This is a genomic window from Serratia sp. BFP-2025 (genome assembly GCF_050880365.1).
In the GTDB taxonomy this organism is placed as follows: domain Bacteria; phylum Pseudomonadota; class Gammaproteobacteria; order Enterobacterales; family Enterobacteriaceae; genus Serratia; species Serratia surfactantfaciens.
In genome coordinates this window covers 1671413-1726326 of record NZ_JBPAFV010000001.1, presented here as the reverse complement: position 1 = coordinate 1726326, position 54914 = coordinate 1671413, and the positions used below count along the sequence as shown (strand labels likewise).

Annotated in this window: 57 protein-coding genes and 2 pseudogenes (1 of these 59 cut by a window edge); 34 read left to right on the top strand and 25 right to left on the bottom strand. The window is 60.0% G+C overall.

Translation table 11 applies throughout. The annotated features are described in order from the left end of the window. The first annotated feature begins 91 nt into the window (after positions 1–91). Positions 92–1147, top strand: coding sequence for an adenosine deaminase (gene add / locus ACRAWE_RS08020; RefSeq protein ID WP_063919419.1), 1056 nt, complete (start codon positions 92–94; stop codon positions 1145–1147). Next, positions 1144–2127 carry a nucleoside hydrolase gene (locus ACRAWE_RS08015; protein ID WP_432525218.1) on the top strand — a complete coding sequence of 328 codons (984 nt, stop codon included), beginning with the start codon at positions 1144–1146 and terminating at the stop codon, positions 2125–2127. The genes add and ACRAWE_RS08015 overlap by 4 nt, the downstream gene beginning before the upstream one ends. Positions 2128–2150: 23 nt before the next feature. Here the strand turns inward: ACRAWE_RS08015 and ACRAWE_RS08010 are convergent, their stop codons facing one another. Next, positions 2151–3062 (bottom strand): LysR family transcriptional regulator, encoded by a 912-nt coding sequence (locus ACRAWE_RS08010; RefSeq protein WP_211129403.1) that lies wholly within the window; start codon positions 3060–3062, stop codon positions 2151–2153. Positions 3063–3212: 150 nt separating this feature from the next. Between ACRAWE_RS08010 and ACRAWE_RS08005 the strand changes: the two genes are divergently transcribed. Beyond that, entirely contained in the window at positions 3213–4133 is a 921-nt protein-coding gene (locus tag ACRAWE_RS08005) for an alpha/beta hydrolase (RefSeq protein ID WP_432525217.1), read from the top strand. Positions 4134–4176: 43 nt separating this feature from the next. Here ACRAWE_RS08005 and ACRAWE_RS08000 read toward each other — a convergent pair whose 3' ends face one another. Both ACRAWE_RS08000 and ACRAWE_RS07995 read right to left on the bottom strand, forming a co-directional pair. Next, positions 4177–5346: a cupin domain-containing protein gene (locus ACRAWE_RS08000; RefSeq protein WP_211129401.1), complete on the bottom strand. Its 1170-nt coding sequence runs from the start codon at positions 5344–5346 to the stop codon at positions 4177–4179. A gap of 292 nt (positions 5347–5638) precedes the next feature. After that, positions 5639–6550 carry a LysR family transcriptional regulator gene (locus ACRAWE_RS07995; protein WP_063919421.1) on the bottom strand — a complete coding sequence of 304 codons (912 nt, stop codon included), beginning with the start codon at positions 6548–6550 and terminating at the stop codon, positions 5639–5641. Positions 6551–6653: 103 nt separating this feature from the next. Here ACRAWE_RS07995 and ACRAWE_RS07990 point away from each other — a divergent pair, with 103 nt between their 5' ends. Both ACRAWE_RS07990 and ACRAWE_RS07985 read left to right on the top strand, forming a co-directional pair. Beyond that, entirely contained in the window at positions 6654–7220 is a 567-nt protein-coding gene (locus tag ACRAWE_RS07990) for a chromate transporter (RefSeq protein WP_025159734.1), read from the top strand. Continuing rightward, the gene (locus tag ACRAWE_RS07985; protein WP_019456334.1) at positions 7217–7738 is read left to right on the top strand and encodes a chromate transporter; all 522 of its coding nucleotides are present in this window, start codon (positions 7217–7219) and stop codon (positions 7736–7738) included. The genes ACRAWE_RS07990 and ACRAWE_RS07985 overlap by 4 nt, the downstream gene beginning before the upstream one ends. Positions 7739–7742: 4 nt before the next feature. Here the strand turns inward: ACRAWE_RS07985 and ACRAWE_RS07980 are convergent, their stop codons facing one another. Beyond that, a complete protein-coding gene (locus tag ACRAWE_RS07980) occupies positions 7743–8096 on the bottom strand; it encodes a protease inhibitor Inh/omp19 family protein (RefSeq protein WP_063919422.1) in 354 nt (117 codons plus the stop codon). Positions 8097–8507: 411 nt separating this feature from the next. Between ACRAWE_RS07980 and ACRAWE_RS07975 the strand changes: the two genes are divergently transcribed. Then, on the top strand, positions 8508–10124 hold the full coding sequence (locus ACRAWE_RS07975) for a serralysin family metalloprotease (protein ID WP_432525216.1): 1617 nt from the start codon (positions 8508–8510) through the stop codon (positions 10122–10124). A gap of 43 nt (positions 10125–10167) precedes the next feature. Here ACRAWE_RS07975 and ACRAWE_RS07970 read toward each other — a convergent pair whose 3' ends face one another. Together ACRAWE_RS07970 and ACRAWE_RS07965 are read right to left on the bottom strand one after the other, a co-directional pair. After that, positions 10168–10815: a dihydrofolate reductase family protein gene (locus ACRAWE_RS07970; RefSeq protein WP_432525215.1), complete on the bottom strand. Its 648-nt coding sequence runs from the start codon at positions 10813–10815 to the stop codon at positions 10168–10170. 69 nt (positions 10816–10884) lie between these two features. Next, positions 10885–11886, bottom strand: coding sequence for an alpha/beta fold hydrolase (locus ACRAWE_RS07965; RefSeq protein WP_432525214.1), 1002 nt, complete (start codon positions 11884–11886; stop codon positions 10885–10887). 232 nt (positions 11887–12118) lie between these two features. Here ACRAWE_RS07965 and ACRAWE_RS07960 point away from each other — a divergent pair, with 232 nt between their 5' ends. The 8 genes and pseudogenes from ACRAWE_RS07960 to ACRAWE_RS07925 all read left to right on the top strand — a co-directional run bounded on the left by ACRAWE_RS07960 (position 12119) and on the right by ACRAWE_RS07925 (position 20062). Beyond that, positions 12119–12550 (top strand): DcrB-related protein, encoded by a 432-nt coding sequence (locus tag ACRAWE_RS07960; RefSeq protein ID WP_063919426.1) that lies wholly within the window; start codon positions 12119–12121, stop codon positions 12548–12550. 31 nt (positions 12551–12581) lie between these two features. Beyond that, positions 12582–16844, top strand: coding sequence for an RHS repeat-associated core domain-containing protein (locus ACRAWE_RS07955; protein WP_432525213.1), 4263 nt, complete (start codon positions 12582–12584; stop codon positions 16842–16844). Continuing rightward, on the top strand, positions 16838–17383 hold the full coding sequence (locus ACRAWE_RS07950; protein ID WP_082997665.1) for an SMI1/KNR4 family protein: 546 nt from the start codon (positions 16838–16840) through the stop codon (positions 17381–17383). The genes ACRAWE_RS07955 and ACRAWE_RS07950 overlap by 7 nt, the downstream gene beginning before the upstream one ends. 116 nt (positions 17384–17499) lie before the next feature. Then, positions 17500–18113, top strand: a pseudogene (locus ACRAWE_RS07945) (RHS repeat-associated core domain-containing protein); the annotation flags it as partial. Next, positions 18096–18500 carry an EndoU domain-containing protein gene (locus ACRAWE_RS07940; RefSeq protein WP_432525573.1) on the top strand — a complete coding sequence of 135 codons (405 nt, stop codon included), beginning with the start codon at positions 18096–18098 and terminating at the stop codon, positions 18498–18500. The pseudogene ACRAWE_RS07945 and the gene ACRAWE_RS07940, both read left to right, overlap by 18 nt. An 11-nt stretch (positions 18501–18511) precedes the next feature. Next, a complete protein-coding gene (locus ACRAWE_RS07935) occupies positions 18512–18835 on the top strand; it encodes a hypothetical protein (protein WP_197668418.1) in 324 nt (107 codons plus the stop codon). A gap of 133 nt (positions 18836–18968) precedes the next feature. Next, positions 18969–19570 (top strand): annotated as a pseudogene (locus ACRAWE_RS07930) (RHS repeat-associated core domain-containing protein); the annotation flags it as partial. A gap of 138 nt (positions 19571–19708) precedes the next feature. Further along, positions 19709–20062: a hypothetical protein gene (locus ACRAWE_RS07925; RefSeq protein WP_432525212.1), complete on the top strand. Its 354-nt coding sequence runs from the start codon at positions 19709–19711 to the stop codon at positions 20060–20062. A 48-nt stretch (positions 20063–20110) separates the two neighbouring features. On the opposite strand, the gene ACRAWE_RS07920 is transcribed toward ACRAWE_RS07925, so the two are convergent. Next, the gene (locus ACRAWE_RS07920; RefSeq protein ID WP_432525211.1) at positions 20111–21007 is read right to left on the bottom strand and encodes a PhzF family phenazine biosynthesis protein; all 897 of its coding nucleotides are present in this window, start codon (positions 21005–21007) and stop codon (positions 20111–20113) included. 53 nt (positions 21008–21060) lie between these two features. Next, the gene (locus tag ACRAWE_RS07915; protein ID WP_432525210.1) at positions 21061–21978 is read right to left on the bottom strand and encodes a DMT family transporter; all 918 of its coding nucleotides are present in this window, start codon (positions 21976–21978) and stop codon (positions 21061–21063) included. 179 nt (positions 21979–22157) lie between these two features. On the opposite strand from ACRAWE_RS07915, the gene ACRAWE_RS07910 reads away from it, so the two are divergent. The 4 genes from ACRAWE_RS07910 (at position 22158) to ACRAWE_RS07895 (ending at position 24743) form a co-directional block, all read left to right on the top strand. Continuing rightward, complete coding sequence (locus tag ACRAWE_RS07910) at positions 22158–23027, top strand: helix-turn-helix domain-containing protein (protein WP_019456321.1); 870 nt, start codon at positions 22158–22160, stop codon at positions 23025–23027. Positions 23028–23044: 17 nt separating this feature from the next. Continuing rightward, on the top strand, positions 23045–23479 hold the full coding sequence (locus tag ACRAWE_RS07905; protein WP_198635882.1) for a VOC family protein: 435 nt from the start codon (positions 23045–23047) through the stop codon (positions 23477–23479). A gap of 310 nt (positions 23480–23789) precedes the next feature. Next, on the top strand, positions 23790–24242 hold the full coding sequence (locus ACRAWE_RS07900; RefSeq protein ID WP_432525209.1) for a MoaF-related domain-containing protein: 453 nt from the start codon (positions 23790–23792) through the stop codon (positions 24240–24242). Between the two features lie 9 nt (positions 24243–24251). Continuing rightward, positions 24252–24743, top strand: a complete 492-nt coding sequence (locus tag ACRAWE_RS07895; RefSeq protein ID WP_019456318.1) for a nuclear transport factor 2 family protein — start codon at positions 24252–24254, stop codon at positions 24741–24743. A gap of 171 nt (positions 24744–24914) precedes the next feature. On the opposite strand, the gene ACRAWE_RS07890 is transcribed toward ACRAWE_RS07895, so the two are convergent. Continuing rightward, the gene (locus ACRAWE_RS07890; protein ID WP_004940721.1) at positions 24915–26114 is read right to left on the bottom strand and encodes a multidrug efflux MFS transporter; all 1200 of its coding nucleotides are present in this window, start codon (positions 26112–26114) and stop codon (positions 24915–24917) included. Positions 26115–26369: 255 nt separating this feature from the next. Between ACRAWE_RS07890 and ACRAWE_RS07885 the strand changes: the two genes are divergently transcribed. From ACRAWE_RS07885 to ACRAWE_RS07875, 3 genes are all read left to right on the top strand, one after another. Beyond that, positions 26370–26942 carry an isochorismatase family cysteine hydrolase gene (locus tag ACRAWE_RS07885; RefSeq protein WP_033633093.1) on the top strand — a complete coding sequence of 191 codons (573 nt, stop codon included), beginning with the start codon at positions 26370–26372 and terminating at the stop codon, positions 26940–26942. Next, positions 26939–27955 carry an FUSC family protein gene (locus ACRAWE_RS07880; protein WP_432525208.1) on the top strand — a complete coding sequence of 339 codons (1017 nt, stop codon included), beginning with the start codon at positions 26939–26941 and terminating at the stop codon, positions 27953–27955. The genes ACRAWE_RS07885 and ACRAWE_RS07880 overlap by 4 nt, the downstream gene beginning before the upstream one ends. Before the next feature lie 92 nt (positions 27956–28047). Then, complete coding sequence (locus ACRAWE_RS07875; RefSeq protein ID WP_019456317.1) at positions 28048–28497, top strand: MarR family winged helix-turn-helix transcriptional regulator; 450 nt, start codon at positions 28048–28050, stop codon at positions 28495–28497. Positions 28498–28522: 25 nt separating this feature from the next. Here ACRAWE_RS07875 and ACRAWE_RS07870 read toward each other — a convergent pair whose 3' ends face one another. Further along, complete coding sequence (locus ACRAWE_RS07870; protein ID WP_063919438.1) at positions 28523–28804, bottom strand: YjcB family protein; 282 nt, start codon at positions 28802–28804, stop codon at positions 28523–28525. Between the two features lie 295 nt (positions 28805–29099). On the opposite strand from ACRAWE_RS07870, the gene mrdA reads away from it, so the two are divergent. Next, positions 29100–31025, top strand: coding sequence for a penicillin-binding protein 2 (gene mrdA, locus ACRAWE_RS07865; protein ID WP_211129396.1), 1926 nt, complete (start codon positions 29100–29102; stop codon positions 31023–31025). A 107-nt stretch (positions 31026–31132) separates the two neighbouring features. Further along, positions 31133–32851, top strand: coding sequence for a penicillin-binding transpeptidase domain-containing protein (locus ACRAWE_RS07860; RefSeq protein ID WP_025159737.1), 1719 nt, complete (start codon positions 31133–31135; stop codon positions 32849–32851). Positions 32852–32859: 8 nt separating this feature from the next. On the opposite strand, the gene ACRAWE_RS07855 is transcribed toward ACRAWE_RS07860, so the two are convergent. Together ACRAWE_RS07855 and ACRAWE_RS07850 are read right to left on the bottom strand one after the other, a co-directional pair. After that, complete coding sequence (locus tag ACRAWE_RS07855) at positions 32860–33255, bottom strand: hypothetical protein (protein ID WP_019456313.1); 396 nt, start codon at positions 33253–33255, stop codon at positions 32860–32862. Positions 33256–33304: 49 nt separating this feature from the next. Then, a complete protein-coding gene (locus tag ACRAWE_RS07850) occupies positions 33305–34543 on the bottom strand; it encodes a hypothetical protein (RefSeq protein ID WP_432525207.1) in 1239 nt (412 codons plus the stop codon). A gap of 337 nt (positions 34544–34880) precedes the next feature. Between ACRAWE_RS07850 and ACRAWE_RS07845 the strand changes: the two genes are divergently transcribed. Further along, positions 34881–36503: a methyl-accepting chemotaxis protein gene (locus ACRAWE_RS07845; RefSeq protein ID WP_432525206.1), complete on the top strand. Its 1623-nt coding sequence runs from the start codon at positions 34881–34883 to the stop codon at positions 36501–36503. A 152-nt stretch (positions 36504–36655) separates the two neighbouring features. Here ACRAWE_RS07845 and osmB read toward each other — a convergent pair whose 3' ends face one another. Further along, positions 36656–36868 carry an osmotically-inducible lipoprotein OsmB gene (gene osmB / locus ACRAWE_RS07840; protein ID WP_004940700.1) on the bottom strand — a complete coding sequence of 71 codons (213 nt, stop codon included), beginning with the start codon at positions 36866–36868 and terminating at the stop codon, positions 36656–36658. Positions 36869–37099: 231 nt separating this feature from the next. Between osmB and ACRAWE_RS07835 the strand changes: the two genes are divergently transcribed. The 3 genes from ACRAWE_RS07835 to ACRAWE_RS07825 all read left to right on the top strand — a co-directional run bounded on the left by ACRAWE_RS07835 (position 37100) and on the right by ACRAWE_RS07825 (position 38426). After that, positions 37100–37495 (top strand): DUF427 domain-containing protein, encoded by a 396-nt coding sequence (locus ACRAWE_RS07835; RefSeq protein WP_432525205.1) that lies wholly within the window; start codon positions 37100–37102, stop codon positions 37493–37495. Between the two features lie 131 nt (positions 37496–37626). Continuing rightward, a complete protein-coding gene (locus ACRAWE_RS07830; RefSeq protein WP_019456309.1) occupies positions 37627–38097 on the top strand; it encodes an Rrf2 family transcriptional regulator in 471 nt (156 codons plus the stop codon). A 194-nt stretch (positions 38098–38291) separates the two neighbouring features. Beyond that, on the top strand, positions 38292–38426 hold the full coding sequence (locus ACRAWE_RS07825) for an AcrZ family multidrug efflux pump-associated protein (RefSeq protein ID WP_019456308.1): 135 nt from the start codon (positions 38292–38294) through the stop codon (positions 38424–38426). 85 nt (positions 38427–38511) lie between these two features. Here ACRAWE_RS07825 and ACRAWE_RS07820 read toward each other — a convergent pair whose 3' ends face one another. Further along, on the bottom strand, positions 38512–39399 hold the full coding sequence (locus ACRAWE_RS07820) for a LysR family transcriptional regulator (protein WP_019456307.1): 888 nt from the start codon (positions 39397–39399) through the stop codon (positions 38512–38514). 121 nt (positions 39400–39520) lie between these two features. On the opposite strand from ACRAWE_RS07820, the gene ACRAWE_RS07815 reads away from it, so the two are divergent. Both ACRAWE_RS07815 and ACRAWE_RS07810 read left to right on the top strand, forming a co-directional pair. After that, entirely contained in the window at positions 39521–40678 is a 1158-nt protein-coding gene (locus ACRAWE_RS07815; RefSeq protein ID WP_019456306.1) for a serine hydrolase domain-containing protein, read from the top strand. Further along, entirely contained in the window at positions 40678–41895 is a 1218-nt protein-coding gene (locus tag ACRAWE_RS07810) for an MFS transporter (protein ID WP_432525572.1), read from the top strand. Before ACRAWE_RS07815 ends, ACRAWE_RS07810 begins: the two co-directional genes overlap by 1 nt. Here the strand turns inward: ACRAWE_RS07810 and ACRAWE_RS07805 are convergent. Further along, a complete protein-coding gene (locus ACRAWE_RS07805; RefSeq protein WP_019456304.1) occupies positions 41822–42697 on the bottom strand; it encodes an alpha/beta hydrolase in 876 nt (291 codons plus the stop codon). The genes ACRAWE_RS07810 and ACRAWE_RS07805 overlap by 74 nt on opposite strands. Before the next feature lie 147 nt (positions 42698–42844). On the opposite strand from ACRAWE_RS07805, the gene ACRAWE_RS07800 reads away from it, so the two are divergent. From ACRAWE_RS07800 to ACRAWE_RS07790, 3 genes are all read left to right on the top strand, one after another. Next, positions 42845–43594 carry a DeoR/GlpR family DNA-binding transcription regulator gene (locus ACRAWE_RS07800; RefSeq protein ID WP_432525204.1) on the top strand — a complete coding sequence of 250 codons (750 nt, stop codon included), beginning with the start codon at positions 42845–42847 and terminating at the stop codon, positions 43592–43594. A 12-nt stretch (positions 43595–43606) separates the two neighbouring features. Then, positions 43607–44674 (top strand): oxidoreductase, encoded by a 1068-nt coding sequence (locus ACRAWE_RS07795; RefSeq protein ID WP_432525203.1) that lies wholly within the window; start codon positions 43607–43609, stop codon positions 44672–44674. Positions 44675–44788: 114 nt separating this feature from the next. Continuing rightward, positions 44789–46183 (top strand): MFS transporter, encoded by a 1395-nt coding sequence (locus ACRAWE_RS07790; protein WP_063919445.1) that lies wholly within the window; start codon positions 44789–44791, stop codon positions 46181–46183. Here ACRAWE_RS07790 and ACRAWE_RS07785 read toward each other — a convergent pair. The 10 genes from ACRAWE_RS07785 to ACRAWE_RS07740 all read right to left on the bottom strand — a co-directional run bounded on the left by ACRAWE_RS07785 (position 46168) and on the right by ACRAWE_RS07740 (position 53098). Continuing rightward, positions 46168–46707 (bottom strand): dihydrofolate reductase family protein, encoded by a 540-nt coding sequence (locus ACRAWE_RS07785; RefSeq protein WP_019456300.1) that lies wholly within the window; start codon positions 46705–46707, stop codon positions 46168–46170. The two genes, ACRAWE_RS07790 and ACRAWE_RS07785, sit on opposite strands and share 16 nt — an antisense overlap. Beyond that, the gene (locus ACRAWE_RS07780; RefSeq protein ID WP_025159742.1) at positions 46707–47108 is read right to left on the bottom strand and encodes a VOC family protein; all 402 of its coding nucleotides are present in this window, start codon (positions 47106–47108) and stop codon (positions 46707–46709) included. The genes ACRAWE_RS07785 and ACRAWE_RS07780 overlap by 1 nt, the downstream gene beginning before the upstream one ends. A gap of 142 nt (positions 47109–47250) precedes the next feature. Next, positions 47251–47445: a ribbon-helix-helix protein, CopG family gene (locus ACRAWE_RS07775; protein WP_019455315.1), complete on the bottom strand. Its 195-nt coding sequence runs from the start codon at positions 47443–47445 to the stop codon at positions 47251–47253. Between the two features lie 80 nt (positions 47446–47525). Continuing rightward, positions 47526–48314: a spermidine synthase gene (locus ACRAWE_RS07770; protein WP_019455316.1), complete on the bottom strand. Its 789-nt coding sequence runs from the start codon at positions 48312–48314 to the stop codon at positions 47526–47528. A 30-nt stretch (positions 48315–48344) separates the two neighbouring features. After that, positions 48345–48800 carry a 3-hydroxyacyl-ACP dehydratase FabZ gene (gene fabZ / locus ACRAWE_RS07765; RefSeq protein WP_019455317.1) on the bottom strand — a complete coding sequence of 152 codons (456 nt, stop codon included), beginning with the start codon at positions 48798–48800 and terminating at the stop codon, positions 48345–48347. A gap of 184 nt (positions 48801–48984) precedes the next feature. After that, positions 48985–49479, bottom strand: coding sequence for a TIGR00645 family protein (locus ACRAWE_RS07760; RefSeq protein ID WP_019455318.1), 495 nt, complete (start codon positions 49477–49479; stop codon positions 48985–48987). A gap of 67 nt (positions 49480–49546) precedes the next feature. Next, on the bottom strand, positions 49547–50503 hold the full coding sequence (locus ACRAWE_RS07755; protein ID WP_432525202.1) for a GlxA family transcriptional regulator: 957 nt from the start codon (positions 50501–50503) through the stop codon (positions 49547–49549). 13 nt (positions 50504–50516) lie between these two features. Continuing rightward, entirely contained in the window at positions 50517–51293 is a 777-nt protein-coding gene (locus ACRAWE_RS07750) for an MBL fold metallo-hydrolase (protein WP_432525201.1), read from the bottom strand. A gap of 128 nt (positions 51294–51421) precedes the next feature. Next, positions 51422–51715 (bottom strand): SelT/SelW/SelH family protein, encoded by a 294-nt coding sequence (locus ACRAWE_RS07745; protein ID WP_025159743.1) that lies wholly within the window; start codon positions 51713–51715, stop codon positions 51422–51424. A gap of 141 nt (positions 51716–51856) precedes the next feature. After that, positions 51857–53098, bottom strand: coding sequence for an NAD(P)/FAD-dependent oxidoreductase (locus ACRAWE_RS07740; RefSeq protein WP_432525200.1), 1242 nt, complete (start codon positions 53096–53098; stop codon positions 51857–51859). A 191-nt stretch (positions 53099–53289) separates the two neighbouring features. On the opposite strand from ACRAWE_RS07740, the gene ACRAWE_RS07735 reads away from it, so the two are divergent. Next, positions 53290–54075: a sulfite exporter TauE/SafE family protein gene (locus tag ACRAWE_RS07735; RefSeq protein ID WP_025159744.1), complete on the top strand. Its 786-nt coding sequence runs from the start codon at positions 53290–53292 to the stop codon at positions 54073–54075. A gap of 16 nt (positions 54076–54091) precedes the next feature. Continuing rightward, positions 54092–54914 carry the 5' portion of a bifunctional sulfur transferase/dioxygenase Blh gene (blh, locus tag ACRAWE_RS07730; protein WP_432525199.1) on the top strand. The gene runs 467 nt beyond the window's last position, so the window shows 823 of its 1290 coding nt (coding positions 1–823); it begins with the start codon at positions 54092–54094; its stop codon lies off the right edge, out of view.

The window sequence follows — 54914 nt, the reverse complement described above, 5'->3', positions numbered from 1 at the left end:
CTTCAACGGAGCCTTGGCACCGATTTCGCCACTCAGGGTTCGCGAAAGCTTGGCTCGTTGGCCCGCATAAATAACCATTGAGAATCATTTTATGGAATGGAATGTAAACCAAACCAGGCTCTGCCGAGCGCAGATGGTTTCTCTGCCGAAGGCGGAAGTGCATGTGCATCTGGAGGGCTGTTTTGATCCGGAACAGCTCGCGGTCTGGGCGTTATCCTCAGGGATACCGATGCCCAGAAAGCAGGACGAACTACTGAATTTTAACGGGCTTGCCGATTTTCTCGCGTTCCTCGACTGGTCCTGTGGCCTGGTGAGCAGCCGCGAACGCCTGGCGCAGTTAAGCTACTCCTATGCGCAACGGCTGTCGCAGAATGGCGGACTGTACGCCGATCTTATTTTCAACCCGACCCATTGGAAAACGTGGCGCGGCAGGCTCGGTGAGATGATCGACGCGATTGACGCCGGTTTGCGCGCGGCCGAAGAAGATGGATTGGCGTCCGTTGGGCTGTGCGTCAGTTTGCTACGCCAGCAAACGGCTGCCGAGGCCAGTGAGCTGGTGGATTTTTTAACCGCACTGCGGCACCCCAGAGTGGTCGCGCTGTCCATCGATGGCAATGAGGCCGCCACCAAAGGCAGCGGTACGCGTTTCGCGCAGGCTTTCGCCCGGGCGGGCAGGGCCGGGTTGAAGCGAACCGTGCATGCCGGAGAGTCGAGCGGTGCAGAGGGCGTGCGCGATGCCATCCTGCTGTTGGGGGCCGATCGCATCGATCACGGCGTGCGGGCGATAGATGACCCGGCTGTCGTGGCGCTGTTGGCTGAACGACGGATCCCTATCGGCGTATGCCTGACCTCGAATATCAAACTTGGCGTCTATCCCCGCTACGCAGAACATCCGCTGCGCTGGCTGCGTGACGCCGGGGTCATCACGACCATCAATACCGACGACCCGGTACTATTACAAACCACGCTGGTGGATGAATACCTCATCTGTCAGGACGAATTTGAATTTTCCCCCCATGACATCGTCGATGTGGCCCTCAATTCTTTGGCTGCCAGTTTCGCCAGTGACGAGGCAAAAATGACGTATCGGAAGAAAATGGATTCTTGGGTTGCTTCTCTTAATACAGAAAATGGAGACAAGCGGTGAACGAGAAGAAAATAAAATTATATTTTGATTGCGATACCGGCATTGATGATGCGATGGCTCTGGGCTATTTGCTCGCAGAAAGTGACAAAGTGGATATTCTGGCGATCGGCACGGTTTGCGGCAACGTCGCCGCCGATGCCGGGGCCAGAAATACGCTGGAGCTCGCCCGCCTGGCCGGTTTTCCCGCGATCCCCGTCGCCGTGGGGGAACGAGATTACCTGCGCCATGCATATCTTTGCGATGTGCAGCATATACACGGTGACAACGGCATTGGCGATATCGCGCTGGAAGCTTCAGACGCCAAACTGGCGTCGCTGTCGGCCCCCGAACTGCTGGTTGAGCTGGCCAGAGCGCACCCAGGGGAGCTGGATATCTTGGCGACCGGCCCGTTGACCAACATCGCCAAAGCCTTGCAGCTTGAGCCCGCGTTAGGGGAACTTATCGGCACGCTGACAATTATGGGCGGCGCGGCGCTGGCGCCCGGCAACAGAACGCCCGTTGCGGAGGCGAATATTGCCTGCGATCCGGATGCGGCGGCCATGGTCTTTAAAGCGATGAAGAATATCGTCATGGTGCCGCTTGATGTCACCATGTCGCATACCTTTGAAGAGGCGGATCGGCTCAAACTGCTGTCGGCCGAGAGCCGATTTGCGCAGGCGATAGGGCGAATGCTTGAGCGGTATATCCAGTTCTATATCAATACCTACGGCCGCAAAGCCTGTGCGCTGCACGATCCGGTGGCGGCGGTGTTGGCGGTACAGGGTATCAGCGCCTGCCTTGCGCCTAACGTGAAGGTGACGATCGATGATTCTGACGGGCCAGGCCGCGGGCAAACCCTGTGTGACATGCGGGGGCGATATATGAACTATCCGCCGCAGCGCGATGCCAACTGCCATGTGGTGTTAAGCACCGAGCTTAATATGTCGGAATTGCTGCTCGCGAAGCTGTTATCGCTGCCAGCGGAGCCGCATAAACAGTAAAGCGAAAAGGCGCGCGGGCCGGATTAGCCTGCGCGCTTCTCGACCAGAAAGTCCAGCAGCGCCCTGACCTTGGAAGACATGTGCTCACGGGAGGGAATGTACAGATAGAAGCCGGGGAAGGGCTGCGACCAGGCCTGCAGTATCCGCACTAACTCACCGCGTTCCACCATCGCTTTCACGGCGAAATCAAAGTGCTGAATAATGCCGACGTGCTGTAATGCGGTGCGGATCATGCCGTCGTCGTCGTTGGTGATCACGCTGCCTTTCGGTTCGACGGAAAAGGTATGGCGCGCGTGCCGCTCGACGGTGGAGAACTCCCATTGATAAATGGCGCCGCTGGTTGCGTGGCGAAAAGCGATACAGTTGTGGTTGACCAGATCCGCCGGCGTGGCGGGCGTGCCGTAACGGCTGAGGTACTGCGGCGTGGCCACCGCCGCCAGCGCGACCTGTGGCGTGATGGGGATCGCCACCATATGCTCGGCGAGGCTTTCACCCAGCCGAATGCCGGCGTCGTAACCTTCGGAAATGATGCTGGCCATGCCGTCGTCCATCACCAGTTCAAGCTTCAGCCTGGGGTAGCGCATCAGGAATTCGCCGATATGCGGTTCGATAAAGTGCTTGGCGGCCGTGCGCGAAGTGTTTATCCGCAGCAGCCCCGCCGGTTCATGGCGGCTCTCTTCCAACGTGCCGACGGCGTGCTCGATCGTGCTGAGGGCGGGCGTCAGGGCTTCCAGCAGGCGTTGCCCTTCCTCGGTGAGCGACATATCGCGGGTGGTGCGGTAGAGCAGCTTGACGTTCAGCTGTTTTTCCAACGCCTTCAGGTTTTGCGACAGCGCGGCGCGGGAAACGCCCATTTGGGCCGCCGCTTTGGTAAAGCTGCGGTGCTGCGCGATATGCGCGAACCACGCCAGTGAAGGAAGCAGGGAAGGATCCATCGAGATGCCCGCATTGTAAATTACAGCTTAACACTGTAGTCCATTCTCTGGGCTTATCAAAGAACAATACGGCGTATAAAGTGAGCGTTATCCCAGCGGAAGCGATGCCGAGCGCGTTTCCCGAGCCAGCAACCCTGTGAGGAACTCATGATGAAAACGGTCAAAATCAAACGTCAGTATTGGGACATCGCGGCGGATATCCACTTCCCGCCGGATTTCGACGAGCGGAAAAAGTACCCGGCGATCATCAGCGCCCATCCAATTGGCAGCTGTAAAGAGCAGACCTCGGGCACTGTCTATGGGGCGGCGCTGGCGAAAGCCGGCTTTGTGGTCATCGCGTTTGACGCCAGCTTCCAGGGCGAGAGCGGCGGCGAACCGCGCTTTATCGAAGATCCCCCCCAGCGCGTGGAAGATTTTCGCGTCGTGACCGATTATCTGGTGACGCTGGACTACGTTGACGACCAGCGTATCGGCGTGCTCGGCATCTGCGGCGGCGGCGGTTACGCCATCAATGCTTCGATGACCGAGCGGCGCATCAAAGCGGTGGCGACCATTACCGGTGCCAACTATGGCCGGGTGATGCGCGAGGGCGTGTTGGCCAACGGCGATCCTGTGGCTTTCCTGGAGGATATTGCCCGGCAGCGTACCGCAGAAGCGCGCGGCGCGGCGTTGCGTGTGGATGTGGGCCTGTACCCGAGCGTTGAGGCGGCGCAACAAGACGGTGCCGATATCGATCTGCGCGAGGCGACGGAATACTACCGTACGGCGCGCGGCGAGAAGCCGAACGGCGTAAACAAAACGCTGTATTCCCGTAACGCGGTAGCCGTGGGCTGGGACGCGTTCCACCTGGCGGAAGTGCTGCTGACCCAGCCGCTGTTGGTGATTGTCGGCAGCAAACCCGGCCTGTTCGGCGCGCTGCGTGACGGCTATGAGATTGTGCGCCGCGCCAAGTCGCAGCACAAAGAGCTGGTGGTGGTAGAAGGATGGTCACATTACGATCTCTACGACAAACCGGAGCCGGTAGCTCAGGCGCTGGAGAAGCTGGTGCCGTTCTTTAAAGCGACGCTATAAGCGTCGGGCCGGAGGCGAGGGAGGTTTCTCCCTCGCCGTGGCGTCAGCGGCTGCGCCGCGACATCACCCGTTTGTCTTTCGGCCGATCCTGCCAGTCTTCAACCTGGTTATTGAAGTTGTCCGCCAGCAGGTAGGCCGGGGTTTTCGCCAGCCAGTCGGACAACGAAATGTCCTGATAGATACCGTTGTCCATCACGATCAATACCTTCAAATCCTCATCGCCGATGTTCTCGATGTAATGGCCGAAGCCCTGCGGCACGTAGCCGACGTCTGAAGGCGCGTACTCTTCCGTCTGCGCGTGGCCGTGCGAGCTGAACACCGTCATGCGGCCCTTACCGGAAATATAGTATTGCCATTCGTTGGCATTGGGGTGCCAGTGCAATTCCCGGATCGCGCCGGGTTTCACGATCTCGATGATGCCGGTCATGGTGGTGGAGATGGGGAATTCTTTCGACGACACCAAATGCACGCTGCCGGCGTCATTTTCAAAGAACGGTTTTTGCTTCATTAATTCATAGCGGTGTGCCAGCGGGGCGTTATTTAATCCGCCGTCGTTTTTCGGTAATGGCAAGGCGGGCGGAACGGCGCCACCGACAATATAAGCCTCGCCCTGTTTGGCCTTGGAAAATACCGCCGCCGGCATGTCGACGCTTTTTTCCAATACCTCTTTCGGCATATGCGCCACCCAATCGGTGATGCTGAAGGTGCCGAATTCGGAGAAGTGCCCGTTATCGAACGCCAGAATAAAATGCGCGCCGTCCGCCAACGCCTGAATGGAATGGCCGTAACCTTTCGGGAAATACCAGACGTCGCCGGGGCCGAAATCTGCCACCTCACATTTTCCTTCAGGATCGAGGATGGTGATGCGCGCATGGCCTTCCAGCATGAACGCCCATTCGGCGGCGATGGCATGCCAGTGCAGTTCGCGCACGCCGCCCGGCTCCAGCGTCATGTCGACGCCGGCTACGCCCTCGGAGATCGGAAACTGCTCGACGGTGGCTTCGCGCGCCCAGCCGCTGGGCAGGCTGCGTTTTTTGCTGTCGGTGAATTTGTATTTATAGAGATGCTGGGCATCGGCAGGTGGCTGGTAGCTGCTGGGGGGCACGATATTGCGATGGTCGTCGGCAGCGGCATTTTTGGCGATGCCGCCGATCATGCCGGCGGCGGCCGCACTGACGGCGGAGACTTTCAATATATCACGACGCGATAGCATAGCTTTTTCTCCAATATAAAACCGTGCGCCTGCAGAGGCAGGCGACAGGGAAGGCGCGATCGCCATTGAAATGGTTTTTGTCATCGGCGGGATTTTGCTGTGACCCTTAAATCCTAGCGGCTGGCGTTTATTAGGTAGGCGCTTATTTGTTTGCGTTTGTTACTAAGTGAGTGCGGGTTTAATTAATTCATCGGAAGTTGAATAGTCATTAATAGGAATTAAATTTAATCGCCGATAGGTTTAAATAGATAATAAACGAACGTCATTTTTTATTGGCCGTTCGGGCTATTTGTTATGACTGCCCCACGGTCTCCAGCACCAGCTGACGAAAGCGCTCGACGATCGGCGAAGCCGGGCTGCGGCGCAGCGCCAGGTAAAGCGGGGCGCTGAGCTGCGCTTCTTCGGCGAGGGGGCGGTAGACGATGCCGTCGCCGCCCAGCCGCCGCATCGAGCCGGGCACGATTGACAGCCCCAGCCCGGCGCCGACCAGGCTGAGGGTTGCCGGCAGGCGCGGCGCTTCCTGCACGATGCGCGGGCTGAAGCCGGCGCGGTGGCAGGCGGCCAGGATGGCGTCGTACAGCCCCTGGCCGGCCGGGCGGCGATAGAGAATAAAGGCCTCGTGGGCCAGTTCGGCCAGCGGCAGCGGCTGCTGCGTCTCTTGCGCTAGCCGGTGGCCCAGCGGCAGGGCGACGATCATCGGCTCACTGAGCACCGGTTCCACGCTCAGGCCGGGAATGCCGCTGGCCGGCGAGCGCACGAAGGCAGCGTCGAGGCGTTGTTCCAGCAACGCCTCCATCAGCTCGCCGCTGCCGGCCTCTTCCAGTTGGGTGGTGATGCCCGGCAGAATGTCGCGATAGCGGCGCAGCAGGTTGGGCACGAACGGGTGCAGCGCGGCGGAGCTGGTGAAACCGATGGCGATGTGGCCCTGTTCGCCACGGGCGGCGCGCTGGACCGCTTCGCGCAGGCGTTCGGCGCGCGCCAGCAGGGCGCGGGCTTCCTCGAACAACACGCCGCCCGCTTCGGTGACGCGCACGCCGCGCGGCAGGCGCTGCAACAATTTCACGCCCAGTTCGTCTTCCAGCCCCTGCAACAGGCGGGTGAGCGGCGGTTGCTGGATAAACAGCCGCTCGGCGGCGCGAGTGATGTTGCCTTCTTCCACCACGGTGACGAACGCCCGCAGGCGACGCAGTTCGATCATAGCCATACCTCAAAGGTATCTTTAGTTGTTCTGGAATGCATTAGACATCATGGCACGGCGGCGCGCATGATACCAGACATCAAAACAAGCGATGTGGAACGGCAATGTCATGTCAGATATCAATACGTTAAAACCGCACCCGGCGGCAGCGCCGGGCAACGCGGAGCTGTTTTTAGGCTTTCTGTGGCTGGGGCTGATTGGCTTTGGCGGCGTGTTGCCGCTGGCACGCAGCATGTTGGTGGAGCGCCGGCGCTGGCTGAGCGGCGAACAGTTCACCGAGCTGCTCGGGCTGTGCCAGTTTCTGCCCGGCGGCAATGTGATCAACCTGTCGGTGGCGGTGGGGATGGAGTTTCGCGGGCTGCGCGGCGCGCTGTGCGCTTTGCTGGGCCTGATCAGCGCGCCGACGGCGATCGTGGTGGGACTGGGCGTGGTCTATGCCCGTTTCCAAAACGATCCCCACGTTCAACATGTGTTCGCCGGTCTGGCCGCCGCCGCCGCCGGGTTACTGCTCTCGACCGGGATTAAGATGCTGCTGCCGCTGCGCGGCAAGTGGGCGGCGCTGGCGATTGTGGCGCTGGCCTTGATCGCCATCGCCTGGCTGCGGCTGCCGCTGCTGCCGACCATGCTGGTGCTGGCGCCGCTGAGCATTCTGCTGATGTGGCGGTGGCCGTCATGAGCGGGGTGTTGATTGCGCTGGCGCTGATCTTCACCGAGCTCTCTCTGCTGGCGTTCGGCGGTGGCATGACCATTCTGCCGGAGATGCAGCGGCAGGTGGTGGAGGTGCATCAGTGGATGAGCGCCCAGGAGTTCAGCGCGCTGTTCGCCATGGCGCAGGCCGCGCCGGGGCCGAACATGATGATCGTGCCGCTGGTTGGCTGGCATGTGGCGGGTTGGGCGGGGCTGCTGGTATCTTCGGTCGCCAAGTTTGGGCCGTCTTCCATCGTCACGCTGCTGGTGATGGGCGCCTGGCGGCGCTTTAAGGATCGCCCGTGGCGCCGCATCGTGCAGGCCGGGCTGGTGCCGCTCACCGTGGGGTTGGTGGCGGCCAGCGGCCTTTTGATCGCCGAGGCTTCCGCGCCCAATTGGCGGTTGGCGGCGATCGTGGCGCTGGCGACGGGATTGAGCATGAGCAAGCGCCTCCATCCGCTGTGGGTGCTGGCGGGCGGCGCGCTGCTCGGCTTGCTGTTCGCCTAAGGGATTAGCGCGGGATCAGCACAAAGCGCGAAGGGCCGTTGCGGTCGATCAGCTCATAGCGCTTCGGCGCGGTCAGGGCCAGAAACGCCACCATGCTCCCTTCGGCGTCGGTCAGCGTCATGCCGTCCGGCGTCGGCCGCCAGGCGACCGGCAGCGCGTGCAGTGCTAACGGCTGCAGGCACTGGGCGGAGGCGGTGAAGCGGAAAGCGTTGGTGTTGGCTACCGCTTCGTCGCTCAGCTGCACCTCGCAGACGGTTTTACCGTCGCCGATGGCGGCGAGCTGCCAGTCGCCCTTCAGCGCGGCGGGTTCCAACAACGGCAGTGAACTGCCCAGGGCACTGCTGCACAATACGCTCATAACGACTCCTGTCAGGCTGGCGCGGCGCAAGGCGCGCATAAGGAAATGGGTTGGCATCGGGTCACTCCTTTCGGCTGTCCGTTCACACCTTAGCACGTTCCCAGCGGGATGATGAGGCAAGGATTAGGTTTTTTAATCCTCGATAATTCTGATCTAACCGGCGATACCATGCCTATAAAGACGAGTCATTAGCCCACCGATACGCTTATCTTTCTCATTAATACTGCGCTAATACAAATCGTTATGATTATTTCCGCCTTAACGCCCGGCGCGATGATGCGCGCCGGCGTGGGCTCGCGCCGTCGGGGGTAATGACTATACTGGTCAATCCTAAGTCATGTCTTAGATTAGAACGACTGATGAATAGTCTTACAAAGCGAGTGGATTCCTACTGTGTAAAAGGAGAATGCAATGAGCAGTCGCCACAACGACATTTTGCAAGATGACGATGAGTTCACCAGCCTGTCCGCCACATCCCCCAACGATCATAACTATCAGTTTTACTATCACCGACCCGGCAGCATCTATGATGGGTTAGGGTACGGCGCGCTGTTTACGCTGGATAACGCCAACCTGTACAGTAACCAGCGCGGCGGAGCAGCCATCAACAACCTGGGCAAAATCCGCGATAACTTCAGCTTCGATCGCGCCGCCGATCAGCTGACGCGACCGGGCCTGACGCACAACGGCGATCAGGTGTATCACCAGCCGGTGGCGCTGACCTATTCCTTTCTGACGCAGAGCGCGCTGAACCGCATCGGCCAGACCGGCGACGGTGACAAGGGGCTGCAGCCGCTGACCCTGGCGGCGCAGGCTCAGGCGCTGAAATCGATGCAGGCCTGGGCCGATGTGGCGAACGTAACCTTTACTGCGGCGGCGTCCACCGACATCAACCACCGCGCGGATATTACCTTCGCTTACTTCACCCAGCGCGCCGACGGCAGCACCGCCGCCGGCAGCGGCCCCAATGCCATCAACGCTTACGCCTATTACCCACCGAGCTCCAAAGCGGGCAGCGATAACGCCTTCGCCGGCACGGTATGGTTTAACAAAAACTTCGCCACCCATAAGGCGCCGGTTAGCGGCGACTTCAGCAGCCAGACCTTCACCCACGAGCTGGGCCATGCCCTGGGGCTGGCGCATCCGGGCTCTTATGACGCGTCGTTGGGCAACCCGAGTTACCAGAACGATGCGGCTTATTATCAGGATTCGCTGCAATACTCGATCATGAGCTATTTCAACGCCGGTTATACCGGCGCCGACACCAAAGGGGTATACGGCTATGGCCCGATGGTGGATGACATCGCCGCGATCCAGAAGCTGTACGGCGCCAACATGAACACTCGCACCGGCGACACGGTGTATGGCTTCAACTCCAACACTGGCCGTGATTTCCTGACCGCCACGGCGGACAACGGCAAACCGGTCAACTTCGCGGTGTGGGACGCCGGCGGCAACGACACGCTGGACTTCTCCGGCTACAGCCAGCAGCAGATGATCAACCTGAACGACGGCGCGTTTTCCAGCGTCGGCGGCGGCACGCAGAACGTCGCCATCGCGCGCGGGGCGATCATCGAGAACGCCATCGGCGGCAGCGGGCGCGATGTGATCATCGGCAACGATCAAGACAACCTGCTGGCGGGCAACGCCGGTTCCGATATCCTGTACGGCGGGCTGGGGGCGGATCATCTGTGGGGCGGCAAAGACGCCAATAATTTCACCGACTATTTCGTCTATCTCAGCGCCAAAGAGTCCACGGTGGCGGCGTTCGACGTGATTGAAGACTTCGAGCACGGCATCGACAAGATCGACCTCTCCGGCCTGCGTTTCAACAATAGCCTGAGCGAGCTGCGCTTTATCGACAGCGGCAGCGCCTTCAGCGGCCAGAAAGGCGAAATCCAACTCAACTTCGACGCCCTTAACGGCACCACCGATCTGTTGATGAACACCCACAGCAACAGCTACGCCGCCGACTTCAAGATCCACGTGGTCGGGCAGGTGGAGCAGAGCGATATTCTGTTTGCCTGAGGGTGATGAAGGGGAAAGAGAAAAGGGCCGAACGGCCCTTTTTTTACGACTGGGCCACTGCGCTTTCCACCGTGAAGTCGCCGGTGGTCACCTCGCCGGCGCGGTGGTAGTGGGCCACGATCACGCCGCCGGGTGAGACCACCGATTGGGCCAGCGTAAAGGCCGTCGGCGCAGCGTTTTCATCGAACAGCCGCTTGCCTGCGCCGAGCAGCACCGGGTAGGTGAGCAGGCGCAGTTCGTCCACCAGGTCGTTGGCCAGCAGCTGTTGCATCAGGGTGCTGCTGCCCTGCACCAGCAGCACCGGCCCCTGACCGCGTTTCAGCTCGCGCAGCCGGGCGATGATGTCCCGCCCCAGCCATTGGCTGTTCTGCCAAGCCAGCGTCTCGCCGTGATGAGTGGCGACGTACTTGGTGGCCTGATTGAACGTGCGGGCGATATCGGCCGAAAACGGGTCGGCCTCGTGGGTGATCTGCGGCCAGTAGCCGGCGAAAATATCGTAGGTGCGCCGCCCGAGCAGCAAGTCAAAAGGCGCCGAGAAAAGATCGCCCATCGTTTCCGCGACGGCGTCATCCCAGTAGGGGGCGGTCCAGCCGCCGAAGCGAAAGCCGCCGCTGCGGTCTTCCTCCTGCCCGCCCGGCGCCTGCATCACGCCGTCGAGGCTGACGAAGGCGCTGGCAATAATCTGTCGCATGGCTGTCTCCTGCCGTTGAGTGCCAGCTGAAAGTTTAGCCGCCGCGCGGCGGCTGCGCCAACCGGGCGCTCAGGGTTGCAGCGCCTTGAGCAGCGCCTGATGGAAACGCTCCGGCTCCTCCATCTGCGGCGCATGGCCGAGCCCGGCGAACTCGATCAGCGTGGCGTGCGGGATCAGTTTCGCCGCCTGTTTGCCTAACACGTCATAATGCCCGATCGCGGCCTTGATCGCCGGCGGGGCGATATCGCTGCCGATGGCGGTGGTGTCGGCGGTGCCGATCATCAAGGTGGTGGGCGTTTGCAGATCCTTGAACTCGTAATACACCGGCTGGGTGAAGATCATGTCGTAGATCAGCGCCGAGTTCCACGCCACCAGGCGGTGGCCCGGCCCGTTGTTCAGCCCGGCCAGCATATCCACCCAGCGATCGTACTCCGGCTTCCAGCGGCCGCCGTAATAGGTACGTTGCTCATAGTTGCGGATGCCCTCGGCGGTGGTGTTCAGCTCGCGCTCGAACCATTGATCGACGCTGCGCCACGGTACGCCTTTCGCCTTCCAGTCCTCCAGCCCGATCGGGTTGACCATCACCAGCCGTTCCACCGCCTGCGGGTACATCAGGCTGTAACGCGTGGCCAGCATGCCGCCGGTAGAGTGGCCGATGACGATGGCCTTGCTGATTTTAAGATTCTGCAGCAGCCCGTGGGTATTTTGCGCCAGCTGCTGAAAGCTGTACTGGTAATGCGCCGGTTTGGTGGAGGAACAAAAGCCGATCTGATCCGGCGCGATCACGCGGTAGCCGGCCTTGCTCAGCGCCTTGATGGTGTCCTGCCAGGTAGCGGCGCAGAAGTTTTTACCGTGCAGCAGCAGCGCGGTGCGGCCGTTGGCGGCGCCTTCCGGCGGCACGTCCATATAGCCCATCTTTAATGTCTGCCCCTGCGAGGCGAAGCTGAATTGCTGCAACGGATAGGGGTAGTGGAAGCCCTGCAGTTCCGGGCCGAACTTCGGCGTTTCGGCGGCGGCGGTAAACGCGGCCAGCGCGGCGCACAGCAGCGCGCTGCGGGTTAATCTCAACATCCTGATCTCCTGAAAAGGGCGATAGCCGAGTATAGCCACAATCAGGGCGTCGGCGCGCCGGTGGATTCAGATAATTCTGTAATGTGACGACTTGATTCCAGGCAAGGTTCCGGCCAGGGCCTTTTTCACAGTGAACGCGGTCACGCCGCGCAACATTGATGGCCTCTGATGGTTTTATTTCAAGGCTAAGTTATGCGATGCTTAAGCATTATTTATGCAAAAGGATCCTCGCATGTCCGCTTTATCCCGCTGCGCTTTCAGCGAAGGCAGCGTCGCTTTGCCGGAAGGTTATGCCGATCGCACCGTCAACGTACTGCTGGCCGGCGATGACGTTTCCCCCTCAATCAATATTTCCCGCGATGCGCTGCAGCCGGCGGAGAACCTGGAAAGCTACGTCACCCGCCAGCTCGATGCGCTGGCTCAGGGGCTGAAAGGCTGGGCGTTCAAAAGCCGCGAACCGGCGACGCTGGGCGATGGGCTGGCCGCCGGTGAATGGGTGCGCGCCAGCTACCTGCGCGACGGCAAACGCATCTGGCAAAACCAGGCGGTGTTCGCGCTGGCGGAGGGCCGGGTGCTGGTGTTCACCCTGGCGATGGCGCGCAAGCTGACGCCGCAAGACGACGCGCTGCTGCTGCAAGTGTTGAGCAGCTACCGGGCGGCATAACGATGAACTCTTCACGTAAAAGGACCTTACGATGACCGAAGCGGCTCGCGTCGGCGATATTATCGGGCATTCCCATGCCCTGGCCGGCATGATTGCCGGCACGATTGTCGGCGGCCTGATCGCCGCCGCAGGCGCGGTGGCAGCGGGGGCGCTGTTCGTCGCCGGCCTGGCGGCTTCCTGTATCGGCGTCGGCGTGCTGCTCATCGGCGCCAGCCTGGCGGTGGGGTATCTCACCGGGGAGGCGGCCACCGCGGCGCGCGACGGCATTGCCGATGCCGGTGCCGGTAGCCTGACCCCCAAAGGCAATATTGTCACCGGCTCCCCCAACGTTTTCATCAACGGCAAACCCGCCGCGCTCGCCACCAACAGCCAGGTAGCCTGCAGCGACGACGGCCCGAGCATGCAAATGGCGCAGGGCTCCGATAAGGTCAGCATCAACGGCCAGCCCGCCTCGCGCGTGGGGGACAAAACCAACTGCGACGCGCAGGTGATGGAAGGCTCGCCCAACGTGTTTATTGGCGGCGGCACCGTCACCACCTTGCCGATCAAGCCCGAAGTGCCGGATTGGCTGTATAAGGTTTCCGATCTGACGCTGCTGTTCGCCGGCCTGGTGGGCGGTGTGGGCGGCGCTGCCGGTAAGCTGGGGGCATTGGGCAAACTGCTGGGCAAGCTGCCCGGCATCAACAAACTGGCGCGCATCGCCTGCCGCGCCGGCACGCTGATGACCGCCACCGCTGCCGTGGGCATTATCGCCCGGCCGGTGGATATCGTTAGCGGCCAAAAATTCCTCGACGGCGAAGACGATCTCGATTTCGTGCTGCCTTCGCGGCTGCCGGTTGCCTGGCAGCGCTATTGGCGCAGCGGCAACCCCGGCGACGGCGTACTGGGCCGCGGCTGGAACCTGTTCTGGGAGAGCAGCCTGCAGCCTTATCAGGACGGCCTGGTGTGGCGTGCGCCTTCCGGCGACTTCGTCGCTTTCCCGCAGGTGCCGCGCGGCCATAAAACCTACTGCGAAGCCGAAAAATGCTGGCTGATGCACAACGACGACGGCAGCTGGCAGCTGTTTGACGTCGGCGAACAGATTTTCCACTATCCGCCGCTGGCGGGCGACCAGCCGAGCCGGCTCAGTATGATCACCGACGCCATCGGCAACGCCACCTCGCTGTTCTACGACGACGAGGGGCTGCTGAGCGAACTGGTGGACAGCGCCGGGCAGCGCCTGATGTGCCGCTATACACAGGGCCGCCTGCGCGAAGTGGCGCTGCAAACCGCCGACGGTGAACGAACGCTGGCGCGCTACGGTTACGATGAGCAGGGCCAGTTGACGACGGTGAGCAACCGCGCCGGTGAGGTGACGCGGCGCTTTGGCTGGCGCGACGGCCTGATGATCAGCCACCAGGACGCCGCCGGGCTGCTGAACGAATACCAATGGCAAGAGATCGACGGCGTGCCGCGCGTGACGGCCTACCGCAACAGCGCCGGGGAATCCCTTGAGTTCGGTTACGACTTCGCCGGCGGGCGCCGCAGCGCAGTGCGCGGCGACGGCAAACGGGCGGAGTGGCGGCTGGATGACGACGACAACGTGGCGCAGTACACCGATTTCGACCAGCGCCGCTACGGTTTTATCTACCAACGCGGCGAGCTGTGCAGCGTGCTGCTGCCCGGCGGCGCGCAGCGCCAGAGCGAATGGGATCCTTACGGCCGCCTGCTGTCGGAGACCGATCCGCTTGGCCGCGTGACGCGCTATCAATATTCGCGCAACAGCGGCCGGCTGTTCGCCGTCGCGTACCCGGACGGCAGCAGCGAAGCGCAGCACTGGGACACGCTGGGGCGCCCGACGCGCTATGTCGATGCGCTGGGCAACGCCACGCTGTACCGATATCCGGATGACGAAGAGAGCCTGCCCGCTAGTGTGATCGACGCGCTGGGCGGGGAAGTGAAGCTGGAGTGGGATGCCCGCGGCCAGCTGACGCGCTACACCGACTGTTCCGGCAGCGTCACGGCTTATACCTACGATGCGCTGGGGCAACTGACGACGCAGACCGATGCCGAAGGCCATCAGACCCATTACCGATGGGATAACGGCGGGCGCCTGCACACCCTGATCCACCCGGACGGTGGCGAAGAACGCTTTAACTGGAATGCGCACGGCCAGTTAGCCGAGCATCAGGATGCGTTGGGCAGCCTGACCCGCTGGCAGTACAACGCCCTGGGGCTGCCGGTCAGCATCACCGATCGCATCAACCGCACTCGGCGCTATCACTACAGCCCGCAGGGCTGGCTGACGCGGCTGGAGAACGGCAACGGCGGCGAATACCGCTTCAGCTACGACGCAGTCGGCCGCGTGCTGGCCGAAGAGCGCCCGGACGACACCCGCCACTATTATCGCTACGGCGCTGCCGGGCTGCTGGAGGAGCACCGCGAGGTCGGCCAGCCGGGCAGCGCGGGCGAGCTGACGCAGCGCGAACAGCGCTTCCGTTTCGACGAGGCGGGGCAACTGGTCTGGCGCGGCAACGCCAGCGCGGAATGGCATTACCGCTTCGACGCTGTGGGGCGGCTGCGCGAGCTGAACCGCCTGCCGACGGCGAGCGGCGCGGTGCTGGGCATCGAGCCGGACAGCGTGCAGATGCGCTATGACGCCGCCGGGCGGCTGCTCGGCGAGCAGGGCGTGAACGGCGAACTGCAATACCAATGGGATGCGCTGGCCAACCTGCAGGCGCTGACGCTGCCGCAGGGCGATCGCCTGCAGTGGCTGTATTACGGCTCCGGCCACGCCAGCGCCATCAAATTCAACCAGCAGGTGGTGAGCGAATTCACTCGCGATCGCCTGCACCGGGAAACCGGCCGCAGCCAGGGCGCGCTGCAGCAGCAGCGGCGTTACGACGCCATGGGCCGCCGCAGCTGGCAGAGCAGCGCCTTCGGCCACGATAAACTGACCCGGCCGGAAGACGGCGTGCTGTGGCGCGCCTATCGCTATACCGGCCGCGGCGAGCTCGCCGGGGTGAGCGACGCGCTGCGCGGCGAAGTGCACTACGGTTACGACGCCGAAGGCCGCCTGCTGCAACACCGCGAACCCAATCAGGGCAAACCGGGCGCACGGCTGGTGTACGATCTGGCGGATAACCTGCTGGGCGAGCGCAGCCCGCAGAGTGACATCGACGCGCACCTGCCGCTGGCGCCGATCGCCGACAACCGCCTGACGCACTGGCAAAAGCTGTTTTACCGTTACGACGCCTGGGGCAACCTGATCAGCCGGCGTAACGGCCTGTACGAACAGCACTACCGCTACGACGCCGACAACCGGCTGGTGCAGGCGCACGGCCGCGGCCCGCAGGGCGAGTTCGACGCGCAGTACCATTACGACGCGCTGGGCCGCCGCAGCCGCAAAACGGTGCGCTACAAGGGCAAAACCGAACAGACGACCCGTTTCCTGTGGCAGGGCTATCGGTTGCTGCAGGAGCAGCGCGACGACGGCAGCCGCCGCAGTTGGAGCTACGATCCGGCCAGCCCGTGGAGCCCGCTGGCGGCGCTGGAGCAGGCGGGCGACAGCCGCTCGGCGGATATTTACTGGTATCACACCGATCTGAACAGCGCGCCGCTGGAAGTGACCGACGCAGCGGGCAACCTGTGCTGGTCCGGGCAATATGACACCTTCGGCAAGCTGCAGGGCCAGACGGTAGCCGGCGCGGCGAAGCGGCAGGGCGCGCAGTATCAGCAGCCACTGCGCTACGCCGGGCAATATCAGGACGACGAAAGCGGCCTGCACTACAACCTGTTCCGCTACTACGAACCCGAGGTGGGGCGTTTCACCACGCAGGATCCGATAGGGCTGGAAGGTGGGTTGAACCTGTATCAGTATGCGCCGAACCCGCTGATGTGGGTGGATCCGTATGGGTTATCTGGAACTCGAATTCCGAGGACAAATGGCCATTGGGATGGCATTCCTGGTGAAAGTAATTGGTATTCTTATAAGCCAGCGGTAAATGCCGTTACAAATAATCAGCCAATACCATTCTCTAATGGGCGGCCAGATTTTTCTCCATGGTCAAAAGGAAGCATAACTTTTGAAAATGGTGTTCTGGATGGCACTGAAAAAGATTTCCCTAAAGTATACAAAGCAATAGCTAAAGAGAAGGGCATTACGCAAAGTGCTGCCCAAAAATTATTGCGTAAAAATAAACTAACTCCACACCATCTTAGTAATACAGAGATAATATTGGTACCTCGTGGGTTGCATGGAAATGTACCACATATAGGCTCTGCATCAGATATGAGGAATGGAAAAAAATGTTGAAAAAGCTAGAAAAACTTGGTGCTGCTCTGAGTAAACTATCGAATGGGGTAGATGACCCTTTATTCAAGAAACTTGAAAATTACTCTGGTGTTTTACCGAGTGAATATTGTGATTTTTTGGTTAACTTTAGCCAGGGCGCTGAGTTTGACTCTTTAATCGTTTATAAAGGAGTTGAAGCCTCTCCTTGGGCAAGTAAAGATGGATATGATTCACTGGAGTATTTCTATGGATTAAGTAATTCAGAGGGGGAGGGGGATGTCTTTGAGTTCATTGAAATGTATAAGGATGATCTTGGGAACCAATGGTTACCCATAGCATCATCAGATGGTGGTAATCAAATATGCCTTTGCCTAACGGGGAAAATGGTTGGGCAAATCTGGTTCTGGGATCATGAGGCAGACCCTTTATATGATGAAAATAAAGTAATATCAGGGTTGTCACTAGCTGCTTACGATTTGAAAGATTTTATTTCCCGCCTTGAAATTGATAAGGAAGAACCTGATATATCAGGGGTAAAGAAAGTCGTTTTAGATTTTTGAATATATTTATGCTCTTTAAAAATAAACTAAAAGAGCAATAACGAAACTGGTCCTCAGGGTGTTTTTACCTACGCCCACAGAACGACATCAACGCGTACCTGCCGTTGGTGCCGATCGCCGACAACCGGTTGGTGCAGGCGCACGGCCGCGGCCCGCAGGGCGAGTGCGAGGCGCAGTACCATTACGACGCGCTGGGCCGCCGCAGCCGCAAAACGGTGCGCTACAGGGGCAAAACCGAACAGACGACCCGTTTCCTGTGGCAGGGCTACCGGTTGCTGCAGGAGCAGCGCGACGACGGCAGCCGCCGCAGCTGGAGCTACGATCCGGCCAGCCCGTGGAGCCCGCTGGCGGCGCTGGAGCAGGCGGGCGACAGCCGCTCGGCAGATATTTACTGGTATCACACCGATCTGAACAGCGCGCCGCTGGAAGTGACCGACGCAGCGGGCAACCTGTGCTGGTCCGGGCAATATGACACCTTCGGCAAGCTGCAGGGCCAGACGGTAGCCGGCGCGGCGAAGCGGCAGGGCGCGCAGTATCAGCAGCCACTGCGCTACGCCGGGCAATATCAGGACGACGAAAGCGGCCTGCACTACAACCTGTTCCGCTACTACGAACCCGAGGTGGGCGTTTCACCACGCAGGATCCGATAGGGCTGGAAGGCGGGTTGAATTTATATGCTTATGTCATGAACCCACTGACGTGGGTTGATCCTTTGGGATTAGCTGGGTGTCAGAGTGTAAACGCTAAACATATTTTTCATGGTGAGATTAACCGCCGAGGTCGTGCTGTTGGTTTCCATCATGAAGGAAGCATTGGGCATCTAGGAAAAGCTAGAGTAACTCAAGTCACGACACCACCAAACGCTCATGGTGTATATAAATGTAAAGTGGAAATATTCGATTCTACTAGTGGGCAATGGGTACAAAAAGGGCCAGAATCTACATTTTTCCCAACATCATGGAACAGGCAGAAAGTAATGACTGAAGTCCGTGGGGCATATAATAATGGCACGGTCATGTCAAATGGAAAGTGGGAAGGTATATCTCCTAGTGGCGTGAAGATTGGTGGCTATTTGGATTCTGGTGGGAATATTAATACAGCTTTCCCAATAATGTAATGGAGATGGGAATGAGATTTTTTATCGGTGATGACGGTTATCCATCTATAGAAGCTGATGGTGATTTTAGGATACTGATTGACTTTTTAAAGGATGATATCCAAAGAAGTGTCTATGGCGTCAATGAGTTTATTGAGGCTTGTAAACTTGTAAGCTCTGGAACTCTGCCATTTTGGGAGGGGACGGGGAACTCTCATACTATAACTATTAAACCTAATGGTGTGGAGATTTTTAATGAGTACACCGAGGAGTCTATGATTGTCTCGAGCATAGATGAGTTTGAGGGATATCTTGAGAAATGGAAGCGTCTAATTTCAAATGAAAATGGCTTGTGAGAAGGAGAGGGATAAACAATATAATTTAATGCTAAAAAATTAGGTTCAGCGAGGCGTTCTTTAAAAATAAGAATGAATTGGTTTAATAAGCCTGCAAAACGACATCCTCGCACACCTGCCGTTGGTGCCGATCGCCGACAACCGGCAGGTGCAGGCGCACGGCCGCGGCCCGCAGGGCGAGCAATACCATTACGACGCGCTGGGCCGCCGCAGCCGCAAAACGGTGCGCTACAGGGGCAAAACCGAACAGACGACCCGTTTCCTGTGGCAGGGCTACCGGTTGCTGCAGGAGCAGCGCGACGACGGCAGCCGCCGCAGCTGGAGCTACGATCCGGCCAGCCCGTGGAGCCCGCTGGCGGCGCTGGAGCAGGCGGGCGACAGCCGCTCGGCAGATATTTACTGGTATCACACCGATCTGAACAGCGCGCCGCTGGAAGTGACCGACGCAGCGGGCAACCTGTGCTGGTCCGGGCAATATGACACCTTCGGCAAGCTGCAGGGCCAGACGGTAGCCGGCGCGGCGAAGCGGCAGGGCGCGCAGTATCAGCAGCCACTGCGCTACGCCGGGCAATATCAGGACGACGAAAGCGGCCTGCACTACAACCTGTTCCGCTACTACGAACCCGAGGTGGGCGTTTCACCACGCAGGATCCGATAGGGCTGCGCGGTGGGTTGAACCTTTATCAGTATGCGCCGAACCCGCTGATGTGGGTGGATCCGCTGGGATTGAGTAGCAGAAGAGACCAACTCCCAGGGGATAAAATGCTTCTGAAAAGTGCGGCATTGAAATTAACCGATATGACGACCAGCCTGTCTGGAATATACAGCGCAATGCCTTTCTTAGTTATCATTTAAGTAGAGAGTGAGCTAAAGATGAAGGTACAAGCAATAAAGACTAAGTATGGGATCATTCAAGGGCGGGATGCCTTGATTATCTCTGAACATGAAATGAGTCTTTCTCCTTTCACATTTAAAATTAAAGCCTTGCTTTCGTTATCAGCATGCGAGTCAGAGGTTTTGAATGAGGCTGACGTGAGAATAGTGTTCTTTTTTAGTGATATAGAAAGGATGTCTATCTATAAAATCGATGACTATCCTTATGAGAAGTATTCAGAGTCAAGCTTTGATTTGCTGGAGGAATACAGTTCAGGAAAAGCAAGGGTTGCGTTAAGTACCTATGATCATGTTTTCGATGTTACGGGTGGTTTTAAAATATTGTATGAATAATGGCGGCATTTTGTGCCGCAGAAAAAGTTCGAAACGGTAGGAGGCATACTAAATACCCACCGTGCCATTAATCAGGGTGCGACAGTGTCCGCCGATCCAGGGTTCGTCGTCAATAAAGCGCACGCTCACGCGGCCATCTCGATTAAGTTGGGTGCCCTGGCGCACCTGGTAGCCCTGCGCGGTCCGGCCGCCGTCGGGGAAGCGGCTGGCCTGCAGCAAGCGCGCCAGGCAGGCGTTGGCGCTGCCGGTTACCGGATCTTCAATCAAAACGCCGCATTCCACCATAAACGCGCGCATTTCGTAATCGGCTGGCTCGGTTGCGGAGCTGGCGCCATAAACCACCACGCCATCCACATCGCAAGCCGTTTGCAGCTGTTTAATCGTGGCCTGATCCGGCGCCACCGCCAGGCAGGACTGTGCGTCCGGCAGGCGCACCATCAGCCAGCGAATGCCCATCTCGGCAATCACCGGCGGGGTGCCTGCTGCAATCACTGCAGGCCGTAAAGCGGCCGTCAGCCGTTCGGTTTCTTCGGCCGCCATTGGGCGGAACTCTACTTCGGGCGCGGCGAACGCCAATGTGCCTTCCGGCAGGATATTGACCGCCACCAGGCCGATGCCGCATTCCTGCATCACCGTTCCAGGGCGTTTAGGCGTCAATCCGGCTTCCAGCAGGGCGTGGGCGGTGCCCAGCGTCGGGTGGCCGGCGAAGGGCAGCTCTTTTTCGGTGGTGAAAATGCGCACCTTATAATCCGCTGCCGGGTGCGTCGGTTTAAGCACAAAGGTGGTTTCCGAAAGGTTGGTCCAGCGGGCCAGTGCCAGCATCTGTGCGCTGCTCAGCCCCTCGGCCTCCAGCACGACCGCCACGGGATTGCCCTGCAGCGGCGTGCGGGTAAACACGTCCACCTGTTGGTAGGCGCGGGGTGTCACATCATCACTTCTGAGCATTTGCCATCATCCGTTATCAACAAAACCTGATGATAACGATATTTGCAATAGCTTCAAAGGGTTGAGTTTTGCTTTGAGATACCCGCCCGTCGCCATTTCAGCCCCGGTTTGGCGAACATCACCAGGTTACCCAACAGGATCAGGCACAGGCCCAGCACGGCGTTGAAATGCCACTGGTAGCCTTCGTAAATCGTTGAGATGGTCAGCGCCACCAGTGGGAACAGCAGGGTGCTGTAGGCCGCTGCGCCGGCGCCGATGCGGCCGAGCAGGCTGAAGTAGGCGGCGAAGGCGATCACCGAGCCGAAAATCGCCAGATACAGCAGGGAGCCGATGTAGCGGCTGCTGTATTCCATCTGGAACGATGCGCCCTGCGCCAGGGCGACCAATGCCATCAGCATCGCGCCGTAGGTCATGGCGTAGGTGTTGGTGGAAAAGATATCCAGCCCACGGCGCTGATGGCGCGTGCTGATCATGTTGCCCAGCGAGAAGCCGTAGGTGCCGAGCGCGCTCAGGCCGATGCCTTTAAGCAGCTCCGGCGCCATGCGGGTAGCGGCCAAATCTTGCCAGAACAGCGCCACGATGCCGGTCAAACCCAGCAGCGCCGCCGGCAGCAGGTTGGGGCTGGGGCGCTGGCGGAAAAACAGCAGGCTGTTGAGGGCGTTGAACAGCACCGCCATCGAAAAGATCACCGATTCCAGCCCGCTGCTGATATAAGCCGCTGCGTGGTAAAAGCAGAAGAAGTTGAAGCCGAACACGCAGCAGCCCTGCAGCACGCAGAACAGATGATCGCGCGGGGCGATGTGGCGCAGGCGGCGCGTTAACAACAGCACGGCGAACATCACCGCAGCGGAAATGGCGAAGCGATAAGCGATCGACACGGGAATGGCCACCGGGCCTTCCTGTTGCAGGGTAATCGCTATCCAGGTGGTGCCCCAAATCAGCACCACGGCGAGGTACAACAGCGCATTCATGTTCTTTACTCCGAAAAAACCGATAGCGCAGTATCCGCTTTGGCGCGCGGCGGCGCTTGCAGCGCTTTGCGCCCAGTTGCATATTCTTGCGCTTTTTTTTGGTAAAAGCGCGAGGCGGCGGCTGGCATGCCGAGGCGCCACTCTTTACACTGTCGGCATGTCGAACAACGGGGCCGGTGATGTCCAACTATCAGGCGTTTGAAACACTGCGCGAACACAAGGCGCGGTTGCACGGCAGCGTGCTGCTGGGTACCGGCGTGGAGCTGGCCGCCTGGTCCAACTGCAACGATCGCGTCACGCAGGAAAGCGCCGACCACCATACCCTGAGTCTTTACGTCGCCGACGGCTACGAGTGCTACCAGCAGGTGCCGGGCGGCTGGCGCAACGGCGGCGGGCCGGATCGCTTCTGCATCATGCCGCGCCAGTACGCTTCCACCTGGGATGTGCGCAGCGATCTGTCATTCGTGCATCTGTACTGCACCGATGACCATCTGCGGCAGTTGGCGGAGCAGACCTGGGATCGCAGCCCGGCGGCGATCAACGTGGAGCAGCGCAGCTTCGGCGAAGATCCGCAGATCACGCTGCTGTATCGCCAGTTTTTGCTCAACTGCGACTGGCGCGACAGCGCCAATTTGCTGGCGCTCAGCAGCGCGTCGAACCTGCTGATGTCGCATCTGATCCAGCGCTACAGCCAGCTGCAGTGGAAGCTGCCGCCGGCGCGCGGCGGCCTGGCACCCGCAGTGGCCAAGCGGGTGCGGGAATATATCGCAAGCCACCTCGATCGGCCTTTGTTGCTGGCCGATCTGGCGGCGCAGGCCGGGTTGAGCGAATACCATTTTGCCCGCATGTTCAAACATTCAACCGGCCTGGCGCCACATCAGTTCGTGATGCGCGCGCGGCTGCAACGGGCGGAACAGCTGTTGCGCCACAGCCAACAGCCGATCACCGAGATCGCGCTGGCGTGCGGCTTCAGCTCCGCCAGCCATTTCAGCAACCGCTTCAAGGCGGCCTATGGATTTGCTCCGCTGCAGGTGCGGCAGGGGCGCTAACCGGAAGGGAGAGCAGCATGGATCAACAATTTGCCGGGCTGGGTGTGTTGTTTGTCGCCGGATTCGGGCCGATCGTGCGTGAGAGCGGCGAGAGCAAGGCGTTTTATGTCGAGGCGCTGGGGCTGCCGCTCAAACCGATGCCGGGCAACGAAACCTATCTGCTGTCGGAGCCGGGCGCGCTGGACGGCGTGAAGCATTTCGCCCTGTGGCCGCTGGCGCAGGCGGCGCAGTCTTGCTTTGGCACCGACCGCTGGCCGGCGGATCTCACGGCGCCGCAGGCGTGGATCGAGTTCGACGTAGCCGATATGGCGGCCGCCACCCAGGGGCTGATCGACCGAGGTTATCGGCTGCTGGTCGCCAATCGCGAAGAGCCGTGGGGCCAGAGCGTTACCCGTTTGCTCAGCCCGGAAGGGTTGCTGGTTGGCGTTACCTATACGCCCTGGCTGCGTTAAACGCCGCGCCGTTCGCCGCCATTTTCCGGCGGTGGACGGCTTAAGAACAAATACGCATTAGCTTAAAGCGATCTGCGCTATAGACCCATCAAATCCCCGAGTGGTTTCCCTTCCTGAAAGCAGTAATCCCGTTCATTGCGTAAAAACCAATGGCCAGAATGCGCTATTGCCATGCCATTTTACGGCGATTTTTCGCCCGCTTTTTTTGCCGCCAGGTGCCTGATGGGAATAGAGATTATTCTTATATTTCCGCCAACCGTTAAGAAATAATAATGATTCTCGTTTTCAACCATGGAAAGGAGAAGGAACGATGAAAACAGTGAAGCGAACGGGCATCGCGTTGGCGATAGCCCTGACTTTCCCCCTGGCATTGCCTGCCGCTGCGGCGGCGCAACCCTCCCTGACTAACAGTAAGGCGGCGACGATGACGGAAAAACACGGGCAGTTTATTGCGGTCGGTAAAGTGGTGCAGGTGACCTTCGGCGATTTCGCCTTCAAGCTGGATTTTACCGATGACAAGACCATGACCTTCACCGGTATCGGCGAAGCGTCGCAGGGCATCACCGATACCGTGCAGTACACCGCGGTGGAGATTCGGCCGAAGGTCTATATGGTCTATTGGCATGAACCGCAGTCCGGCGACAACGTGACGCATATCGAGGACTTTGAGCGCGGCGAGGTGTACACCAACATCGCCGCCAAGGACGGCAGTTTCACCCATCTGAAAGGGCAGCTGAAAATCGTAGGTCACTCAGGAAAATAAGGAGCAGTTATGAAAAAGGCATTGATCACCTGTGCGATCGTCGGCGGTTTGCTGGCGAGTTACCCTGCGCTGTCAACGGATCAGGCGGCGTCTTACAAGTCGGCAGGCAAGGGCGGTTACCATCATGCCCAGCAAAAGCTGAAGGTGGTGGAAGACCTGTACGCGGGCTTCTTCAACCGTCACGACATCAGCGTGGCGCAAAAGCTGATTGTGGAGAACTACAAGCAGCATAACCCGTTTGTCGGCGACGGCATCAAGCCGTTCCTGGATTTCTTCAGCCAGACCTTTAAAGACAATCCGCAGTACAGCGCCAAAATCTACCGCAGCGCGGTCAATGGCGATCTGGTCTATGTTCACGTCAAATACCAAAATAACCCGCAGGATCGCGGCACCGCCAGCGTGGATATTTATCGGGTGAACGATCAGGGTAAAATCACCGAGCATTGGGACGTCAATCAGGATGTGCCGGAAAAATCGGCCAACGACAATACCATGTTCTGATCCGCAAGGGCCGCTGCGGCGGCCCTCTACATGCCCGTAACACTTTATTTACTTACATAAATAGGAAATGACCGCCGCGTCGAGTAGGCTACGGCCGCCTTTGGCAGTGGTGGCACGGTTGATGGGCGTCATTGTCCCACCACTGCTTGAGGCGTTTCCCCGCATTTCCCGTTATCCCGCGCGTTGATTCTCCACTTTTTTGAACTGATGGCGCAGCTGCAGCGCATTGCAAAGCACCAATACCGCCGTGACGGCGAACACCCAACGGAACCCCATCATCGCCGAAATGCCCGATCCCAGCAGCGGGCCGACCACGTTGCCCAGGTACATAAAGGATTGGTTATAGCCGAAGATGCGCCCGGTCACCTGATCGGAGGAATACTTCAGCAGCAGCGCCTGCACCGCCGGCATCAGCGCGCCGTCGGCGAACCCCAGCAGGAAGCGCAGAATGCCCAACTGCAGCGGGGTATTCACCCAGGCCATCACGGCGAACAGGCCGGTGGTGAACAGCAACGCGGCGATCAGGATGCGCGCGGTGCCGATGCGATCGCCGAGCCGCCCGAGGCGTGGCGCCGAGATCAGCGCCGCAATGCCGGGCACGGCGGCGATCATGCCGCTGACAAAGGCGATATTGCTGACGTCGCCCGACAGCTCGCGGATGAACAGCGTCAGGATCGGGCTGATGGACGAGTTAGCCAGCTGGATCATCAGGGTACAAACGAACAGCGTGACGATCAGCGTCGGATAAGGCAGCGAACGGAATACCGCCTTGCCGCTCAGCTGATCCGCTTTTTTCACCGTGATGCGCCTCTCCTTAATCAGGAACAGCGTCACCAGGAAGCTGACGAACATCAGCCCGGCGGTGACGAAAAACACCACCCGCAGCCCCAGATGATCGGCCATCAGCCCGCCTAACAGCGGCCCGGCGATCACGCCGGAGATCTGCCCGGTAGAGAGCGTGCCCAGCGCCCAACCGCTTTTATCGCGCGGCGCCTGCGAGGCGACCAGCGCCATGGCGTTGGGAATATAGCCGGACGTCAGCCCCATCAGGGCGCGCAGCGCGAACAGCTGCCAGACGTTGGTGGCCAGCCCCTGCAGCGCGATGACGATCGCCATGCCCAGCGAGGCTCGCAGCAGCATCAGCTTGCGGCCTTTGCGGTCGGCGAGGCTGCCCCACAGCGGCGACACCACCGCCGAGACCAAAAAGGTGCCGCTGAACACCAGCCCGGACCACAGGCTGAGGGATTGATGATCGCTGACGCCGAGCTGTTCGACGTACAGCGGCAGAAAAGGGAGGATTTGGCTCATCGCCAGCCCGGTGAAGAAACACCCGAGCCAGACCGAGATCAGATTGACTTTCCACGCTTCCATCGACTTGTCGTACCACTTTGAATTTGGAGGGATTTGTTAAGCAAGATAATAATAACACCGCGAACTGGCCGGCGTGGGGGAAATGCGTGAGAAAACGTAAAGCTCGTCGGCGGCGTTGTTACATTTCGCTATAAATTAATAGCTATATTATCATAGGTATTTATTTTAAGCTACTCCACCAAGCCGCTCAACAATCCGGCGGCGCCACACTCTCTCTACCCATTTCGCCGTGTCGGCGGCAAGGAGACGCTTTCTATGAATACCGCACTGATCGCTCTGGACTACATCGTGGATATCTCCCACCCGGAAGGAAAAATTGCGCGCTCGGCGCAGCAGGTCATTGAGCGCGATGCTATCGCGCGGGCAAATAGCGCATTGTCTCTCGCGCAGCGCAAGGATTGGCTGCGCATACTGGTTAAAGTCGGTTTCGCGGCCGGCTATGTCGATCAACCCAAATACTCGCGGATGTTTGGGCAGGCGCATCAATTTGGCGCTATCGCACTGGGCCAGCCGGGCACGGATTTTCATCCTGATTTAGCGTCTGATTTGGGGGAGTTAACCATCGTAAAACCGCGCGTCAGCGCGTTTTATGGCACCAATCTGGATGCGACGCTGCGCGCCCGCCGCATTGAACGGTTGGTGATCTGTGGGGTCAGCAGCACCTGGGCGGTACAGGCGACGGCGCGCGACGCGCACGATCGCGATTATCAGGTGCTGATACTGGAAGAGGCTTGCGCGGCGGCCACGGCGGAAGAGCACCGAATCTCGATGGAAACGCTTGCCACTATTGCCGATATCGTCACGCTGGAACAGCTGAGCGCATTGTGAAGCCGCTGCGTGAAGAAATCGCCTGGCGTCAGCTGCGACGGGGAGCATGGGTGTTGGCGCCGTTGCTGGTCCTGAGCCTGGCGACAGGCAATGCCAACTGGCTGAAGGCTTCGGTGGTCACCATATCGCTGTTTGTCGTTTGCGAGCGCCTTGAACTGGCGCCGCTCGGCGTGGCGCTACATGCGGCGGCATTGCTGCTGCTCTTTATGGCGCTGCTGTGCGCCATGCACACGCCGGTAATCTTCATCTTGGCGTGCGTGTTGGCAGCGGCGGCGGCGGTTGGGATCTCCGCGTTCGGCGGCAAGCTGCGATCCCTGGGGAATTTTATTTTTATTCCGGCTCTTTATCTGGCGTGTGAAACCGCTGAAGGTGGCGCCGGTGCGCCATTAGCCCAATGCGGCTGGGCGCTACTCCCTTTTCTGGGGGCAGCCGTCTTGCCGGTGCTGATGCTTGCACTGGCAGAGCATCGGCGGCTAACGTGGCTGTCGACGAGTGACAGCCTGCATCATTATCTCCAGCTGCGTCGCAGCGATGAGCTTGGCGCTCGCGTGGCCTGCGGCGAGGCTTTGCTCGCCGTAAGTTGTGCCGTTGCACTGTCGGCGGCGATCGTTGAGTGGCAACACATCGATTACGGGCAATGGGTGATCTGGTCGGCCGTAAGCGTGATCAGCGGCGATATGGCCGGTACACGCAACAAACTCCGCCAGCGTGCGTCAGGCGCATTGCTGGGAGTGCCCATCGGTATTTTGCTGGGCAGCCTCATGCCGCATGGCAATGTGGGTTATGAACTGCTGAGCGTGGTGACGATGCTCACCTTGGTGTCTTTTCATCGTTATACCCTGGGGTTTGGCGCCCGTTGCGCCTGCATCTGCTGCGCGTTGGTGATTGCCGGAAAAGCGCCGTCGATCGCCGCAGAAAGGGTGGTCAATGTGTTGCTGGGCGGTGGCGTCGGTCTGCTGTTCGCTTTGGTGGTGCACGCGGTGTTGCCGCTCAACGCCGGCACCCGCCAATAGCGAGCTGGCATATTTCGGCCGCCAATTTCGGTTGACCGTACCCGGTCTCGGTGCGAAAGTACGGACAAATCTATCGTTATCTATTGATGCCAATGAAAAAAGATCATCCTGAAGACGTGACGCTGTTGCGCACGCAGTTAATGTCGCTGGTGCGCCGTTTGCGGCGCGAATCGCGCAGCGACGAAAAATCCTGGGCCCAGCTGATGCTGCTGGGAGCTATCGATCGCCACGGCGGCGAGGCGACGCCGTCGCTGCTGGCGGAGTCGGAGCGTATGCGTTCCTCTAACCTGGCGGCCGCACTGCGGGAGCTGGAGGCCGACGGGCTGCTGGTGCGCACGCCGGATGCCGAAGACAAACGCCGGGTGCGGGTGCGTTTGACCCCCGCCGGGCTGGGCCTGCTGCAGCAAAGCCGCACCCGGCGCGAGGCGTGGTTGCTGGCGGCGATGGAAAGCTGTTTAACGGAGCAAGAACAGGCGCAGCTGATCGAAGCGGGGGCGTTGATGGCGCGGCTGGCGGCGGCGCCGCCAACGGACGCGGAATAATCGCCGGGCCGCCCGTGCGGCGAGGTTATGGCATCGGCCAATCGACCGGCATGGTGCTGACCACGTCTACGTAGCGATCCCAAGCCGACGACCAGAATTGGGTGAAGGCTTCCAGCGTGAGATGGATGCCCATCAGCCCCATCACGAACCAGCAGGCGGTAAACAGGCCCAGGCTGCTGAACATGAACGCCATGCCATTGCGGCTGGTTTTACGGCAAACGACGTTTAACTGGCTGGCGAAGAACATCATCACGGCGCTCAGCAACTCCCAGCGCATCATGATTAAACCGGTGGTAATGGTACTCATCGAACTCGATCCTATGTAACAAAAGCCGCATCCGGCAGGGCGCCGACAGGGAGATGCGGAGGGGAATAACGGGAATAATGTGATTTGGGTCACATTGTAGCATTGGGGTGAACGGCGGCTCAATGGGGAGCGCGGTGAAAAAATCGCCGCCGGTAACATTCCAATATGCTGAAACAGTTATGCCATTTCATTAGCAACCTTTTCATGGGGCGGCGCGCCCGATAACGCTATGCTTGCCGGCTTTTCAGTTCCCTGATTTTGCGGGGAAATGTGACGCAAAAGGTACCGGCACCGCATGGCCCTGTTAAAAGAAAAAATTCGCGACCACTCTGCGGAAGAGAGGCTGTTCATCCGCCGGGCGGCCGTGGCGCTGGCGCTGGTCGTCGTCTGTTTCGGCGCGCTGATCGTCAACCTCTACCGGCTGCAAATTCGCCAGCACGGCTTTTACCAGACGCGCTCCAATCAAAATGACATCAAGATGCTGCCGATCGCGCCCAGCCGCGGGCTGATCTTCGATCGCAACGGCATTCCGCTGGTGCGAAACGTGACACTGTATCGTATCGAAGTCACGCCCAGCAAAGTCGCCGACATGGCGGCGCTGCTGCGGGCGTTGACGCCGGTCGTCGATCTGACGCCGGAAGACATCAGCGCGTTTCGCGACGATATGCACCACAACAGCCGCTACAAACCGGTCACGCTGAAGGCGGGGCTGAACGACACCGAGGTGGCGCGCTTCGCCGTTAACCAATACCGTTTCGACGGGGTGACTATCGATACCTATCAGCAGCGTGAGTATCCTTATGGCGCCCAGCTGGCGCACGTGCTGGGCTATGTGTCGAAGATCAACGACAGCGATCTCAAGCGCCTGGACAAGGCCGGCCTGAGCGAGAATTACGCCGCCGACCGCAACATAGGCAAACAGGGCATCGAGGCCTATTACGAATCCGAACTGCATGGCACCACCGGTTATCAGGAGGTGGAGGTGGATAACCACGGGCGCGTGATCCGCTTGCTGAAGGAGCAGCCGCCGCAGGCCGGCAAAAACATCTATCTGACGCTGGATCTGCCGCTGCAACAGTACATCGAATCGGTGCTGAAGGGGCAACGCGCCGCCGTGGTGGTGGAAGACCCGCGCGACGGCGGTATCCTGGCGATGGTCTCCAGCCCCAGTTACGATCCCAACCCCTTCGTCAAAGGCATCGGCTATCAGGCCTATAAAGCGCTGCTGCACAACCCGGATTTGCCGCTGATCAACCGCGTCACTCAGGGCTTGTACCCGCCGGCGTCGACGGTGAAGCCCTACATGGCCGTTTCGGCGCTGTTCGCCGGAGTGATCACGCCCACCACCACCTTTTTCGGCGCGCCGACCTGGACGCTGCCCGGCACCGAGCGGCGCTACCGCGACTGGCTGAAAACCGGCCACGGCATGCTCAACGTGACCAAAGCGATCGAGGAATCCGCCGACACCTTCTTTTATCAGGTGGCCTATGAGATGGGCATCGATCGCATTCACCACTGGCTGAGCCAGTTCGGTTACGGCCAGTCGACCGGCATCGATCTGAACGAAGAGTACCGCGGCGTGCTGCCGAGCCGCGACTGGAAGCTGAAGGTGCACAAAAAGGGCTGGTATCAGGGGGATACGGTCTCGGTAGGCATCGGCCAGGGGTATTGGGTGGCGACGCCGATCCAGATGGTGAAAGCCTTGACCACGCTGCTCAACAACGGCCAGGTGAAAACGCCGCATCTGCTGTATTCGCTGCAGCAGGGCGGCCGCGTGACGCGCTACCAACCGCCGATGCAGGCGGCGCAGATTGGCGATCCCAACTCGCCTTACTGGGGTATCGTGCGCAACGGCATGTACGGCATGGCCAACTTACCGAACGGCACCGGTTACAAGCTGTTCCATACCGCGCCTTACCAGATCGCCGCCAAATCCGGCACCTCGCAGGTGTTCAGCCTGAAGCAAAACCAAACCTACAACGCCAAAATGATCCCGGTGCGGCTGCGCGATCACATCTTCTATACGTTGTTCGCCCCGTATAAAAACCCGCGGGTGGCAATGGCACTGATCCTGGAAAACGGCGGCGGCGACGGCGTGGTGGCGGGGCCGACCGCGCGCGCGATCCTCGACCACATTTTCGACCCGGCCAACGCGCCGCAGTCCGGCGACCCGGCGCAAAGTAAACCGCAGTTAAACGACAGTGCGGATGTGCAACGGTGATGCGGTTTGTTTTTACTTTGTTACAAACTGCAATCTCCCGACCATTTCCGGCAATGTAGACTGAAATAACACCATAAACCGAATAAAAACGCAGGGTTAACACAACAGTGGCGCCATCGACCAAAAAGAGCGGTAAAACCTATTCCACAGTTCGTTTCGGCTGGATTTGCGCCGGCATGCTGGTCTGTTTTTTTCTGTTGGCGTTCCGGGTCGGCTATCTGCAGCTGTTGGAACACCAGCAGTTGGCGGACCAGGCTGACCAGCGTTCGATCCGCACCCAGGTGGTGCCGACCAACCGCGCCATGATCACCGATCGCAACGATGAGGCGCTGGCGGTCAGCGTGTCGTCCAAAGACATCGTGCTGGATCCGAAACACATTCTCGATACCCAGACCGACACTAGCAACGAGCGCTGGCAGAGCATGGCCAACGTGCTGAAGATCCCGCTGGCGGACATCCAGCACCTGATCCAGAGCAACGCGCGCAAGCGTTTCGTTTACCTGGCGCGCAAGGTGGAGGATGATAACGCCGCCTACATCAGTAAACTGCACCTGACCGGCGTCAGCACCGAGCAGGATTTCAGCCGCTTTTATCCGATGGGCCAGGACGCCGCCGGGCTGATCGGCATCGTTGGCCAGGACAATCAGGGGCTGGAGGGCATCGAGCTGGGCTTCAACCCGCTGCTGCAGGGTAAAAACGGCCTGCGGGTCTACCAGAAGGACGGCAGCGGCGCGGTGATCGGCGTGCTTAAAAGCGTGGATCCGGTGCCGCCGCCGAATGTGACGCTCAGCATCGACAAATTTATCCAGTACGTGCTCTATGCGCAGATCCGTGACGGCGTGGTGGCTAACCAGGCTGACTCCGGCTGTGCGGTGCTGGTCAAGATCGACACCGGCGAGATCCTCGGCATGGCCAGTTACCCGTCGTTCAACCCGAACAACTATGGCAGCACCCCGGCGAAGGATATTCGCAACGTGTGCAGCAGCGACAGCTTCGAGCCGGGCTCGACGGTGAAACCGGTGGTGGTGATGGTGGGGCTGGAGCATAAGCTGATCCGGCCGGATACCGTGCTGGACACTACGCCGTATCGGGTGAACGGTCACCTGATCAAAGACGTCGGCCACTGGTCGAAGTTGACCATCACCGGCGTGCTGCAAAAATCGAGCGACATCGCGGTATCGCACATTGCGTTGGCGTTGCCCGCCACGGTGCTGCCGGCGGTCTACCGCAGCTTTGGCCTGGGGCGACCGACCGAGCTCGGCATCGGCAACGAGAGCAGCGGCTACCTGCCGCAGCATCGCGAACGCTGGGCGGATATCGAACGCGCCACCTTCTCCTTCGGCTATGGCCTGCGCGTGACGCCGCTGCAGATGGCGCGCGAGTATGCCGCTATCGGCGCCTTCGGCGTTTATCGGCCGCTGTCGATCACCAAGGTGACGCCGCCGGTGATGGGGCAACGTATTCTGCCGGCCGATACGGTGAAAACCGTGGTGCATATGATGGAGAGCGACGCCTTGCCGGGCGGCAGCGGGGTGAACGCCGCGGTGCCGGGTTATCGGCTGGCGATCAAAACCGGCACCGCCGAGAAAATGGGCCCGAGCGGTAAATACGACGGCGGGTATATCAACTATACCGCCGGCGTGGCGCCGGCCAGCGATCCGCAGGTGGCGCTGGTGGTGATGGTCAACAACCCGAAAGCCGGCAAACACTTCGGCGGTTCGGTGGCCGGGCCGGTGTTCGGCAAGATCATGGCCCAGGTGCTGGAGCACATGAATATCCTGCCGGACGCCCAGCCGCTCAACGTGGTGTCGTCGGTCAAGAGCTAACCCGCGGGTTAACGCGATTCCAGCAGGCGCTTCAACGCCTGCAGATCGGCGTTAACCAGCCCGGCGTCGTGGGCGAACTGCGCGTCGTCCATGCCCGGCTGGCGGAACAGGGTGAAGATCACCTCGGCGCCTTGCCGGTTGGCGAGCGCGCGCAGCGGCACGTAGACCACGCCGCCGTCCGGCAGCGTCACCCAATGATCCAGCACGCCGAAGGCGTTCGGCGCGCTGAAGCGAATGCGGATCCGCCCCTGCGGGGTATCCGCCATCCAGTCTTCACCTTCCTGTCGCAAACTGTTGGCTAACCCTTTGGCCCACAATGGGAAGTTTTCCGGCCGGCTGAGAAAGGCGTATACCTCGTCACAGGGGCGGTTGATGGCGACATGCAGCGTCTGCGCGCTCAGCATCGTGATTTCTCCGGTTGACGGCGATACTTCAGTGTAGATCCCGCTGCGCTCAGAAGTAGTAACCGATGTTTACGTTGGTGCGAAAATACCATTTATTGCTGCCGGAGGACTGGGTACCGGTCCAGCCGGTGGCGTTTTCCACGCCGCCCCACGGGTTGGCGTTTTGCGCCCAGGTCAGATCCACCCACAGCATCACCGGCATGGCGAACACCTGCACCCCGAGCGTATTCATTTTGGAGTTGGAGCCGCCGCGCTTATCTTTCCAGAGCACGCTGTAGTCGTTGTAGAACCGCAGTTTTTTCACCGGACCCCAGGGCACCTCGACGTCGCGCGCCAGGTTAATGGCGGCGGTGGTGGCCTGCGAGGGGATCAGATAGGCCGGCGTCAGGCCGTTGCCGCCCATCAGGATCACCGAATTGTTGGCTCCGGCCGGGCCTTTGGCGTCGTAACCGTAGCGGATCACCTGGCCGGACAGATGCCAGGCATCTCGATTCACCAGCGTGTGCAGGCCGGCCGCCCAGAAGCTGCCGTTATCGCCGGTCGCCTGGTTGTAAAGCCGCGAGGCCACCAGCGAACCGCCGAGCTCGTTATCCCAGCCGCCCGGGTGGAAAGCGTGCGTCAGCCGTAGGTTCAGCTGATCGCGTTTTTCGTTGCGCTGCAGGTGCTGCGAGGCAAAGTTGGTGTTCTTCAGATCGTCGTAGCTGGCGACGTCGGGAGCGTAACGCACGCCGGCCGGCATCATGCGCGGATAGTAGGCGGCGTCGAAGGCCCAATCGCCCTGTTGATATTGGTATTTGGCGCCCAGCCCGGTGTTGACGCCGAAGCCGAGGTAAAACGGAATGCCGTACGACCAACCGAACTGCGGGTAGGGCATCAGGCCGAAGGGTTTGAACGGCGCGCCAAGCTGCACGGCGGAACGCTCAGACAGGTGATAGCCGACATAGGCGCGGTCGATGGCGTATTTGCGCCGATCCTGAAACCAGAATCCACTATCGAAAAATGCGTCGTTTACCTGACCGGCGGCGTCGATGCGAAAGGCGTCAAAGCGTAAATGCGGCGGATGCCGATAATTGCTGCTGTGCCAGTCTTCATAACGATAATTGGCGCGCAGTGCGCCGCCGATATCGATACTCTTTTTATTGTCATCGCTTTGCCAATGAATATGGGGAAATGCCGGGCGGCTTTTTTTGACCGGTGCCGCGGTGGCGGCCGTGTCGTTGGCTAATGCGGAGGCTGCCGCATAACTCATTGGTGAAACAAGCAAAAAACAAAGGGTGATCTTGCGCATGTCCGGCCCCTGATGAATGTTTGGTCCTTATTAAGGCGAGCGGACTTTACCTGAAAATAAGGCATTGTCGCTCGTTTGTTTTATATTTGAGACGATTTCATTGCGCGTTTCATATATTAAATTCACTTCCGGTTAATATATGAAACTTTGTTTCTTGTTTAATGGGGGAACTATAAATCCGCGATTAAGCAAGTCAAGCAATAAAAATAAACGTTGATGTACCATACCGTCGATTTTGCCATTTTTCTTGGTGAGGGGCGGCGCAGAGCAGACTGAAATATTAGTGTCATCAATGCCCGTTAGACTCGCGGCATCCTGGTATTACTGACTAAAAATCATGAACATAAAACTGACACTTGGCCGCAGGGTAAAACCTGCGACGGCGCTGCCGCGCGCGTTTGGCTTCGGCAAGAGCATGGGATTATTAAGCGGCGTAATTTGCGTTATTGCGCTATTTTCTCTGCTGCAATTGTTTTCCACCGTATTTATTTCCAATATTCTGCGTGACGCCAAGGTTAACCTGGTGACGGGCGACGCGTTGCATCGCCAACAGGCGGCGATGGATCGCGCCAGGCTGTCGCTGTTGACGGCCAGCGACAGCCTGAACCGCGCGGGCATCTATTATCTGCAAGACCAAGCCACCGGCTCCGACGGCAGTTGGCACAGCCTGCTGGATGAGTCGTTGGCGGCGCTGCAGGCTTCCGAGCAGGCCTTCGCCCAGTTCGAACGTTTGAGCGCGGATGCGCCGGCGGCGGCGGCCCTGAAAGACGGCTATCGTCTGTTTTATGACGGCCTGAAAGAGCAGGCGCAAGGGCTGCAAGGCAGCAGCGGCATCGAGGCGTTTTTCGCCGTGCCGATCCAGGCGTTTCAGGCGGATTTCAACGAGAAGTATCTCGCTTATCAGGCGCTGAACGAACGGCGCGGCGATGACGTCAACGTGCGGCAATTGGCGGCGCTGGAGCAGGCCAAGACCTTTGCGCTCGGCGCGCTGGCCGCGTTGGCGCTGATCGCCGTTGGGGTGTGGTTCGCCGTCTCCCGCTGGGTGATCGCGCCGCTGCAGCGGGCGATCGCGCACCTCAACGTGCTGGCCGCCGGCGATCTTTCGCGGCCGCTGCCGCCTGAAAGGGCGGTTAACCGCGAGATGCGCCAACTGCAAACCAGCATCGGCCACATGCAAGGCGGCCTGCAGCGCTTGGTGAGCGAAGTGCGCGACGCGGCGAGCGGGATCCTGAACGGCGTCGGGCGGCTGGCGGACGGCAATCGCCAGCTGACGGCACAGTCGGCGAAGCAGGACGGCGAATTGCACTTGGCGACCGAGCACGTGCAGCAGCTGGCGGCGCGGGTGGAAGAAAATGGCCAATACGCGCGGCAGGCCAGTGAACGCACTGAACAGGCCCGCCAGTGCGCCGGCGCCGGTGAGCAGATGATGCAAACCGTCAATGTCTCGATGCAAGGGATCGTCAACCAATCGGCGGAAATGCGCGGCATTGTGGCATTGATCGACAGCGTGGCGTTTCAGACCAATATTCTGGCGCTGAATGCGGCGATCGAGGCCGCGCACGCCGGCGTTCACGGCCGCGGTTTCGCCATCGTGGCTAAGGAAGTGGGCCTGCTGGCGCAGAAAAGCAGCCATTCGACGCGCGATATTCAGCAGTTGATCGGCCGCTCATTGCAGCAAATCGATCGGGGATCGCAGGCGGTGGATCTGTTGACGGGCAACCTGCGGCAGATTATCAGTCTGGTGAACAAGTGCAGTGCGCTGATGGGAGAAATTTCGCTGGCGTCGCTCAATCAGGCGGAGAGCATTCAGGACGTGACGGCGCGCATCACCGCGCTGAATCAGGTGGCGCGGCAAACCGGCAGCGTGGTGAACGCGGTGACCGAGGCTTCGCAGTTGCTGCAGGGGGAGTCGGAACGATTGGAAAAAGCGATGGCGCGCTTCAGGCTGCCTGCGCAATAAATACTTCTGGTGCAGGTTAATTAATAATAAAGCTGCGCTTAACGTTATTTATTATTGTTCCTCCCGAAGGCCGTTCATCGGGATAAATAAAGCAGGCCGGCGCGCGTAGATTAACAAAGCGCCGGCCTGCTGAGATATTTTTAACGGAATGATTAACGGCTGGTCTGGTGGCCGATAATGCCACCCAGCGCTGCGCCGCCGAGTGTGCCCAGCGTGCTGCCGTCGGTCAATACCGCGCCGCCGACGGCGCCGACACCCGCGCCGATCGCCGTGTTGCGATCGCGATTGGACATATGCCCACATGCGGTAACGGAAAGCGTTGCCATCACCACCACCAACACACCCGCGGCACGTTTAATATTCATAATGAGTTCCTGGTAAATTGGCGGATTAATGGATTAAAAATAATCCGATTAAGCCGCCGGTAGAAGTTGGGATGAATGTATTCCTCCGTAAGAAAATCGAACAGGTAAAAATTCTTAATTTTGCGGCGGCGAAAAGCGTTTGCTCGCCGAATGTGCGGCCGCCGGCGAAACCGCGGGTCTATACTGAGAAGACGCCTCGTTGGGGACGGGGCGCACGTTGTGGAGGCCGCCATGTCCGATCTCGTTTCCGCATCCGGCAAGCCGGTGAAAATTCCCGGGCCGGATCATCCGATTACGTTAACTCGCCATCCCATGCGGGTCGTGGTGCACGCCGCCGGCCAAATCCTGGCCGACAGCCGCAACGCGCTCCTTTTGCGGGAAGCCAACTATCCGCCGGTGTTTTACTTTCCGCGTGAGGATGTGCAGATGGCGCTGCTGCAGACAAACCATCGCGTTAGCTACTGCCCTTATAAGGGCGACTGCAGTTATTTCGACCTCGCGCTGAACGGCCCGCAGGGGAACAATACGGCCTGGAGTTATGAAATGCCTTACAACGCCGTGGTGGCGATCAAGGAGCATCTGGCATTTTATGCCGATAAAGTGGCGGAGATCCGTACCGAAGCCTGAGCCGCCGTCGCCGCCGGGCGGGGGCTGGTTGACATTCCGCTAATCCCTACTCATTATGTGTATTACCGGAAATTGATACGCTTTCCTTATGTTTTAATCCGACATAAACGAAACTCTGAGCAGGTGCCAAGGTGTCTACCTCTACGCGATTTGCCGTTGCCATCCATATCCTGACCAACATCACGCTGTGTCGCGGCCAGACGGTGCGTTCCGAAGACATCGCCCGCAGCGTCAACACCAATCCGACGGTGGTGCGGCGCATCCTCGGCGCGCTGGCGGAAGCGGGGCTGACCTATTCACAAATGGGGCAAGGCGGCGGGGCGCTGCTGGCGCGGCCGGCGGAAGCGATCTCGCTGCTGGACGTGTATCGCGCGGTGGAGGATCAACCCTATTTCATGCTGCATCGCGCCCGGCCTAACGATGCGTGCTATATCGGCCACGCCATTACCCCGGTGCTGGAGCAAGAGTTCGCGCGCGTGGGGCATGCGCTGGAAGCGAGCCTGGCGCAGACCAGCATCGCCGAAATGGCCGGGCAGGTCGAGCGGCGCGCCGGCTATCCTTTCGCCCCCTGTTCGCCGCAATATCAAGCAGATACGCAATAAAAAATCCACGCCAATCCCTTTGCCGCACAGAGCATTTTTTGCATTGCGTTAATGTAATTGTGTAAGTTACATTAGCTCGCATCAAGTGTGATGTAGCTCACGTTTTAGACTGCCTCCCCACGATAATCAACCGATTAGCCGGAAACCTTTTCTTCCGGCGCAGATTCGCTGTGCTTAAAAACCAGGAGAGAACGATGTTAGAAATGCTTGAAAGCTTGGCCACCGTGGTGGTCCTGGTGCCGGTAATGGTGGCCGTACTGCTCGGCGCGATTTACGGCTTGGGTGAAGTGTTTAACGTCTTTTCCGCTATCGGCCGCAAAAACGGCTGAGCCCGCATGTCAGGGGGCGGTTATCGCCCTCCGTCTCCCTCGCATTTCCTTTACTCGATGATTGACCGGTCGCGTAAATACCCACCTAATCCTGAAAAAGTCGAGCGCTTAGCGTATCGATAAACACGCGGAGTTTCGGCGTCAGATGCTTGCTGGAAGGCCACAGGACTTTGAAGCTGCCGCTGTGGTGACAATGCTCGCGCAATATCTGCTGCAATCGCCGCTGTTCCAGTGCGCGCTTCACGGCAAAATCCGGCAAACAGGCGATGCCCTGGCCGCTTTCCGCCAGATAGAGCAAGGTATCGACGGTGTTGCACACCACGCGGGTCGCCAGTTGATCGGCAAGCAGCTTGTCCCATCCTTCGAGCGGCCAGGGCTCCACTTTGCCGGTAGAGGGGAATTTGTACAGCAGGCCGGCGTGCCCTTGCAGATCTGCCGGTTGATGTGGGATCCCGACGCGGTGCAGGTAATCTGGCGCGGCCACCAGCAGCAGATGAAACGAGCCCAGCTGGCGGCTCATCAGTCGTGAATCTTCGGTCTCGCCGACCCGGATCACTGCGTCAAAACCCTCTTCTACGACATCGACCCGTCGATCGGAGAAATCGGCTTCCAGCTCAATATCGGGATAGTTTCGGACAAATTCTGCCAACACCGGATTTAACAGCCCTCCCACCAGCGGCAGGCTGACCCGCAGTTTGCCGCGCGGCGTGCTATGCGCATCACTGATTTCCCGTTCTGCCGCCGCCATCTCCCCCAGAATGCGTTGACACCGTTGCAGAAAGCGCCGGCCCTCGGCGGTCAACGTCATGCTGCGCGTGCTGCGGTGAAACAGGCGCACCCCCAGCCTGTTCTCCAAACGGGCGATGCTTTTTCCCACCGCTGATGCCGAGATGCCGAGCATGCGGCCGGCGTCAACGAAACTGAGAGTTTCAGCGGCCTGCACGAAAGCGCTCACGCCGGCTAAGTTATCCATCGGGCATCCTATTGCGGACGTTAGTGTCCGTTATTAAGGGAAATCTAGCCTGTTTTTTCATTAATCACCAGGCTCTATGCTCGGTAACTACCACAGTGATTGGCGACCTGGAGCAATGGAAATGAGTGAATACGGGCAGAGCGTTGGCGTGATAGATCGGGCTGTCGATCGCGCCTTGGCGGAGAAACGGCTGGTTGGCGCAGTGGTCCTGGTAGCGCAGGGCGGTGAGATCATTTATCGCCGCGCGGCGGGCATGGCGGATCGCGAAGCCGGCAAGCCGATGGCGTGCAATACGCTATTTCGTCTGGCTTCGGTGTCCAAACCGATCGTGTCCACGGCGGCGCTGGCGCTGATGGCGCAGGGCGGCATGCAGTTGGACGATCCCATCACCCGCTGGCTGCCGAATTTTTGTCCGCGGCTGGCGGATGGCACTCTACCGCTGATAACGCTACGGCATCTAATGACTCACACCGCCGGATTAAGTTACCGCTTTTTCCAGCCGGAAGGGGGATTCTACGCCCAATTGGGCATCTCCGACGGCATGGATGAGGCGTCTGTCAGCCTGCAGGAAAACGTGCGGCGTATTGCCTGCGCACCTTTGCTGGCCCCGCCCGGCGCGGAGTGGCGTTACTCCATCGCGACCGATGTGCTGGGCGCGGCAATTGAACAGGCGAGCGGCTTGCCGCTGGCGCAGGCGGTCAAAAAATGGGTGACCAGGCCGTTGGCGATGACGGATACCGATTTCCTGGCGGCGGATCCCGCGCGTTTGGCGGCGTCTTACGCCGATCATCCCGGCGAACCGCGCCGCTTGCACCAGCCGGACCATTTACCGTTTTTCGCGGGCAGCGCCGGGTTTCATCTGTCGCCGGCGCGTGCGCTGGATCCGCAGGCATACGCTTCGGGCGGCGCCGGCATGGTCGGGTCGGCCGAAGATTTCCTGCGCTTGCTGGAAACGTTGCGCCAAGGCGGCGGGCAGGTGCTGCCGCCCGATTGGGTGACGGCATTCACCAGCAACCAAATCGGCGATCTGCCGATGCCGTTTTGGCCGGGGCGCGGCTTCGGCCTGGGCATTACCGTGCTGAAAGATCCCGTCGCCGCACAAACGCCGGAGTCCGTTGGCACCTGGCGGATGGGGGGAACCTATGGGCATTCGTGGTTTGTCGATCCCACCCGGCAGCTCAGCGTGGTGGCGTTTACCAATACGGCGCTGGAAGGCATGTCCGGCGCCTTTGTCGGCGAGATTTGTCAGGCGGTTTATGCCGCGACGGGGGGGATGTGATGGGCTTGATACCGCCGATTTTCTTCATTGCGCTGGGGCTGTTTGGCGTTTATTGCATCGAGTTCGGCGTGGTGGGCATCTTGCCGCAGATCATCGCGCGGTATGGCATTTCCACGGCGCAGGCCGGCTGGCTGGTTGGGGTCTTCGCCTTGACCATTGCGTTGCTCGGGCCGCTGTTGGTGCTGCTGGCGTCGCGATTCAATCGTAAACGCACGCTGCTGATTACATTAACGGTATTTGCGGCGGCCAGCGCGTTGTCCGCTCAGGCGGACAGCTTTGCCATGCTTATGCTGCTGCGCATTTTGCCGGCGTTATTCCATCCTGTCTATTTTTCGCTGGCCATGGTGGCGGCCGCAGCGCTTTATCCACCGCATCAGGCCACCAAAGCAACCGCCTATGCGTTTATCGGCACCAGCATGGGCATGGTGTTGGGCATACCGCTGACGCAATGGATCGCTGAACAGTTCAGCTATGAAGCATCGTTCCGGTTTTGCGCGTGGGTGAACCTCCTGGCGGCGGCGGGGTTACTGGTGCGTTTGCCCGACGTCGCCGTTCAACGCCTCAGTTATGGCAAACAGCTGATGGTGCTGCGCAGCGGGACGCTGTGGCTAAATATAAGCACCTGCGTGCTGATATTTGCCGCCATGTTTGCGGTCTATGCCTACGCGGCTGAATATCTCAGCCGTGAAATCGGCTTCAGCGGTGGCGCCATCGCCTTTCTTCTGGTGGCATTCGGCGTGGGTGGCGTTGCAGGCAACCTGTTGGCCGGCAAGGGGTTGGGCCGCCGCCGTGCAGTGACGGTGCTGCTGCATCCGGTAGCCTTGATTGCGGCTTATGCGCTGCTGTATCGCTACGGCAGCACGAACCTTGGTTCGATGACGGCACTTTGTCTGTATTGGGGGGCGGCGCACACCAGCGGTTTGATTGTGACCCAGATCTGGCTGACCTCCGAAGCGCCGCAGGCGCCGGCGTTCGTCACCGGGCTGTATATCGCCTTTATCAATCTGGGTGTGGCGCTGGGTTCGCTGGCGGGCGGCTGGTTTATCGCCGCTTGGGGGGTACAGGGCAGCCTGCTGTGTGGAACCGCATTTGCCGCACTGGCGGTGATGACGATCGCCGCCAGGCTGTGGTTGCAGCGCCAAACTACCCTCGCGCGCCGTCGATCATCGCCATCACTTGCCGGAACATCGCGCTTTCCGCATCGGCGAGCTCGTTGACCAACGTAAAGTGATTGCAGTGGCGGTCTGCCAGCAGCTGGACGTCGAGACCATGCGCCAGGCAAGCGTCATAATAGGCCTGCGTCTGGTTTTTAAACCCCTGCGTTTCCCGCTGGCCGACGTCGAGCAGGATCTGCGGCGCATGGCCTTTCGGCGGCAGCAGAAACAGCGGGCTGAGGGTGTGCGCCTGCTCGGGCGTCAGGTGCAGCCAGTCGTTGATATAGATATCGCACAGCGGGCGCAGATCGTATAAGCCGCTCAGCGCCAACGCGCCTTTGATCGCATCGGGCGGCAGACGATAGCGTTGCTGCCAGCCGTCGGCGATCAGCATGCCGCACAGATGCCCGCCGGCCGAACTACCGCTGACGAAAATGCGCGCCGGATCGATGCCGAATGGTGCCCCGTGATGATAAAGCCAGGCGACGGCGCTGCGTACCTCATGCACGATCTCCGCCAGCGTCGCTTCCGGCGCCAGCGTGTATTCCAACGTAGCGACCGCCACGCCGCGGCGGGCAAACGCGGCGGCCATCGAACAGGCTTCCTCTTTGCGCTGCGAATGCCAGTAACCGCCATGAATAAAGATCAGCAGCGGGGCGGGCTGAATGCTGGCCGGGAACAGATCGAGGCGTTCGGCGGCGCCCATGCCGTAGCGCAGGTCATAAATGCCCGGCGTCTGCGCTTTGGCGCGCTGGGCCAGCGCGGCGTATTCCGCCATGCAGGCGTCAAAATCCTCGACCGAAGCGCGGGCGTTGTATTGCACGGCGCGCGCGTTCAGGTTTTCAAACGTCAGATCGATGCTCATCATTTCTCCTGGTTGTTATGCGTTCTGCCTCCATCATTGTCCAGGCGGCGAAAAGATGTTTGATCTCCTGTGCGCGCCAATGCGTCTTCTCTGATGCCGTTTTCTGCTGTATATTGCTGTTTAATGCTTTTTATTGCGGGATAAACCATGCACAAAGCGGCGCGACAACGACATTTACTGGATTTGCTCAGCGAACGCGGGCAGGCGGCGGTAGCGGAATTGGCCAACGCCATCGGCGTTTCCGTCGATACCGTGCGCCGCGATCTGGCCGATCTCGAGCGGCAGGGGCTGGCGCAAAAACATCACGGCGGGGCGATCGCGTTTGAACCGTCCGGCATGCCGCGCCAGGCGCGCGCGGCGCTGTTGCCGCAGATCAAACAACGGCTCGGCCGCGCGGTGGCCGCACAGATCCCGCCCGGCAGCACTCTGATGCTGGATGCGGGCAGTACGCTGCTGGCGGTGGCGCAAGCGTTGCGCGGCCCGGCCACGGTGATCACCGCCTCGCTGGATATCGCGCAGTGCCTGAGCGACAGGCCGGAGATCCAACTGATCCTGCTGGGCGGTCAGTGGGATGCGCGTCAACGGCTGTTCGCCGGCAGCGCCACGTTGGCGTTGCTGGCGCGCTATCGCGCGGACATCGCCTTGTTGGGCGCCTGCGCGGTGCATGCTCAGCTGGGGCTGAGCGCCGGCGAAGAGGCCGATGCCGAGGTCAAACGCGCCATGCTGGCCAACAGCGGTGAGCGCTGGCTGGTGGCCGACCATATGAAGCTGGATCGCTGCGAACCGCATCACGTTGCGGATCTGGCGCAGATCCAACGCCTGTTTACCGATCGCCCGTGGGACAACCTGGACGAGCAATCAATGATTGAACTTTGTGTCGTCGCCGACGACCGCTAGAGGAGAACACTGATGAACGATAACGCTCAACCGTTGCAGGTGGCGCTGATTGGCTACGGCTTTGTCGGCAAGGCGTTTCACGCGCCGCTGATCAACGCCGTGCCGGGGCTGGAACTCAGCGTGGTGGCTTCGCGCGACGCCGCCAAAGTTCACGCCGACCTGCCGCATGCGCGCGTGATCGCCGATCCGCTCGAGGCGATCCGCCTGCCGGAGGTCGATCTGGTGGTGATTGCTTCGCCGAACGCCACCCATGCGCCGCTGGCGCTGGCCGCGCTGGAAGCGGGAAAGCATGTGGTGGTGGATAAGCCGTTTACGCTGGACCTGGCGGAGGCGCGCACGCTGATTGCGGCGGCGGAGAAGCATGGCCGCCTGCTGTCGGTATTCCAGAACCGCCGCTGGGACAGCGATTTCCTCGGGGTGAAACAGGTGATCGAGCAGGGGCTGATCGGCAAGGTAACGCATTTTGAGTCGCACATCGATCGCTACCGCCCAGAAGTGCGGGTGCGCTGGCGCGAACAGAACCTGCCCGGCAGCGGGCTGTGGTTCGATTTGGGGCCGCACATGGTCGATCAGGCGCTGCAGCTGTTCGGGTTGCCGCACAGCGTGCAGGCCAACATCGCCACGCTGCGCGCCAACGCGCAGGTCAATGACTGGGCCCATGTGGTGTTGAACTACCCGACGCACCGCGTGATCCTGCACGGCAGCATGCTGGTGGCGGGCGGCGTTTCACGCTTTACCGTGCACGGCGATAAGGGCAGCGTGGTCAAGGCGCGCGCCGACGGGCAGGAGAGCCAGCTGCTGGCCGGCGTGACGCCGGGCTCGGTGGAGTGGGGCAAAGACGACGACGCGATGAGCCTGTTTATCGGCACGGAGCCAGCGCGCACGCTGCCGACGCCGGATGGCGATCAGCGCCAATATTACTTCCAGGTGCGCGATGCGCTGCGCGGTACCGGCGCCAACCCGGTTACCGCGTCGCAGGCGCTGGCGGTGATGGCGGTGCTCGAGGCGGCCACCCTGGCGGCGGAAACCGGCGTCACTCAAACGCTGCCGCTCACTGCGGCGGAGATCGCCGCCTGGTAAAGGCGTTGCGCCAGATAAGGCGTCAGATGCATTGATACAGTGCATATCATGCGTCTTCCGCCATTCCAGACCCTGACATAGGCTAACCCTCAGTCTATGTCAGGAGTCTTTATCATGTTATCCCATCCTTCGCCGCAGGGCGTCCGCGGCATACTGGCCGCACTTTCTCTGAGCATGCTGCTGTCGTCGCTCGGCATCAGCATCGCCAACGTCGGGCTGCCGGTGCTCGCCGCCGCGTTTCATGCCTCGTTCCAGGCCGTGCAGTGGGTGCTGCTCTGCTATCTGCTGGCCGTCACCACCTGCATCATCGGCATCGGCCGCTTGGGCGACAGCCGCAATCGCCGGCGCCTGCTGCTGGCGGGCATCGCGCTGTTTACCGCCGCTTCGCTGGCTTGCGCGTTGGCTCCGCAGCTTTGGCTGTTGTTGGCGGCGCGCATAGCGCAGGGGCTGGGAGGCGCTGTGATGATGTCAATCGCCATGGCGCTCGCGGGCGAGGCGCTGGGCGCGGAAAAAATCGGCCGCGCGATGGGGCTGCTCGGCACCATGTCGGCGGTGGGCACCGCGTTGGGCCCGTCGTTGGGCGGCGCGCTGATCGCCGGTTTCGGCTGGCGGGCGATGTTCCTGATCAACCTGCCGCTGGGCCTGCTGGCGTTGTGGCTCGTCTGGCGCTGCTTGCCGGATGGGCCACGGACGACTGCGCGCCCGGAACCTTTCGATCGCGCCGGCACGTTGCTGCTGGGCGGCGCATTGCTCTGTTACTCGCTGGCGATGACCCTCGGGCGCGGCAATTTCAGCGCGCTCAATCTGGCGTTGATGTTGGGCGCTTTGCTGGCGGGGGCGCTGTTTATCCGCGTGGAGCGCCGCGCCGCATCGCCGCTGTTGGCGCCGACGATGTTCCGCCATCCGGCCTTGACGGCGGGGCTGGCGGCCAGTGCGTTGGTGATGACGGTGATGACCGCCACGCTGGTGGTCGGACCGTTCTATCTGTCGCGGGCGCTAGGCCTAAGCGCCGCGCAGGTCGGGCTGGTGATGTCGGCGGGGCCGGCGGTGGCCATTCTGACCGGCATTCCGGCCGGCTATCTGGTGGATCGCTTCGGATCGCAACGCATCGCCCAGTTTGGGCTGGCGGCGGTGGCCGCCGGGGCGGCATTGCTCTCGTTGCTGGGCCGTTGGGGCGTGCTTGGCTATGTTGCGCCGATCGCGCTGTTGACCGCCGGCTATGCGCTGTTCCAGGTGGCCAACAACACGGCGCTGATGAAGGATCTGTTTCCTGAACGGCGCGGACTGATCGCCGGCATGGTGAACCTGGCGCGCAACCTCGGCGCGATCACCGGCGCTTCGGCGATGGGGGCGCTGTTTTACCTGGCTTCGCAACGGGTGGCGGGCGCCGCCGCCGCGGCCGCTTACGGTATGCAGGTGACCTATGGTGCGGCGGCGCTGTTGGCGTTGGCGGCGTTGCTCATCGCCCTCGGTGGCCGCCGATTGACGCTGCGTTATGACGCGCGCTGAACGGCATAGCGCTCTTGTACGAAACCGTTGTCCGATTGTGTAACGGCGAGCAAGCGCAGACGCTGCTCAGGGGCATCGGCGCCGAACAAAGGAATGCCGCCGCCCAGCAGCAGCGGCACGCGCGTGATGGTCAATTCGTCGATCAATCCGGCCTGCAGAAAGCGCTGCACGGTCTGGCCGCCGTCGATATACAGATGACGGCAGCCTTGGCTGGCCAACTGCGCGACGATGGCCGCCGGTTCGCCGTTCATCCAGCGAACGTGGCCTGCTTCTTGCGGCGCGGGCGGCTGCGTCGACAGCACCACCACCGGCAGTTCGCCATAGGGCCATTCGGGAAAGGCGCGGACTTTTTCATAGGTATGGCGTCCCATCACCAGCGCGTCGACGTCGGCGATAAACGCCTCATAGCTCAACCCGTTGAGCAACGACACTGCGTATTCGGGACGCAGCAGCCAGTCGATGTCGCCGTCCGCACCGGCAATGAATCCGTCTACGCTGGTGGCGATGTAAACCGAACATTTCATCAGGCGAGATCTCCCCGGTAAACCAAATGAACCTTGTTGCCGTCGGGATCGCGCAGGTAAGCGCCGAAATAGCCTTTGCCGTAGTGCGCGCGCTCGCCGGGTTCGCCTTCACTGCTGCCGCCTGCCAACAGGCCGGCGGCGTAGGCGCGTTTGACCGCCACTTCATCGGCGGCGAGAAAGGCCAGCATGCTGCCGTTGCCGGCGCTGGCGGGCTGCCGGTCGAAGGGCTGGTAGGCATAGAAACGCGGCAGTGTCTGGCCCGGCATCACCCAGCAGCGAGCGGCGGGGCCGCCGTCCGGCGTCACTTCCCGCCGTTGTAATCCCAGCGGCAACAAAATCGCGTCGTAGAACGCGGCGGCGGCGTCCAGATCGCTGACGCCGACGGTAATATGGCTGAACATGGCGCTTCCTTTCCGAAAAGAGAGTGTGAAGGCATAGAACAGTAGCAGCGATATCGCAGGATGGACAGGCCGCAGCGGAGGATTCGGATTAAGGACGCGCGCAGGGGCGAACGCGCTTCACGGTTTGCGGAGCCGGCGCCGATCAATTGCTCTCGACGCGGGGATTGGCGTGCGTCGGCTGGCTGGGATAATCCACCTGATGCTTTTGCAGATAATCGCGGATCAGCTGGCGCACCACTTGGGAAGGGGTAACGTCCTGCTGCAGACAGAGTTCTTCCAGGGCTTTCTTTTTGTCCGGGTCAATCAGCACCGTCAGCCGCGCCGTTTTCTTTTCCATCAGGATCCTCCAGAGAATGATAACTGAATGATAATACCATGTGGGCGAAGCGGCCAGCCAGAGCGCGCCGCCGCCCGCGTTCAGCGGAAATGCAGCCGCTCTATTTTGCGCGACAGGTAGCCGAGCTCGCAGTTGAACAACTCGCCGCTGCCGGCGGCCAGCGTGCGCAGCGTGCTCAGCGGCAGCGTCACACGGGCCGGCGTAGCGTAAATGATCACGTTGCCGCTGGGGGCGACGCAAAACAGGACGGTGTTGAATACCCGATGCAGGCTGTGATACAGCAGGCTGTTTTCGTCGGGCAGGTCGTGGTAATTCAGCACCAGCCAGCCCCCGTCGTTCAGCCGCGCGGCGCAGTTCTCCAGAAATGTCTGACTGCCTTGCTGCGGATCCATGGCGAACGCCGAATAGAGATCGGAAAAGATCAGATCGTAGCGCGCCTCGGCGGGCGGGCGCACGAAGTCCATGGCGTCGGCGGTGCGCAGGCTGATGGTGTCGGTAGCCGGCAGCGTAAAGTAGCGGCGCGCGACGGCGATCACCGCGGCGCGCAGCTCGACCACGTCCAGACGCATCGCCGGATCGAGGGCATGCAGCGCACGCAGCAGGCTGCCGCCTCCCAGGCCCAGAATCAGCGCCGATGCCGGCGGCTGCCAGGCCACCGCCATCAGCATCGCTTTGATGTAGTTGTGGATCGGTTGCGCGGGGTTGCTGAGGCTCATCTTGCTTTGTTCGCAGATGCCGTCAAACCGCAGCGTGCGGTAGTCCTTGTGATCGGAAACGATGATTTCGCCCCAGGCGTCGGCTTCGCGGGCGATCACCTGACCGCGCGGGGAGAAATCGAGGGTTCTGAGTAAGCTGTCAACCAGAGACATGGTATTCGCAGGGCTCCTTTGGCAAGCGGCCTATTTACGGGCGCACATGAAATCGGCGGTGCAAATGCGCCGGCCATCGATGCTGGCGCGGCCGGTGAAGCGGGCGATCGCCCCGCGCCGGCGCACGAAAGCGACCTCCATCAACACCTGGTCGCCGGGACGGGCGGCGCGATAAAACCGCGCCCGCTGAATGGCGGCGAAGTAGTAATGTTCCCCTTCATTGAGCGCCCCGAGATAGTAATGCGCCAACAGACCGGTGCTTTGCGCCAGCGCTTCCACCAACAGCACGCCGGGAAAACCGGCGAAATGCGCGTGGCCGCTCCAGAACGTCGGCTCATTGGCGGTGATGTTCTTGATGGCGCTCAGCCGCCCTTCGGCGATGCAGGTACCGGCGGGCAGCACGCGATCGACCAACAGACAGGGATAGCGATGAGGCAAAATCGCCTGAATATCGTTGAATTGCAGGGGTTGACCATTCAATGGCATGGGAGTGCGTGATCCTGTCTGCGGCGAAACCGGTGCGATGCCGGCGTTCAGTTCATTATGAGTGTAATGACATTATAATAAAATTATCATCAGATGTGCCAGGTGAAAAAACAGACGGCGGCGCGCAGGGGGAGTTAGGCGTGGGAGAGGCACCCGATCCTGACGATCGGGTGTCGCGGCGAGCTTAGTGCTTGGAGCGGGTCACCTTGTCCAGGTAGCCCATCACGAAAGCGGAGAGCACGAAGGTGAGGTGGATGATCACATACCACAACAGTTTGTTGTCCGGTACGTTCTTGGCATCCATAAACACCCGCAGCAAATGGATGGAGGAGATGGCGACGATAGACGCGGCGACTTTGTTTTTCAGCGACGTGGCGTCCATTTTGCCCAGCCAGCTCAGTTTCTCTTTCCCTTCGCTGATATCCAGCTGCGAGACGAAGTTTTCATAGCCGGAGAACATCACCATCACCAACAGGCCGCCGACCAACGCCATGTCGATCAGCGACAGCAAGGTCAGCACCAGATCGGCTTCGGTAACGGCAAAAATATTTGGCAGGACGTGGAGAATTTCCTGAAAAAACTTGATCGACAGAGCGACCAGGGTAAGCGACAGGCCAAAATACACCGGCGCCAGCAGCCAGCGAGAGGCGTACATCGCATTTTCTAACAAGCGTTCCATAACATTATCTGAGTGTGGTCAAAAGGGCGCTCAGTATAGCGCAGGAGACCCGGCCGAAATCAAGCGCTTAGCCGCCAGGGGGCTGGAAGGTTTTGCGCCATTCGCGGGGGCTGACGGCAAAGCGTTGCTTAAATCGTTGGCGGAACGAGACGTCGGATTGAAAACCCGCCAACGCGGCGACGGCAGCGATCGGGTGGCGCGTATTTTCCAGCAGTTCCTGGCTGTACAACAGACGCTCTGCATTGAGCCACTCGCCGACGCTCATGCCGGTCGCCTGCTGAAAATGTCGGGTGAACGAACGGCGGCTCATCGCGGTAAAGCGGGCCAGCGCATCGAGATCGTGCGGCTGGGCCAAATGTTCGCGCAGGTGAGCCAGCAAGCGATTGATGCGTTGATCCTGAGTGCTGGTCGGCAGCGGGCGAGCGATGAATTGCGCCTGTCCGCCATCCCGGTGCGGCGGGATCACCATCCGTCTGGCCAGCCGATTGGCGATGGCGCTGCCGTAATGCTGCCTGACCACGTGCAAACAGCAATCCAGGCCGGCGGCGGTGCCGGCGGAAGTGATCAGCCGCTCGTCGCTGACATAAAGCGCGTTGGCATCCAGCCGCACCAGAGGAAAACGCGCCGAAAAATCCGCTTCGTTTTCCCAGTGAGTGGCGGCGCGGCGATGGTCGAGCAGACCGGCATACGCCAGAACATAGGTGCCCAGACAGAGCCCGACGATCTGCGCGCCGCGCCGATGCGCGTCTTTTAGGGCGTCGATCAGCGCCGCCTCGGGACGTTCTTCCGGATGCGGCCAGAAGGGGATGACGATGATGTCCGCCCGTTGCAACGCCGTCAGATCGTCGGGCACCTCGAGCGACATGCCGAGCTCGGAACGAATGGTCCCCGCCCGCAGCCCGCAGACTCTCAGATCGAACAGCGGTTCGTCGGCTAACATCTCGCCGAAAATGATGCAGGGCACCGAAAAATGAAACGGGCTGAAACCGGGCGTCGCAATAAGGGATACGGAGGGTATGGACATAACGTCTCTCTGATTACAGTTGGTAAGCCTCGCCATCTTCCGGCACGCGGACCCAGGGGGTTAACGCCTGCTCCGCGATAAATCGGCGCAGCGTCTCGCGGCTGAGGGTGCAGTGATTCACGGCTTCCAGGTGTGAGGCCACGATGATGGCGTTCGGCATGGCCCGATGTGCGCGCAACACGTCTTCTTTTCCCATGATAATGCTGCCGATACCGGGAATTTGCGCATCGCCGACATTCAGAATAATGACGTCCGGCGCGAAAACGCGCAATGCTTCGTCCACCTGCTGACGCCAAACGGTGTCGCCGGCCAAATAGACGCGAGGTTCCGCCGGATGCGAGAACACGATCCCGCACACTTCGCCGAGGATAGACGCCAGTTGCGCGTCAGCATAGGCGGAATCGCTACCGTGTTGACCGCCGGTTTTGTGCAAGGTTATCCCGTGGAACGTCGTCTGCGCTTGCAATATCCGCACGTGAAGAAAACCGGCCGAACGGATCAGCTCGGCGTCTTGCTCGTGCTGCGCAAAGATCGGCGTGTCCTTGGGCAACAGGCGCTGGGCAGCCTCGTCCCAATGGTCGGGGTGGGTATGGGTGACCAGCACGGCATCGGCCAGCAGCAGGTTGCCGACGTCGACCGGCAGATCGACCAGCGGGTTGCGCAGATGGGCGTTAAGCGTGCCTTCCAGCCCTGGATAAGCGCCGCGCGGCGCCAGGAAGGGGTCGATCAGGAACGTTTTGCCAGCGTAGTCGAGCAACTGGGTGGCATTGCGAATTTGCGTCAGTTTCATCGGTGGCTCCGGGCGAGCCGCAAGGCGCGGCGATTAAGTTGGCGCCAGTATAGGCAACCGCGCTGTGCGCCGGTGAGTCGCCTGCCGGACAATAAGCGATGGGATCGGGCCAACTGCCGGCAACGCCGTCAGTGCCGGGCTTTTTTACCGTCGCTGTGGCCGAGAGAACGCTCGGGGAAACTGTGATCGCGCAGCCGCTGTTTCAGCTGCGCCGCATCGGGGAAACCGCCGTCAATCTTGCGATCCCAAATCATCACGCCATCGACGCTGATTTGATAGACCCCGCCGGTGCCCGGCATCAGGGTGACGGAGGCGAGATCGTCGCCGAAGGTATTGAGCAGCTCTTGCGCCATCCAGCCGGCGCGCAGCAGCCAATTGCATTGTGAACAGTAGTGAATCGTAACGGCGGGGGCGTTTTTCATCATTGATCGACCGGTTAGTGGAAGCGGCTTGCAATCAGCCCGATGGCTCGCAAGCGATGGTGGCTTTGTCGCGCCAAATAGTCAAGCGCCTGCTGAGGCCGCCAGGCGCGGATAACGGCGGCGGCCTCAGACCCTCGGGCGCTATGGCTTGCTTTTGGCGAGCCATTCGACCCCACGCAGCATGCCCGCCCAATAAAATCGGGGTAAAAACCAGGCTTTCAGCCACCATGCCATGCGGCTGGGTTGGGTGTTGTCGAGCAGGGGAAAGGTGGGGAGCAATTTACTGTCGTAACCAAACTCAGCCAGCACAACCTTGCCTTTTTCTACCGTCAATGGGCACGAGCCATAGCCATCGTAATGCGCCGTGGGCGGAGCGCCGTTAATCAGCGCCGCGATGTTCTCGGCGACCACCACCACCTGTTTGCGAGCCGCAGCCAGGGTTTTGGCGTTGGGCGTGGCGCAACAGTCGCCAACGGCAAAAATCGTCTGCCAGCGCTTATGCTGCAGAGTGAACTTATCCACGTCGCACCAACCGGATCCGTCAGACAGGCCGCTTTGGGCAATAAACGCCGGTGCGGACTGAGGCGGCACAACGTGGAGCATGTCGAAGGGCAGTGTGACCTCGCGTTTATCTTCTTCATCACTATCACTGTCCAGAGCAAAGATCGCCTGCCGACGCTTCCCTTCGACGCGCACTAAATTATGCCGAAAATTGACCTGTGCGCGGTATTTTTTCAAATAATCGGTCAGCGGAGGAACAAATTGCGGCACACCGAAAACCGCCGTGCCCGCAAGGCAGAAATTGACGTTAATATTATTCAGAACGCCTTGCCGCCGCCAATGATCGCATGAAAGATATAAGGCTTTTTGCGGCGCGCCGGCGCATTTTATGGGAAGCGTGGGTTGGGAAAATATCGCCTTGCCGCCTTGCATCTCCCGGACAAGTTTCCAGGTGTATTCTGCAAGATCAAAACGATAATTAGAGGTGACGCCGTTAAACCCTAACGTCTCTTCAAGGCCTTCTATTTTATCCCAACGTAAAACAAGGCCGCAGGCAACAATAAGGAAATCATAGCTTACGCGTTTCCCCTGACGGGTCTCGATATATTTTTCATCGGGGTCAACCCTGACAACGCTGTCCTGGAGCCATGAGACGCCAGAAGGAATCACATCGCGCATGGCGCGCCGCGTTTTACTTATATCAAAGAGCCCGCCGCCCACCAGGGTCCATGCCGGCTGGTAATAATGACAGTCATTGGGTTCAACGACAGTTATATCCGCCTCTTTAACTCGCTTCCTTATGCTTGCGATGACGCCGATGCCAGATGAACCACCGCCAATAACAACAACTTTCTTCAGGGTGTTTATTTTTTCTGGTTTCATGCAGGTCTCCTTTCATAAGAAAGTAGGGGGTTGCGGCTCAGATTTAAAGATAATTTATAGAACTTATGGTTATATTAAAAATGACATATTCGATTTAGCTATATGTAATAGCTAAATGCAATAAGTTATTTGACAATCAACGCAAACTGATCGTTAATAAATGCCATAAATATCGAAAGGGAATTAACGCATTGGATTTTTTCCATTTTACTTTTTATACCCTGACGCTGTTGGTGATAACCGGGGGAATAGTCGGATTTCTCCTGGCTCTGACCGGGGGAGGCGGATCCATCGTCTGCGTGCCCTTGCTGCTGTATATGGTGAAAATCCCGGATACCCACTTGGTTATAGGCACCAGCGCCATGTCCGTTGCCATTAGCGCGCTGATCAATCTTTTTGTTCATGCCGCCAAAGGAAACGTCCGGTGGCAGACCGGCGTTACCGTTTCGCTGGTGGCGGTGGTGGGAACGCTGGTGGGCTCTCAGGTGGGAAAAATGACGGACGGGCACCATTTAACCCTGCCTTTCTCTTTGCTGATGCTGGTTGTCGCCGGATTGACGCTGAAAAGAAATCATCGGGCAGGCAACGGATTACCGTCCTCCCATCCGACATTTCATCCCGCCATCGTGTGGCCCAGCGTGCTGGCGCTGGGCGCGGTGGCCGGTTTTTTGGGCATCGGCGGCGGATTTTTGGTGGTGCCGGCGCTGCTCTGGTTCTTCCGCTTTTCGCTGGTTGAAGCGGTGGCGACCTCACTGGTCGTGGTTTCCGCCATGGGATTATCGACAAGCGCAAGCTATGCCATGTCCGGCAAGGTGTCGCTAGCCATTACCTGCTGGCTCATTGTCGGCGGCGTTCTGGGGGGCGTCGTGGGAGTGACGCTCACCGAGCGCCTGAAAAAACGCGAGGACATTATCCGTGTGCTCTATGCCGGCATGTTGCTGGTGCTGGCCCTTTATATGCTTTTTAAAAGCCTATAAAACAAAAGGAAAAAATATGCACATCCGTACTTACCATCATCAGCTCTCCTTTTCGGGGGCGCCCGCAGCGAATGATTTCGCTATCCTGCATCAACAAGGCTATCGGTTTATCGTCAACAATCGACCAGATGAAGAGCCGGGAGAGTACCTTAACCATCAACAAGAGAAAGCGTTGGCTGAGCAATGGGGAATGGGCTACGTCTATCTGCCTTACACGTTCGACACGCTGACCTGGGAGACCGTTTATACCTTCCATTACCTGTTGCGGCGGGGTGAGAAGACCTTGGCGCATTGCAGGAGCGGAGCGCGTTCTGCCTGCCTTTCCCTGCTGTATGCGCTGCGCGAAGGCCAGATAGACGAAGCGCAATTTCGCAGCCAGTGCGCAGAGTATGGCGCCGATGCCGATAAGGCGCTGGGCTGGTATGGTCGGCATCAGGTCGTTCAGCCTCACGCGGAAGTGCACACGTTTTATGAGCCGGAAAGCGGCAGCCTGCAGTATGTCGTCGCCGATCCCGCAGCGCGCCGCTGTGCGATCATCGATCCGGTGCTGGATTTTGACCGCCGCTCGGGAACGGTATCGCACCAGCAGGCCCGCAAGATCCTGGATTTTATTCAGCAACGGGGGTGGGGCGTCGCCTGGGTATTGGATACCCATCCGCATGCCGACCACTTCTCCGCCGCCACCTGGCTGGCGCAGAAAACCGGCGCCTTCACCGGCATCGGCGAAAAAATTGCCGCCGTTCAGGGGCTGTGGGAAGAGATCTACAATTTAAAAGACCTGCCTGCGGCCAATACCGTCTGGGATGCGCTGTTCGCGGATGGAGACGTCTTTTTTATCG

Bases quoted from the DNA above. Each gene is read 5' to 3' on its own strand.
- ACRAWE_RS07850 (WP_432525207.1), bottom strand. From the start codon at position 34,543: ATGCGCAAGATCACCCTTTGTTTTTTGCTTGTTTCACCAATGAGTTAT.
- ACRAWE_RS07845 (WP_432525206.1), top strand. From the start codon at position 34,881: ATGAACATAAAACTGACACTTGGCCGCAGGGTAAAACCTGCGACGGCG.
- ACRAWE_RS07970 (WP_432525215.1), bottom strand. From the start codon at position 10,815: ATGCGACAGATTATTGCCAGCGCCTTCGTCAGCCTCGACGGCGTGATG.
- ACRAWE_RS07995 (WP_063919421.1), bottom strand. From the start codon at position 6,550: ATGGCTATGATCGAACTGCGTCGCCTGCGGGCGTTCGTCACCGTGGTG.
- ACRAWE_RS07915 (WP_432525210.1), bottom strand. From the start codon at position 21,978: ATGAATGCGCTGTTGTACCTCGCCGTGGTGCTGATTTGGGGCACCACC.
- ACRAWE_RS08000 (WP_211129401.1), bottom strand. From the start codon at position 5,346: ATGCTATCGCGTCGTGATATATTGAAAGTCTCCGCCGTCAGTGCGGCC.
- ACRAWE_RS07835 (WP_432525205.1), top strand. From the start codon at position 37,100: ATGTCCGATCTCGTTTCCGCATCCGGCAAGCCGGTGAAAATTCCCGGG.
- ACRAWE_RS07875 (WP_019456317.1), top strand. From the start codon at position 28,048: ATGAAAAAAGATCATCCTGAAGACGTGACGCTGTTGCGCACGCAGTTA.
- ACRAWE_RS08010 (WP_211129403.1), bottom strand. From the start codon at position 3,062: ATGGATCCTTCCCTGCTTCCTTCACTGGCGTGGTTCGCGCATATCGCG.
- ACRAWE_RS07950 (WP_082997665.1), top strand. From the start codon at position 16,838: ATGTTGAAAAAGCTAGAAAAACTTGGTGCTGCTCTGAGTAAACTATCG.
- osmB (WP_004940700.1), bottom strand. From the start codon at position 36,868: ATGAATATTAAACGTGCCGCGGGTGTGTTGGTGGTGGTGATGGCAACG.
- ACRAWE_RS07985 (WP_019456334.1), top strand. From the start codon at position 7,217: ATGAGCGGGGTGTTGATTGCGCTGGCGCTGATCTTCACCGAGCTCTCT.
- ACRAWE_RS07975 (WP_432525216.1), top strand. From the start codon at position 8,508: ATGAGCAGTCGCCACAACGACATTTTGCAAGATGACGATGAGTTCACC.
- ACRAWE_RS07745 (WP_025159743.1), bottom strand. From the start codon at position 51,715: ATGAAAAACGCCCCCGCCGTTACGATTCACTACTGTTCACAATGCAAT.
- ACRAWE_RS07895 (WP_019456318.1), top strand. From the start codon at position 24,252: ATGAAAAAGGCATTGATCACCTGTGCGATCGTCGGCGGTTTGCTGGCG.
- ACRAWE_RS07815 (WP_019456306.1), top strand. From the start codon at position 39,521: ATGAGTGAATACGGGCAGAGCGTTGGCGTGATAGATCGGGCTGTCGAT.
- ACRAWE_RS07955 (WP_432525213.1), top strand. From the start codon at position 12,582: ATGACCGAAGCGGCTCGCGTCGGCGATATTATCGGGCATTCCCATGCC.
- ACRAWE_RS07780 (WP_025159742.1), bottom strand. From the start codon at position 47,108: ATGTTCAGCCATATTACCGTCGGCGTCAGCGATCTGGACGCCGCCGCC.
- ACRAWE_RS07750 (WP_432525201.1), bottom strand. From the start codon at position 51,293: ATGAAACTGACGCAAATTCGCAATGCCACCCAGTTGCTCGACTACGCT.
- ACRAWE_RS07980 (WP_063919422.1), bottom strand. From the start codon at position 8,096: ATGAGCGTATTGTGCAGCAGTGCCCTGGGCAGTTCACTGCCGTTGTTG.
- ACRAWE_RS07925 (WP_432525212.1), top strand. From the start codon at position 19,709: ATGAAGGTACAAGCAATAAAGACTAAGTATGGGATCATTCAAGGGCGG.
- ACRAWE_RS07960 (WP_063919426.1), top strand. From the start codon at position 12,119: ATGTCCGCTTTATCCCGCTGCGCTTTCAGCGAAGGCAGCGTCGCTTTG.
- ACRAWE_RS07885 (WP_033633093.1), top strand. From the start codon at position 26,370: ATGAATACCGCACTGATCGCTCTGGACTACATCGTGGATATCTCCCAC.
- ACRAWE_RS07910 (WP_019456321.1), top strand. From the start codon at position 22,158: ATGTCCAACTATCAGGCGTTTGAAACACTGCGCGAACACAAGGCGCGG.
- ACRAWE_RS07740 (WP_432525200.1), bottom strand. From the start codon at position 53,098: ATGAAACCAGAAAAAATAAACACCCTGAAGAAAGTTGTTGTTATTGGC.
- ACRAWE_RS07790 (WP_063919445.1), top strand. From the start codon at position 44,789: ATGTTATCCCATCCTTCGCCGCAGGGCGTCCGCGGCATACTGGCCGCA.
- ACRAWE_RS07890 (WP_004940721.1), bottom strand. From the start codon at position 26,114: ATGGAAGCGTGGAAAGTCAATCTGATCTCGGTCTGGCTCGGGTGTTTC.
- ACRAWE_RS07900 (WP_432525209.1), top strand. From the start codon at position 23,790: ATGAAAACAGTGAAGCGAACGGGCATCGCGTTGGCGATAGCCCTGACT.
- ACRAWE_RS07800 (WP_432525204.1), top strand. From the start codon at position 42,845: ATGCACAAAGCGGCGCGACAACGACATTTACTGGATTTGCTCAGCGAA.
- ACRAWE_RS07920 (WP_432525211.1), bottom strand. From the start codon at position 21,007: ATGCTCAGAAGTGATGATGTGACACCCCGCGCCTACCAACAGGTGGAC.
- ACRAWE_RS08005 (WP_432525217.1), top strand. From the start codon at position 3,213: ATGAAAACGGTCAAAATCAAACGTCAGTATTGGGACATCGCGGCGGAT.
- ACRAWE_RS07755 (WP_432525202.1), bottom strand. From the start codon at position 50,503: ATGTCCATACCCTCCGTATCCCTTATTGCGACGCCCGGTTTCAGCCCG.
- fabZ (WP_019455317.1), bottom strand. From the start codon at position 48,800: ATGCCATTGAATGGTCAACCCCTGCAATTCAACGATATTCAGGCGATT.
- add (WP_063919419.1), top strand. From the start codon at position 92: ATGGAATGGAATGTAAACCAAACCAGGCTCTGCCGAGCGCAGATGGTT.
- ACRAWE_RS07805 (WP_019456304.1), bottom strand. From the start codon at position 42,697: ATGAGCATCGATCTGACGTTTGAAAACCTGAACGCGCGCGCCGTGCAA.
- ACRAWE_RS07810 (WP_432525572.1), top strand. From the start codon at position 40,678: ATGGGCTTGATACCGCCGATTTTCTTCATTGCGCTGGGGCTGTTTGGC.
- ACRAWE_RS07870 (WP_063919438.1), bottom strand. From the start codon at position 28,804: ATGAGTACCATTACCACCGGTTTAATCATGATGCGCTGGGAGTTGCTG.
- ACRAWE_RS07855 (WP_019456313.1), bottom strand. From the start codon at position 33,255: ATGCTGAGCGCGCAGACGCTGCATGTCGCCATCAACCGCCCCTGTGAC.
- ACRAWE_RS07935 (WP_197668418.1), top strand. From the start codon at position 18,512: ATGAGATTTTTTATCGGTGATGACGGTTATCCATCTATAGAAGCTGAT.
- ACRAWE_RS07770 (WP_019455316.1), bottom strand. From the start codon at position 48,314: ATGTCTCTGGTTGACAGCTTACTCAGAACCCTCGATTTCTCCCCGCGC.
- ACRAWE_RS07785 (WP_019456300.1), bottom strand. From the start codon at position 46,707: ATGAAATGTTCGGTTTACATCGCCACCAGCGTAGACGGATTCATTGCC.
- ACRAWE_RS07965 (WP_432525214.1), bottom strand. From the start codon at position 11,886: ATGTTGAGATTAACCCGCAGCGCGCTGCTGTGCGCCGCGCTGGCCGCG.
- mrdA (WP_211129396.1), top strand. From the start codon at position 29,100: ATGGCCCTGTTAAAAGAAAAAATTCGCGACCACTCTGCGGAAGAGAGG.
- ACRAWE_RS07825 (WP_019456308.1), top strand. From the start codon at position 38,292: ATGTTAGAAATGCTTGAAAGCTTGGCCACCGTGGTGGTCCTGGTGCCG.
- ACRAWE_RS07795 (WP_432525203.1), top strand. From the start codon at position 43,607: ATGAACGATAACGCTCAACCGTTGCAGGTGGCGCTGATTGGCTACGGC.
- ACRAWE_RS07775 (WP_019455315.1), bottom strand. From the start codon at position 47,445: ATGGAAAAGAAAACGGCGCGGCTGACGGTGCTGATTGACCCGGACAAA.
- ACRAWE_RS07820 (WP_019456307.1), bottom strand. From the start codon at position 39,399: ATGGATAACTTAGCCGGCGTGAGCGCTTTCGTGCAGGCCGCTGAAACT.
- ACRAWE_RS07990 (WP_025159734.1), top strand. From the start codon at position 6,654: ATGTCAGATATCAATACGTTAAAACCGCACCCGGCGGCAGCGCCGGGC.
- ACRAWE_RS07760 (WP_019455318.1), bottom strand. From the start codon at position 49,479: ATGGAACGCTTGTTAGAAAATGCGATGTACGCCTCTCGCTGGCTGCTG.
- ACRAWE_RS07905 (WP_198635882.1), top strand. From the start codon at position 23,045: ATGGATCAACAATTTGCCGGGCTGGGTGTGTTGTTTGTCGCCGGATTC.